The organism is Marinobacter mobilis (assembly GCF_900106945.1).
In the GTDB taxonomy this organism is placed as follows: Bacteria; Pseudomonadota; Gammaproteobacteria; order Pseudomonadales; family Oleiphilaceae; genus Marinobacter; species Marinobacter mobilis.
On the sequence record NZ_FNNE01000014.1, the window covers coordinates 1 to 43634 of the forward strand.

The 43634-nt window shown below is 57.8% G+C and carries 35 protein-coding genes, 1 tRNA gene and 1 pseudogene; 14 read left to right on the plus strand and 23 right to left on the minus strand.

Annotation, left to right across the window (positions count from 1 at the left end; translation table 11 throughout):
• From BLV11_RS17415 to BLV11_RS17425, 3 genes and pseudogenes are all read right to left on the minus strand, one after another.
• A pseudogene (locus tag BLV11_RS17415) lies at nucleotides 1–292 on the minus strand (transposase); the annotation flags it as partial.
• The gene (locus tag BLV11_RS17420; protein WP_245726066.1) at nucleotides 270–1469 is read right to left on the minus strand and encodes a tyrosine-type recombinase/integrase; all 1200 of its coding nucleotides are present in this window, start codon (nucleotides 1467–1469) and stop codon (nucleotides 270–272) included. The pseudogene BLV11_RS17415 and the gene BLV11_RS17420, both read right to left, overlap by 23 nt.
• 193 nt (nucleotides 1470–1662) lie before the next feature.
• Nucleotides 1663–1739 (minus strand) — tRNA-Arg (locus BLV11_RS17425).
• An 82-nt stretch (nucleotides 1740–1821) separates the two neighbouring features.
• Between BLV11_RS17425 and BLV11_RS17430 the strand changes: the two genes are divergently transcribed.
• Together BLV11_RS17430 and BLV11_RS17435 are read left to right on the plus strand one after the other, a co-directional pair.
• Nucleotides 1822–2520 (plus strand): TIGR04283 family arsenosugar biosynthesis glycosyltransferase, encoded by a 699-nt coding sequence (locus BLV11_RS17430; protein WP_245726067.1) that lies wholly within the window; start codon nucleotides 1822–1824, stop codon nucleotides 2518–2520.
• Entirely contained in the window at nucleotides 2507–3166 is a 660-nt protein-coding gene (locus BLV11_RS17435) for a TIGR04282 family arsenosugar biosynthesis glycosyltransferase (RefSeq protein ID WP_091817524.1), read from the plus strand. Before BLV11_RS17430 ends, BLV11_RS17435 begins: the two co-directional genes overlap by 14 nt.
• Before the next feature lie 14 nt (nucleotides 3167–3180).
• Here the strand turns inward: BLV11_RS17435 and BLV11_RS17440 are convergent, their stop codons facing one another.
• Both BLV11_RS17440 and BLV11_RS17445 read right to left on the minus strand, forming a co-directional pair.
• Nucleotides 3181–6036 carry an insulinase family protein gene (locus BLV11_RS17440; protein ID WP_091817528.1) on the minus strand — a complete coding sequence of 952 codons (2856 nt, stop codon included), beginning with the start codon at nucleotides 6034–6036 and terminating at the stop codon, nucleotides 3181–3183.
• 30 nt (nucleotides 6037–6066) lie between these two features.
• On the minus strand, nucleotides 6067–6366 hold the full coding sequence (locus BLV11_RS17445) for a hypothetical protein (RefSeq protein WP_091817531.1): 300 nt from the start codon (nucleotides 6364–6366) through the stop codon (nucleotides 6067–6069).
• A 391-nt stretch (nucleotides 6367–6757) separates the two neighbouring features.
• On the opposite strand from BLV11_RS17445, the gene BLV11_RS17450 reads away from it, so the two are divergent.
• Nucleotides 6758–8743: an SDR family oxidoreductase gene (locus BLV11_RS17450; protein ID WP_091817534.1), complete on the plus strand. Its 1986-nt coding sequence runs from the start codon at nucleotides 6758–6760 to the stop codon at nucleotides 8741–8743.
• A gap of 63 nt (nucleotides 8744–8806) precedes the next feature.
• Here BLV11_RS17450 and rnt read toward each other — a convergent pair whose 3' ends face one another.
• The gene (rnt, locus tag BLV11_RS17455) at nucleotides 8807–9436 is read right to left on the minus strand and encodes a ribonuclease T (RefSeq protein WP_375177644.1); all 630 of its coding nucleotides are present in this window, start codon (nucleotides 9434–9436) and stop codon (nucleotides 8807–8809) included.
• 80 nt (nucleotides 9437–9516) lie between these two features.
• Nucleotides 9517–10563: a dihydroorotase gene (gene pyrC / locus BLV11_RS17460; RefSeq protein WP_091817541.1), complete on the minus strand. Its 1047-nt coding sequence runs from the start codon at nucleotides 10561–10563 to the stop codon at nucleotides 9517–9519.
• A 141-nt stretch (nucleotides 10564–10704) separates the two neighbouring features.
• Between pyrC and BLV11_RS17465 the strand changes: the two genes are divergently transcribed.
• Nucleotides 10705–11613 carry a flagellar protein MotY gene (locus tag BLV11_RS17465; protein ID WP_091817544.1) on the plus strand — a complete coding sequence of 303 codons (909 nt, stop codon included), beginning with the start codon at nucleotides 10705–10707 and terminating at the stop codon, nucleotides 11611–11613.
• Nucleotides 11614–11625: 12 nt separating this feature from the next.
• Here the strand turns inward: BLV11_RS17465 and BLV11_RS17470 are convergent, their stop codons facing one another.
• Complete coding sequence (locus tag BLV11_RS17470; protein WP_091817646.1) at nucleotides 11626–12552, minus strand: histone deacetylase family protein; 927 nt, start codon at nucleotides 12550–12552, stop codon at nucleotides 11626–11628.
• A 210-nt stretch (nucleotides 12553–12762) separates the two neighbouring features.
• On the opposite strand from BLV11_RS17470, the gene BLV11_RS17475 reads away from it, so the two are divergent.
• Nucleotides 12763–15507 carry a bifunctional acetate--CoA ligase family protein/GNAT family N-acetyltransferase gene (locus tag BLV11_RS17475; protein ID WP_091817549.1) on the plus strand — a complete coding sequence of 915 codons (2745 nt, stop codon included), beginning with the start codon at nucleotides 12763–12765 and terminating at the stop codon, nucleotides 15505–15507.
• Nucleotides 15508–15525: 18 nt separating this feature from the next.
• Here the strand turns inward: BLV11_RS17475 and rdgC are convergent, their stop codons facing one another.
• The 8 genes from rdgC to BLV11_RS17515 all read right to left on the minus strand — a co-directional run bounded on the left by rdgC (nucleotide 15526) and on the right by BLV11_RS17515 (nucleotide 21470).
• A complete protein-coding gene (gene rdgC / locus BLV11_RS17480) occupies nucleotides 15526–16455 on the minus strand; it encodes a recombination-associated protein RdgC (RefSeq protein WP_091817552.1) in 930 nt (309 codons plus the stop codon).
• A 113-nt stretch (nucleotides 16456–16568) separates the two neighbouring features.
• Nucleotides 16569–16769: a DUF2788 domain-containing protein gene (locus BLV11_RS17485; protein WP_091817556.1), complete on the minus strand. Its 201-nt coding sequence runs from the start codon at nucleotides 16767–16769 to the stop codon at nucleotides 16569–16571.
• 49 nt (nucleotides 16770–16818) lie between these two features.
• A complete protein-coding gene (gene yaaA, locus BLV11_RS17490; RefSeq protein WP_091817559.1) occupies nucleotides 16819–17589 on the minus strand; it encodes a peroxide stress protein YaaA in 771 nt (256 codons plus the stop codon).
• 58 nt (nucleotides 17590–17647) lie between these two features.
• Nucleotides 17648–17881: a glutaredoxin family protein gene (locus BLV11_RS17495; protein WP_091817563.1), complete on the minus strand. Its 234-nt coding sequence runs from the start codon at nucleotides 17879–17881 to the stop codon at nucleotides 17648–17650.
• Nucleotides 17882–17892: 11 nt separating this feature from the next.
• Nucleotides 17893–18654: a YciK family oxidoreductase gene (locus tag BLV11_RS17500; RefSeq protein ID WP_091817566.1), complete on the minus strand. Its 762-nt coding sequence runs from the start codon at nucleotides 18652–18654 to the stop codon at nucleotides 17893–17895.
• Between the two features lie 40 nt (nucleotides 18655–18694).
• Nucleotides 18695–19369 carry an HAD-IA family hydrolase gene (locus BLV11_RS17505; RefSeq protein ID WP_091817569.1) on the minus strand — a complete coding sequence of 225 codons (675 nt, stop codon included), beginning with the start codon at nucleotides 19367–19369 and terminating at the stop codon, nucleotides 18695–18697.
• Nucleotides 19366–20085, minus strand: a complete 720-nt coding sequence (ubiG, locus tag BLV11_RS17510) for a bifunctional 2-polyprenyl-6-hydroxyphenol methylase/3-demethylubiquinol 3-O-methyltransferase UbiG (protein ID WP_091817571.1) — start codon at nucleotides 20083–20085, stop codon at nucleotides 19366–19368. The genes BLV11_RS17505 and ubiG overlap by 4 nt, the downstream gene beginning before the upstream one ends.
• Nucleotides 20086–20129: 44 nt before the next feature.
• Nucleotides 20130–21470: a TRZ/ATZ family hydrolase gene (locus tag BLV11_RS17515; RefSeq protein ID WP_091817574.1), complete on the minus strand. Its 1341-nt coding sequence runs from the start codon at nucleotides 21468–21470 to the stop codon at nucleotides 20130–20132.
• 196 nt (nucleotides 21471–21666) lie between these two features.
• Here BLV11_RS17515 and mtnA point away from each other — a divergent pair, with 196 nt between their 5' ends.
• A complete protein-coding gene (gene mtnA / locus BLV11_RS17520) occupies nucleotides 21667–22749 on the plus strand; it encodes an S-methyl-5-thioribose-1-phosphate isomerase (RefSeq protein ID WP_091817577.1) in 1083 nt (360 codons plus the stop codon).
• Here the strand turns inward: mtnA and BLV11_RS17525 are convergent.
• From BLV11_RS17525 to BLV11_RS17540, 4 genes are all read right to left on the minus strand, one after another.
• Nucleotides 22740–23543 carry a helix-turn-helix domain-containing protein gene (locus tag BLV11_RS17525; protein WP_091817580.1) on the minus strand — a complete coding sequence of 268 codons (804 nt, stop codon included), beginning with the start codon at nucleotides 23541–23543 and terminating at the stop codon, nucleotides 22740–22742. The two genes, mtnA and BLV11_RS17525, sit on opposite strands and share 10 nt — an antisense overlap.
• 14 nt (nucleotides 23544–23557) lie before the next feature.
• Complete coding sequence (locus tag BLV11_RS17530; RefSeq protein WP_091817583.1) at nucleotides 23558–25729, minus strand: carboxy terminal-processing peptidase; 2172 nt, start codon at nucleotides 25727–25729, stop codon at nucleotides 23558–23560.
• A 358-nt stretch (nucleotides 25730–26087) separates the two neighbouring features.
• Nucleotides 26088–28238 carry a 3-hydroxyacyl-CoA dehydrogenase NAD-binding domain-containing protein gene (locus tag BLV11_RS17535; protein ID WP_091817586.1) on the minus strand — a complete coding sequence of 717 codons (2151 nt, stop codon included), beginning with the start codon at nucleotides 28236–28238 and terminating at the stop codon, nucleotides 26088–26090.
• A 24-nt stretch (nucleotides 28239–28262) separates the two neighbouring features.
• Nucleotides 28263–29471, minus strand: coding sequence for an acetyl-CoA C-acetyltransferase (locus BLV11_RS17540; protein WP_091817589.1), 1209 nt, complete (start codon nucleotides 29469–29471; stop codon nucleotides 28263–28265).
• A gap of 227 nt (nucleotides 29472–29698) precedes the next feature.
• Between BLV11_RS17540 and BLV11_RS17545 the strand changes: the two genes are divergently transcribed.
• Entirely contained in the window at nucleotides 29699–29962 is a 264-nt protein-coding gene (locus BLV11_RS17545) for a late competence development ComFB family protein (protein WP_091817593.1), read from the plus strand.
• Between the two features lie 6 nt (nucleotides 29963–29968).
• On the opposite strand, the gene BLV11_RS17550 is transcribed toward BLV11_RS17545, so the two are convergent.
• Entirely contained in the window at nucleotides 29969–32419 is a 2451-nt protein-coding gene (locus tag BLV11_RS17550; protein ID WP_091817597.1) for a DUF349 domain-containing protein, read from the minus strand.
• Nucleotides 32420–32597: 178 nt separating this feature from the next.
• Between BLV11_RS17550 and BLV11_RS17555 the strand changes: the two genes are divergently transcribed.
• On the plus strand, nucleotides 32598–33089 hold the full coding sequence (locus BLV11_RS17555; protein WP_091817602.1) for a regulatory protein RecX: 492 nt from the start codon (nucleotides 32598–32600) through the stop codon (nucleotides 33087–33089).
• A 39-nt stretch (nucleotides 33090–33128) separates the two neighbouring features.
• Here BLV11_RS17555 and mltF read toward each other — a convergent pair whose 3' ends face one another.
• Nucleotides 33129–34625 carry a membrane-bound lytic murein transglycosylase MltF gene (mltF, locus tag BLV11_RS17560; RefSeq protein WP_175528378.1) on the minus strand — a complete coding sequence of 499 codons (1497 nt, stop codon included), beginning with the start codon at nucleotides 34623–34625 and terminating at the stop codon, nucleotides 33129–33131.
• A gap of 549 nt (nucleotides 34626–35174) precedes the next feature.
• On the opposite strand from mltF, the gene purL reads away from it, so the two are divergent.
• The gene (gene purL, locus BLV11_RS17565; RefSeq protein WP_091817609.1) at nucleotides 35175–39080 is read left to right on the plus strand and encodes a phosphoribosylformylglycinamidine synthase; all 3906 of its coding nucleotides are present in this window, start codon (nucleotides 35175–35177) and stop codon (nucleotides 39078–39080) included.
• Nucleotides 39081–39607: 527 nt separating this feature from the next.
• Nucleotides 39608–39919: a YqfO family protein gene (locus BLV11_RS17575; protein WP_091817617.1), complete on the plus strand. Its 312-nt coding sequence runs from the start codon at nucleotides 39608–39610 to the stop codon at nucleotides 39917–39919.
• 5 nt (nucleotides 39920–39924) lie between these two features.
• Here the strand turns inward: BLV11_RS17575 and BLV11_RS17580 are convergent, their stop codons facing one another.
• On the minus strand, nucleotides 39925–40476 hold the full coding sequence (locus BLV11_RS17580; RefSeq protein ID WP_091817621.1) for an NUDIX hydrolase: 552 nt from the start codon (nucleotides 40474–40476) through the stop codon (nucleotides 39925–39927).
• A 95-nt stretch (nucleotides 40477–40571) separates the two neighbouring features.
• Here BLV11_RS17580 and BLV11_RS17585 point away from each other — a divergent pair, with 95 nt between their 5' ends.
• Genes BLV11_RS17585 through purT form a run of 4 tightly spaced genes read left to right on the plus strand, consistent with a single transcriptional unit; the run spans nucleotide 40572 to nucleotide 43128 of the window.
• Nucleotides 40572–41156, plus strand: coding sequence for an NUDIX hydrolase (locus BLV11_RS17585; RefSeq protein WP_091817625.1), 585 nt, complete (start codon nucleotides 40572–40574; stop codon nucleotides 41154–41156).
• Nucleotides 41157–41167: 11 nt separating this feature from the next.
• Nucleotides 41168–41695 carry a gamma carbonic anhydrase family protein gene (locus tag BLV11_RS17590; RefSeq protein ID WP_091817629.1) on the plus strand — a complete coding sequence of 176 codons (528 nt, stop codon included), beginning with the start codon at nucleotides 41168–41170 and terminating at the stop codon, nucleotides 41693–41695.
• 1 nt (nucleotide 41696) lies between these two features.
• Nucleotides 41697–41879, plus strand: coding sequence for a DUF1289 domain-containing protein (locus tag BLV11_RS17595; RefSeq protein WP_091817632.1), 183 nt, complete (start codon nucleotides 41697–41699; stop codon nucleotides 41877–41879).
• A 52-nt stretch (nucleotides 41880–41931) separates the two neighbouring features.
• Entirely contained in the window at nucleotides 41932–43128 is a 1197-nt protein-coding gene (gene purT, locus BLV11_RS17600; protein WP_425433841.1) for a formate-dependent phosphoribosylglycinamide formyltransferase, read from the plus strand.
• Nucleotides 43129–43634 lie beyond the last annotated feature (506 nt).

A 43634-nucleotide genomic window follows, 5' to 3' on the forward strand; every position in this document is an offset into this window, starting at 1 on the left:
TACCTCAGGACGACTCCTTTGCGAAGAACACTGCCGCTTCGCGCAAAAAATCACGCTCCTTCTTCACACGGGCCAGTTCTCGCTTGAGACGGGCAACCTCCTCGTCTCTGGGAGAGCCAGAGCCTTTGAAGGCCTTGTCCGTCTCCTCATCCGCTTCTCTGCGCCAACGGGTCAGTAGGTTGGGATTGATGCCGATCTCCAAAGCTATTTGTCGACAACTCACACCGGGTTGGCGGGTCAAAGCAATGGCTTCGCGTTTGAACTCTGGGCTATATTTTCTGCGTCTGGACATGAACACTCCTTTGGCACATTGTGCCTCTTTTCAGAAGTGTCCGCAGTAACGGGGTAGAACCCTTGTGAGCCAGTTGAAGCTCAATTACCTCTGGCTGCCAGTTCTTTTCGTGGAGTAGGGTGGATGCTGTTGCACGGAATCCGTGGCCAACCATTGTGGCCCCGTCGTATCCCATGGATTTTAATGCGACGTTAATAGTGTTTTCTGACAGTGGCCGTTTCCGTTTGACAGATTCGAATACTAGGCTCTGATGTCCAGTGACGACCTTGAGCTCTTTCAGTATCTCGACGGCCTGTGTCGAAAGGGGCACGATGTGGTCTGGCACCTGACCCGCTCTCTTGGCTTTCTGAGTACCTTTCATCCGCTTTCCTGGAATGACCCAGGTAGCTTTGTCCAGATCAATCTCGTCCCATTCCGCGTTTCGCAGTTCTCCCGGCCGAAGGAACAGCATCGGTGCCAGTTTTAAGGCGGCTATGGTGGACGCATGGCCTCCGTAGGCATCAATTGCCTTCAGTAGCTTGCCTAACTCATCCGGGTTGGTAATTGCAGACCTATGTCGAGTTGGGGTGGTTTTGAGTTGGCCTCTCAGTGTGGCTGTGGGGTCTATCTCTGCACGATCTGCCGCTACTGCAAAACGAAAGATCTCGCCGATGCGTTGCCGGATTCGATGAGCTGTCTCGTGTTTGCCCTGTTCCTCTATGGGCCTCAGGGCTTCCATGACCGTTGACGGTTTGATCTCTTTGATCGGCAAGTGACCCAATTTAGGGAAAGCCCAGGTTTCAAGCCTTCTCTTCGCGACTTCCAGTGTGCTGTCGGCAAGTTCTCCTTTCTTGAGTTTGAGCCAGTCCTCCGCAACGGCTTTGAATGTATCCGTTTGCTCCTTTTTGGCAGCTTTCTGTTCCCTTTTGATCTCATTGGGGTCAATGCCGTCAGCAATCTGCTCCCGTGCTTTGGTCCGACGCTCCCGAGCCAGTTTCAGTGATACATCGGGGTAAACGCCGAGTGCTAGTGTTTTCTCCTTGCCGCCAAACCGGTACTTCATCCTCCAATACTTCCCGGACGGCTGGATGTCCAGGTAAAGCCCGGCTCCATCGGTGAGCTTGGTTCGCTTGCCGAATTTTTCGAACTTGGCGGATTGGACCTTTTTGTCGGTCAGGAGGTTTATGGGCCTGGACATGGCGGGGCTTGAGCTCTTTTTTGGGGTGCAAAATCTACTATAGCGGGGTGCATTTCAGTTTGCACCCCAGATATACCCCCAGAAAGTGTAGATTGGGGCGGAATATTGTAGATCGATAAGGATGCTGATTTTCAATAAAATATTTTAAAAACAGCTAGTTGAGGATTGATCTGGATTGATGCGGAAGGGCAACTGGTACCCCCGACAGGACTCGAACCTGTTACCTTCCCCTTAGGAGGGGGACGCTCTATCCAGATGAGCTACGGGGGCATTGCGCGTTGAAGGCCGGTATAATAGCGGGCCCGGCGCCATCGCTCAAGGCGCTCTCGAATACTCGTGGCTGGAGGCCAGTTTGTCGGATTCGTTCAGACTCAGTGTGATTATGCCCGTGTGGCGGGAAGCTGCGACAATTGAAGCGACACTGGCAGCGTTGCAGCCAATGCGTGAGCAGGGGCATGAGCTGATTGTGGTGGACGGAGGCAGTGACGACGATACTGTCACCCTGGCCAGACCCTTGTGTGACCGGTTGCTGGAGTCCGCGCCCGGTCGGGCGGTGCAGATGAATGCCGGGGCGGTTGTGGCCCGCGGTGATGTGCTGCTGTTCCTGCATGCGGATACCCGTGTGCCGTCAACGGCCTTGGCTCAGCTGACCCGGTTCTGGCATGGCAATCGGGCCTGGGGGCGTTTCGACGTCCGCCTCAGCGGGCAGCGCCCGTTGTTCCGGCTGATTGCCTGGTTGATGAACTGGCGCTCCCGGGTGACCGGCATAGCGACCGGCGATCAGGGGATTTTTGTACGCAGGCCTGTATTTGAAGCACTCAAAGGCTTTGCCCCGATCACCCTGATGGAAGACGTGGAGTTCTCTCGTCGCCTGCGTCTGGTCTCCCGCCCGTATTGCATCCATGATCCGGCAGTTACCGACAGCCGTCGCTGGGAACAGCACGGCGCCTGGCGTACCATCTGGCTGATGTGGCGCCTGCGCTGGCGCTATTGGCGGGGAGCCTCCCCGGATTCCCTGGCTAAGGTGTACCGTTCTGATGTCCGCAACTGACCATACCTGCTCTCATTCTGCAGTCCTTATCCAGTTTGCCAAATGGCCGGAGACGGGTCGGGTCAAGACCCGGCTGATTCCCGCTCTGGGGCCGCAGGGTGCGATGGAGGCTCATGTCCGCCTGAGTCGCCAGGTGCTAACGAACCTGGCGCGTAGCGGGCTACCGGTGCAGTTCTGGTGGGACCGGGCGCTGGCGCCTGCGCCGGCTTCCGCCCAGCCACTGCTGGATCTCTTGCGCTCGGTTGGGGCCGAACAGAAGGCGCAGTCTGGAGCAGATCTCGGGGAACGCATGTTCCGCGCTCTGAGTGCAGGGCTGGCAGACTATCGCAGGGCGATCATTGTCGGGAGTGATTGCCCCTCGGTGGATGCCGGCTACGTTGAGGCGGCGCTGGCGGCCCTTGGGGAGTACGACGTGGTGCTGGGCCCATCGGACGATGGCGGCTACGTGCTTATTGGTGCCCGCAAGACGGTGCCGGGTATGCTGGCGGACATCACATGGGGAAGTGAACGGGTATTGACCCAGACCCTCGAACGACTTGCGGGTAAGCACCTGACCGTCGCACTGCTGGAACCGCGCTGGGATGTGGATGAGCCCGGTGACTGGCAGCGATTTCTGCGTGAGTCGCCGGGCTTCCCTGACGGTTGATCTCCCCCGGCCGATTAGCTGTTCGGCACCGCCTGTCGCTCCGTCAGAGTTGAGGTCAGCGCCGCATTGTCCTGAGGCTGACGTGAGGTTGTTGCTCGCAGGGCACGCTGGCGCTTTTCAAGGGCGTTGCGGTAGGTGGCCATCAACTGTTCATGGCTGATCTTGGTGATCGCTTCCGCCAGCTGTTCGCGGGTGTCAAACTGGGCATTGTCCCTGTCTATTTCCTGCCAGAAACGGTTAGAGGCATCGCTGAGCTTACGGTCCTGGTCGAGCAGGGTACTGATTACGGCCTGCTTTTCCCGGTCGAGCATTGCCTCATCCATGTTATCCAATCGAGCTATAAAATCTGCTGTGAATTCCCGTACTGCCTGGTCTATGGCCTCAGGTTCGGCTTCTGGTGATTGCACCACCAGACCCAGTGCGGGCGTATCCAGCATCTCAAAGGATGTGGCGTACACGATGTAGCCCAGTTGCCGCTGGGTGCGGATCTCTTCGTAGAAGGGGCCGCTGATAATCTGCCCGAGGAGACGGAAACTGGCGCGTTCCGGGTAGCCGTTGTTGTCGCCCTGAAGATAGAGGGTGTAGCCGGTATCCGGGTGCTGGACCTCCAGGCTGACGTCAGTTTCGCCATCGGGCAACCTGCGCACGCCGCTGCGGGGAACGGTCACGGCCTCACTGTCCTGCAGCAACAGTGCTTCGGCCTGATGGGTGATGTTGAGCGCCGAGGCTTTTGTCAGATTGCCGTGGGCCAGCATCACCGGGTCGAGCTGGTTGATGAAATGGCCAGCAAATTCTTTCAGGTCGTCAAAACTCAGGCGTTCGGCCGCGGCCAGGCGATCTTCCACTGACCAGGCACCTTCCAGCAGGGTCGTCTGTACGTATTCGCTGGTTTGCTCCACGGGGCGGGCCTGGGCTTTGTTACGCAGGTCATCCAGCAGGTTGCGGCGGGCTATGTTGAAGCGCTGTTCAGACAGCTCCGGATGGGCGAGCTGGATCAGAATTCGTGACAACAGGCTGTGGAGTTTATCGCTGTAGCCGCCGACGCGGATGGTCACACCGCGCAAATGAGGGTAAACGCTGTAATTCAGGCCTGCCAGCCGGGCCGGATAAGCCCAGGCATTCAGGCCGTCATTGATGGCGTCAACATAGAGCGTGGTCAGCACGGTGTTACGGGCTGAGGAGCGCGCAATCGGTGAGCGCAGGCTCAGATAGATATTGGCTTTCGGGGTGTCGAAGCGGGTATCCCGGGCATACCACAGAGCGAGGTTTGTATTTGTCGCCAGCGGTTCCGGCTGCTTCATGGTTTCCCCGGAGACCAGACTGAGATCTTCGGGGACAAACGGGTTGGGCTCGGGCATCGCCAGTTGCTGGCTCAGCGTCTCGGGAACGCTCAGCGCCGCCAGTTGTTCGCTGTCCAGTGCGGTAAGTGTGTAGGCGGTGTCGTACCATGGTGTCCGTGGCGCATCTTCGGCGAGAGGCGTCTGTGCCAGCACGGAGATCAGAACATTGTCCGGGCTCAGTTGCTCCAGTACGTTCCGGTAGCCGTCGGGGTCGTAGTCCGCCATCATCCACGGTGCCTGGAGTACATCACGGGGGGCCACTTCCGCCAGTTCCATGGACAGGCGAGTGACTTCGTTGATCGGGTCCTGACGTTCCTTGAAGCGGAATCCGATGTCAGCCAGTTGCTGCATTTCCTTGAAGCGATCCTCGCTGATGCCTTCCTCCCGCACCTTGTCTATGTAGGTAAAGGTCAGACCAATAATTTCATTCTGGTGGGCCATGCCCTGGGGCGTCAGGTCCATCCCGATCTCCAGGGTCGCTTCCACGCCGGTATCGGTCCCGGCCCCTGCGGACAGGCTCTCTACCCAACCGTGGTTCTTTAACACGTCAAGCAGGCTGCCGGGGCCTTCATGGCCCAGGAGGTTCGCCACGTAACTGGCGGGCTTGGTGCGGTAGAGATCGCGTTGCGACGGGATTGGGAAACTGAGGGTGAGGTTGCGGATGTCGCGCAGGGCTTCCACGTCCAGCCGTGCCGGTAGCTGGCCCGCTGCAAACAGCGGCGCTGTGTGATCTCGGGGGGGCAGTGCGTGGTTCTCAATGGCGCTGAAACGCGGGCGTATCATCGCTTCGAGTTGATCCAGGCTCTGCGGGCCGTAGACCACCAGAGTCATGAGATTGGCTGAATAGTGTTGTTGCCAGAATCGCACGAGGTCCGGGCGCAGCGGCCGTTCTTCGGTGTCTTCAAGGGTCGTGAGGTTGCCCACCGCGTACTGGGAACTGGCATGGGCCGGGTTCAGTGCCTGCTTACGGGCAGAGTAGAAACGGCGACCATCCTCCTGGATCTTCGCGGTGTACTCAGAATGCACCGCCCGGCGCTCCCGCTCCACCAGTTCTGCCGTAAACAGGGGGGCGGAAAACTGCTGGGCGAAGCGGTCGAGGGCATCTTCAAGCTGGTCAGCCTGAATATCGAAGAAGTAGTTGGTGTCCTGGAACGCAGTAAAGGCGTTGTGCTCGCCGCCATGGCTTTTGATGAACTGTTGGTATTCACCGGGTTCCGGGTACTTTTCGGTGCCCAGAAACAGCATGTGCTCGAGAAAATGCGCCAGACCTTCGCGCTCGGCCGGGTCATCGCCACTACCGACTCGCACGTTCAGCGACGCGGCGGCCTTTTCTGACCCGGGGGCAGAAACCAGCAATACGCGCAGTTCGTTGTCGAGTGTGACAAGGCGGTAGTCGTTGCGATCGTTGGGACTCTGGACCGGTGCGTCAGCTCCCTGGACGAAACTGCTCAGTACCAGAAGGCACAGCAGAGTCAATAATTGCAGAGCAGTAGAACGGCGTACAGGCATTGTTTCTCGGGTCACGCGCATGTTGTGTTCCGGTTACGGGTGGCTGGATACTCAGTGAATGATTGAGTTACGGGTGCTTTCCGGTTGCTGGTCGAGGGTCTTGCGAGCGAGCTCGGCCGCGGCGCCAGACTCCAGTTGCCCAGAGGCAATGCGCTCCAGTACCGAGGCCATGACCGCGACTGACTGGCGGTATTCAGAAAACTCGGCCTGGAAGGCGTTGTCGATAGCCTGATAGACCGCCTGTATTTTCTCCTCGCGGCCGGCCTGATCCGAGGCGGCATCATTGATGGCCTTGAGGCAGGCACGGGCAATGGCGATGTAACGTTGGGCATTAGGATCTGATTTGGGCATGAAAAGTTCCGGGCAAGGGTGATAAATAATGCGCCTGTAATGAAACGGCGTTCGTCCTGAAACGATTATGTCATTGCTGGGGGCTGGTTTCATGTCTGCATCGAACGGAATTAGGGGAATAGATCTGTGAGACGTTTGTGCTAGTCTCAAGGGGTGTGCTCTGCCTCAGGGCACCGGGATCAGGCTGTCTGAAGCGGGCTTCTTAGAGTTATTGCTCTAATTAAATCAATGACATAGAGAGCAAATGCTCTAATAAAGTTCGATACTTGTCAGCTGCACTTAAGTACAATGCGAACCGTTTGGAAGATCAGCCAAGCGCACTTTTCAGGTTGATGCATAACTTGCGGCATCGCTAAAAAAATAACAGAGCATTAGTCAGGATGGATTATCAATGAATTACTTTTTGACGGGTGGTACTGGTTTTATCGGGCGTTTCCTGGTGGAGAAGCTGCTGGCCAGAGGCGGCACGGTTTACGTTTTGGTCAGGGAACAGTCGGTCGACAAACTGGATCGTTTGCGTGAGCGTTGGGGCGCCGATGCAGATCGGGTTCGCGCGGTTACCGGTGACCTGGCCAGCCCCGGTCTCGGCATTCAGGAGTCACAGCTCAACGAGCTTAAGGGCAACATTGATCATTTCTTCCATCTTGCCGCAATCTATGACATGGGTGCGGATGAAGACACCCAGCAGGTGGCGAACATTGAGGGTACCCGTAATGCCCTGACTGCCGCCAAGAACCTCGAAGCGGGCTGCTTCCATCATGTATCGTCAATTGCTGCCGCAGGCCTGTTCCGCGGTACGTTCCGTGAGGATATGTTCGAGGAGGCGGAGAAGCTCGATCATCCATACCTGCAGACCAAGCATGAATCCGAGAAAGTAGTTCGCGAAAGCTGCGCGGTACCTTTCCGCATCTACCGTCCGGGTATGGTCATCGGTCACTCAGAAACCGGTGAAATGGACAAGGTTGACGGTCCTTACTACTTCTTCAAGATGATCCAGAAGATTCGCCATGCGCTGCCGCAGTGGGTGCCCACTATCGGTATCGAGGGTGGCCGGCTCAACATCGTGCCCGTGGATTATGTGGTCAATGCCATGGATCACATCGCCCACGCGGCCGGTGAAGATGGTCGCTGCTTCCATCTGGTCGACCCGGAAGCCCATAAGGTGGGTGAAGTTCTCAATATCTTCTCCGACGCAGGTCATGCACCGCGCATGGCCATGCGTATCGATTCACGCATGTTTGGCTTTATTCCGCCGTTCATTCGACAGAGCCTGAAAAACCTGCCGCCGGTCAAGCGTCTGACCAGTGCTGTGCTGGATGACCTGGGCATTCCGCCTTCCGTCATGTCTTTCCTCAATTACCCGACCCGCTTTGACGCCCGCGAAACTGAGCGAGTGTTGAAGGGCAGCGGTATTGAGCTGCCGAGACTGGAAGATTATGCCTCGGTGATCTGGGATTTCTGGGAGCGTAACCTTGATCCGGACCTGTTCAAGGACCGTACCCTCAAGGGCACCGTTGAAGGGCGAGTGTGTGTGGTTACTGGTGCCACATCCGGTATCGGTCTGGCGGTAGCGGAAAAGCTGGCGGAAGCCGGTGCCATCCTGGTCATTGGCGCCCGTACCCGGGAAACCCTGGATGAGGTGGCGGCCAGCCTGGAAGCCAAGGGTGGCAACGTCCACGCTTACCAGTGCGACTTCGCGGATATGGAAGACTGTGACCGTTTCGTCAAGACGGTGCTCGACAACCATGGCAAGGTCGACGTGCTGGTGAATAACGCCGGTCGCTCGATCCGCCGCTCACTGGCGTTGTCCTTCGATCGTTTCCACGACTTCGAGCGCACCATGCAGCTGAACTACTTTGGTTCCATTCGCCTGATCATGGGCTTTGCGCCGTCAATGCTTGAGAGCAACCGTGGTCACGTGGTGAACATCTCCTCCATCGGTGTGTTGACCAACGCTCCGCGTTTCTCTGCCTATGTGGCGTCCAAATCGGCGCTGGATGCGTTCAGTCGCTGTGCCGCCGCGGAATGGTCAGACCGCAACGTCACATTCACCACCATCAACATGCCGCTGGTGAAAACCCCGATGATTGCACCGACCAAGATCTACGATTCTGTGCCAACGCTCACTCCGGATGAGGCCGCACAGATGGTGGCGGATGCGATTGTCTATCGTCCCAAGCGGATTGCGACTCGACTGGGTATCTTTGCCCAGGTGCTGCATGCGCTGGCGCCAAAAATGGGCGAAATCGTGATGAATACCGGTTACCGGATGTTCCCGGACTCTGCCGCTGCCGCTGGCAGCAAATCGGCGGAGAAGCCGAAGGTATCGACGGAGCAGGTCGCGTTTGCCGCGGTCATGCGTGGTATCTACTGGTAATACCGGGCAGCAATAAAAAACCCCGCTTCGGCGGGGTTTTTTATTGCGTGCAAAATCTGCCGCTTACTGGTCGGAACCGTCGTCCACCAGTGGCGGCGGGTAGCCGCCCAGATCCCGCCAGCGATTAACGATGCCGCAGAACAGGTCCGCGGTTTTTTCGGCGTCGTAGGCCGCGGAATGGGCTTCTTTGTTGCTGAACGGAATGCCGGCGAGCTTGCAGGCTTGGGCGAGTACCGTATGGCCATAGGCCAGGCCTGCGAGGGTGGCTGTGTCGAACGTCGAGAACGGATGAAACGGGTTCCGCTTGATGTCGGCACGCATGGACGCGGCGAACAGGAAGTTGTGGTCAAAGGTGGCGTTGTGGCCGACCAGTATGGCCCGTTTGCAGTCGTGGGCTTTCACCGATTTGCGGATCGGATTGAAAATCTCACTTAACCCTTCTCGCTCTGGTACCGCTTCGCGGTCAGGGCTCCAAGGGTCAATGCCGGTAAAGTCGAGGGCCGACTGTTCCAGATTGGCGCCTTCAAATGGGTCAATGTGCTGAACATAGGTTGCCTCGCGTCGCAGGGTGCCGTCGTCATCCATGGTCAGCAGAACCGCAGCCACTTCCAGCAGGGCGTCGGTGCGGGCATTGAAACCGCCGGTTTCCACATCCACCACCACGGGCAGATAGCCGCGGAATCGGGTCGACATGAGGTGAGGCGCTTGTTGATCGTCAGTCACACGGGCTCCTGTGAATTCGGAATGATTAGGTACGTGGCCAGCACTTGCGGTTACTGACCAGAATCTGCCAGGGACCAGCGCAGCTGCTCGCCGGCCTTCAGCGGGACGATCTCTCCTCCAGCCAGGGGGAGAGATGCCGGCATGGTCCAGTCTTTTCTGACCAGGGTGATGGTGTCCTGGTTACGGGGAAGACCGTAGAAATCGGCACCGTTGAAGCTGGCAAAGGCTTCCAGCTTATCGAGGATTCCCAGGTCTTCAAAAATGTCTGCATACAACTCAATGGCGCCGTAGGCCGAATAGCAACCGGCACACCCGCAGGCGGTCTCTTTACGGTCTCGGGCATGGGGCGCTGAGTCGGTACCCAGGAAGAAACGGGTGTTGCCGCTGACGATGGCGTCCTGCAAAGCCTGCTGATGCCGGTTTCGCTTGAGAATCGGCAAGCAGTAAAGATGTGGACGAATACCGCCGACCAGCATGTGATTGCGGTTGTACATCAGGTGCTGCGGCGTCAGGGTTGCCGCCAGATTGTCTCCGGCGTGGCTCTGTACAAACTCCGCGGAATCCGCGGTGGTAATGTGTTCAAGCACAACCTTCAGGGAAGGGAACCGTTCCAGGGTCGGTGCCAGCACCCGCTCCAGGAAAACTTTCTCGCGATCAAAAATATCAATGTCGCCATCGGTCACTTCACCGTGCACCAGCAGCAGCATACCGCAGTCTGCCATAGCCGCCAGAACAGCATCAATTTTGCGAATGTCGGTTACCCCGGACGCCGAGTTGGTGGTCGCACCGGCGGGATACAGCTTGGCGGCAACAACACCGGCCGCACGGGCGTCCAGAATGTCCTGGGCGCTGGTGCTTTCAGTCAGGTAGAGCGTGACCAGCGGGGTAAATTCGCTGCCCTGGGGGCGGGCGGCAATGATGCGTTCCCGATAGCCCATGGCCTGTTCTGCATTCACCACAGGTGGCACCAGGTTGGGCATGATGATCGCCCGGCCAAAACAGCGGGCACTGGCCGGAACAACGTCCTTAAGTATGTCACCGTCACGAACGTGGAGATGCCAGTCATCGGGGCGGGTAATGGTCAAGGTTTCGGTCATCGAAATCTTCCTGGTAGTGGTGTTGCGCGAACGGCGAAAGTATACCAGAAGCCATTTTCGTTTGTTGGCGGATTCCCGCTAAAGAACCGGAGGATTCGGCCGTTAAACGTTCTGTTACCGGTTTTCATTGGACAAGGTTCCATGTTCAAAACGAAAGCAACACCCTATATTTTTGCTCTGGCCACAACGCTGGCGGCAGGGCCAGCAGTGTCGGCTACCTATGGTGCAGGCATCGAGAACAGTCAGTGGTATCTGGCTGAATCGGTGTTTGGCTGCTCCCTGACCCATGAAGTGCCGGGTTATGGCCAGGCGGTGTTCAATCACCGTGCCGGTGAATCGCTGACCTTTTACCTAGAGTCTGACGTGCCGCTCATGCAACCGGGCCGCGGGCGAGTGGTTGTGGAGGCGCCCGCCTGGCGCCCTGGTGTGGCACCACGCAATGTCGGCGAGGTGATGGTGGCCGATGGTGTGCGTCCGGTGTCCCTGGGGGCGCGGGAAAGTATGGTGCTGGTGCAGGGGTTGTTGGCCGGCATGGCACCGACCGTAACCCGGGCGGCGTGGTACGGTAATGATCCGGTCAGGGTCCAGGTTTCCAACGTCAACTTCGCCAGTCCCTACGCGGCTTATCTCCAATGTGTCGGTGGCCTGTTGCCGGTCAATTACGATCAGATCAAGCGTTCACGTATTCCCTTTGGTGTTGCCAGTGCCGATCTGTCCGACGCTGATCGCAAGTTGCTGGATAACATCGCGGTTTATGTGCTTGCCGACTCTACAGTGGAGCGGATATTCGTCGATGGTCACAGTGACCGTTATGGCAGCCGCATCACGAACCGGGCGTTGTCTGAGGAGAGGGCGGAGGTCGTGGCGCAGTATCTGATGGCCCAGGGGATCGCCGAAGACATGATCACGGTCCGTGCTCATGGTGATCGCTTTCCGGCATCAAGCCGTGCCGCCGATAACCGCCGTGCGACCATCCGCCTGCAACGCCAGGGCGAGCGCCCCAGCATGCAGCAGGCTAACGGTTATGGTGTCTCGACCAGCAACGGCTAGGCCGAGGGTAGCCTAGCGGATGGCGGTCAGGCCTTCCAGGTGGGCGCTGACGCTTTCCGCCAGGGCCTTGAGGTGATAGCCGCCTTCCAATGTGGATACCAGACGGTCATTGGCGTGGTCATGGGCCACGCTGGTCAGCATGTCTGTTAGCCAGCGGTAGTCTTCCGCTTCCAGATTCAGTCCCGCCATCGGATCCAGCCGGTGGCCATCAAACCCCGCCGAGACCAGCACCAGCTGGGGCCGGAAGTCCTGTAACCGATGTAACCATTCCCCTTCGACTTTCTTGCGGTAGTCCGCCGCCGAGGCCCCGGCTTCGATAGGTGTGTTGATGATGTTGTCGGCCTGCTGGTAAACGTGGGAGTGGGGATAGAAGGGGTGCTGAAAGCTGGAGCACATCAGGATTCGTTCGTCGCCACCGACAATGTCGACGGTTCCATTGCCCTGATGGACGTCGAAATCAACAATGGCGACCCGTTCAAGGCGATGAAAGTTCAGTGCCCGCATAGCGGCCAGGGCGACATTGTTGTAGAAACAGAAGCCCATGGATTTGGAGCGTTCAGCGTGGTGGCCGGGGGGGCGGGCACAGATAAAGGCGTTGGTCACCTGGCTGCTGAGTACCATGTCCACCGCTTCAATATTGGCCCCCGCCGCGAGTCTGGCTGCACGGAGGGTATCCGGCATCATCGCGGTATCCGGGTCGGTAAACACTCGTCCCCTGGTCGGCTGCATCAGCTCCAGCTGATGCAGATACTTTTCCGGGTGTGTTGAAAGCAACTGGTCCCGGGTGATCTCCACGGGTTTTATCCAGTCGAGCGTCTGCGCCAGCTCGGTGTCTGCAAGGTAACTGATGATCGCCGCCAGGCGGTCTGGCGATTCGGGGTGCTCTGGCCCCATATTGTGCTTGGCACAATCGTCGTGGCTGAAGAACGCTGTTGTCATATTGAAGTCAAGTGTGCCGTTGGCCAAAGTCTCTTATTTGTCTTCATGTTAACAGGGAAGCCGGTGTGTCGCCCCGTTTCTTTGGTCGTACTTGTAGGCTCTTCCTGCTTTATCACGATATTTGATGGTTTTCCGTTTCACATCAAGTCATCAGTGCCTAAGATAAGGTAAAACTCGACGCAACAACCTGATCCGAAGGGAGTTCTGACCTTGGGTACCCGTTACCTGGAAAGCCTGTTTAATCCATCGTCCATTGTTGTTGTCGGGGCCTCTGAGCGTGCGGACAGCCTTGGCGGGATGGTGCTTCGCAATCTGATGAGCGGTGAATTTCCCGGTCGTCTGCTGGTCGTGAATCAGAACGATTACAACGATGTTCATGGGGTACCTTGCGTCAAAAAGGTGTCCCGCATGGAGTTTGTACCGGATTTGGCGATTGTCTGTACCCCTCCGGACACGGTTCCGCGGATGGTCCGGCGTCTGGGAGAGCAGGGCGTGCGCACTGCCATTGTGATGACCGGTGGTATGTCTCGGGCCCACAGCAAGACCGGTCAGCCGTTGATGTACTCGGTGCGGGATGCGGCCCGGGAATCGGGCATACGGATCCTGGGACCGAACACGATCGGCCTGATGGTGCCGGCGCGCAGTCTTAATGCCACCTATGCCCATATGGGGGCGCTGCCGGGCAAGGTCGCCTTTATTGGCCAATCGGGTACCGTGGCCAGTTCGATCATCGACTGGGCCTTTGCCCGTGGTGTTGGTTTTTCTTACTTTCTGACCTTGGGCGATGGCATGGACATCGACCATGATGATCTGATCGACTATCTCGCCCAGGACAGCAAGACCCGGGCAATTCTGCTGCACATCGAGAATATCCCCAACGCGAGGCGGTTCATGTCGGCGGTGCGGGCGGCCTCCCGCACCAAGCCGGTTATTGCTGTCAAAAGCGGCCGGGTGCCGGAATCGGAATGGTTCCCCTATGATCTGCCTGCCGGGCTGTACCACACTGATCCGATTTTTGATGCGGTACTTCAGCGCGCGGGGGTCTTGAGGGTGGACGGGCTGGGGCAGATGTTTGATGCTCTTGAGACCCTGACCCGGATGCGGCCATTACGACAGGAATCCCTGGTGGTTATGGCCAATGGTGTTGGTCCGGGGGTGCTGGCGGTGGACCGTCTGGCTCACTCCGGAGGCCAGCTGGCCAAGCTGTCCCAGAAAACCATCGATGAGCTGGCGGAGTTGCTGCCGGATTTCTGGACGCGCAGCAATCCGATCGATCTTAACTACGACGCTTCACCAGAGCTCTATGCCAAGGCCATCAAGATCCTGTCCCGCGCTCCCGAGGTTGCGAACATTCTGGTGTTGTACGCCCCGAGCCTGACCGAAGACAGCCTGCAGGTTGCCGATGCCGTGGTCGGGGCGGTCAAGGGCACCCGGCTCAACGTGCTTACCTGCTGGCTGGGACAGAGCACCGTGCTTGATGCCCGGGAAGAATTCTACCGCGCAGGCATTCCATCGTTCTTTGCGCCAGAGAAAGCCGTCAAGGCGTTCATGCAGCATGTCAACCACCAGCGGGTCCAGCGCCTGCTGGCGGAAACCCCGGAATCCTTCACCGACCATTTCGCCGATCACACCCTGAGCCGCAAGATGGTGCTCCGGGCGCTGCGTGACAAACGCACAATGCTGTCCAGCCGGGAAGCCCGCAACGTATTGCGTGATTATGGGGTTAGCACCATCGACACCATGTACTGTGACGATGTTGAGGAGGTGATTGAAACCTTCTCGGTGGAGCGGCGTCCGGTGGATGTCACGCTGATCCATGAGCAGTCGTGTCACCCGTTTATGGAGCAAAGTACCGGGCGAGGGCGCTACAAGTCGACCATCCAGGGGTTGAGCAATGAATCGGCGATTCTCGATGCCTGTCGGCAGCTGATGGAGGAATACCAGAAGAACTTCCCGGACAGTGGTTTTCTCGGCTTTGCCGTCCAGCATTCCTATCAGCACGTCGGCGGGGTGGAGTTCAGCGTGGGGATCACCCGTGATGCGAACTTCGGACCACTGGTGGTTTGTGGCGCGTCCGGTGCCCAGATCAACGTGATCTCGGATCGCCAGATCGCATTACCACCATTGAACATGGTGCTGGCGCGGGAACTTCTGCGGCGAACCTACATGTACAAGCTGCTGCAGGAATACAGTTTCCACCCGGAGGAGGATATCCGTGCGGTCTCGGAAACCCTGGTGACCCTGTCGCAGATCGTGATCGATATTCCCGAGATCAAGGGCCTGGAGATCTCACCGTTGCTGTTCAACAATCGCGGTGCCGTGGCTGTGGATGTGGCCATTGACCTGTCTGATGAGCCGGGGCGTCCGATCATTCAGCCCTATCCGCGGGAGCTTGAGGAGTGGATTGTCCTGCCGAAATCCGGACGTCGGGTGATTATTCGACCGGTGCTGGCAGAAGATGAGCCTGCCCACCGAGTGTTCCATCAGCTGCAGTCCCCGGAGTCAATCCGCTATCGCTTCTTCCAGTACCGTAAGCACTTTTCCCGCGAGGATGTGGCCCAGATGGTCCAGATCGACTACGACCGGGAAATGGTGTTTATCGCCAACGCGCCCAAGGAAAGCGGTGAGGGGGAAGAAACTCTTGGCACTGTGCGGGTGTGGACCGATGCGGATAACCTGCGCTGCGAGTTTGCGGTGATGGTCCACGACAAGATGAAAGGTGAAGGTCTGGGGGTCGCCTTGATGCAGAAGATGATCGACTACTGCCGTTCCCGTGGGACCATGGAAATGGTGGGCAATGTATTGCCGGATAACCGGCCCATGCTGACCCTGGCCGAACAGTTGGGGTTTGAGGTGGTGTATAACCGGGATGAAGAGGTTATGGACCTGCGGCTCGTGCTGAATGAACCGGAGAAAGACTGGCAGCGGGAGCGCCTGCGACCGGCGCCCCACTGAGCGAGCGTACGGAGACCGTCAGTCGGCTTCTATGATGGCTGAACGGTCTTCTCCGCCGAGGGCGTCGAGCAGGCCCGGAATCAGTCGTGACAACTCCAGAGTCATCAGCGAGAAGGCGGCATCAAAGCGGGCGACGGCGTCATCGGCTTCAACATCATCGAGCTTTTCCTGCAACGTGTCGCCAAATTTCAGCCGGCGAATCCCCAGTTCTTCATCGAGAATGAACGACAGGCTGTCTTCCCACGTCAGGGCAACCCGGGTTGCCTGCATGCCTGCATCCAGGTGGCTGCGGATTTCGTCACCCTGCAGGTCCAGGCCCTTGCAGCGAACCACGCCGCCGTCTTCCGACGGGTCTTTCAGCTCACACTCATCACCCAGTACCAGTGACGAGGGCAGGTCGATGGTCTCAGTGAGCCAGCCGGTCAGGGTGAACGCTGGAGCCTGTTCTACCGCCGGAGGCCGCACCGGCAGGGAACCGAGGCTCTTGCGAAGGCTGGACGCCAGGTCTTCGGCCTGTTTGGCCGAACCGGCATCAACGATCAGCATGCCGTCCTGGGGCGCCAGATAGGCATAGCTGCGACGGTTTTTGGAGAAGGCTTTGGGCAACATCTCCAGCATGACCAATTCCTTGATCTCGTCTTTTTCCTTTCGACGGACCTTGCGGCCCTGCTCAGCCTCAATCAGCTCAACTTTCTCTTCCACCAATTCCTTGACCACCGGACCCGGAAGAATCTTCTCTTCCTTGCGCAGAGTGATCAGGTGGTACCCGCCAGCACTGTGAACCAGTTGTTCACCACGCTTGCCCAATGGCGGAACCCAGCCCTGGCGGCTGGTTTCCTGGGGGCCGCAGGGCTTGAAGACATCTTCCATCAGCTTTTCTTCCAGCGCTTCGGCAGTGATATCAAACGGCTTGGTGAAACGGAAAACTCGCACGTTGCGAAACCACATGGTGATCAGGTCCTCTTGAGTAAGATCGTCCCGAAGCTATCGACATAACAAAGAAGCTATCGACGGGAAAAAGGGGCGGCATGATAAGGCCAGCCGGTTGTCTGGGTAAAGAATCAGATCTGCATGATCTCAACCAATACGGTTTTGACGATAAAGCCCAGAACCCCGGCACCAAGAACGGTAAACAGGGCAATGGTACCGAACTTCCCGGCCTGGGATTTCTTTGCGAGATCCCAGACGATGAAGCCCATCCAGCCAATCAGTGCCGTCAACAGCACTGACATTGCCAGTTGGGAAAATACGGCCTCACTCATAGCAACTCCTGAAAGTCATCAAATAGTGGTAAAACCTGTACCGGGCAGATCAGTCTTCGCGACGCAGGAAGACCCAGTTGTCGGCATCCGACTGCTCGGTGGAAAAGCGGTAGCCTTCCAGATCGAAGCCCTTGAGATCGTCAGCCTCGGTGATACGGTTTTCGATTGCGTAGCGGCACATCAGGCCACGGGCTTTCTTGGCGTAAAAGCTGATCATCTTGTACTGACCGTTTTTCCAGTCCTTGAACTGGGGCGTGACCAGGCGGCCATTCAGGGCTTTCTTGCGAACGCTCCGGAAGTATTCGTTAGAGGCCAGATTGACCAGTACACCATCATCCGTGTCCAGCAGACGGTTCAGTTCCTCGGTAAGCTGGTTTCCCCAGAACGTATACAGATCCTTGCCGCGGCGATTCTCAAACCGGGTGCCCATTTCGAGCCGGTAAGGTTGCATCAGGTCGAGAGGTTTGAGGATGCCGTAAAGCCCGGACAGCATCCGCAGGTGCGTCTGGGCAAACTCGAAATCGGCTTCGCTGAACGTCTCCGCAGCCAGGCCGGTGTAAACATCACCTTTGAACGCAAGAATGGCCTGGCGAGCGTTAGCCGGTGTGAACGGCAGGCTCCAGTGCTGGAAGCGTTCGGCGTTCAGTTGCCCAAGTTTGTCGCTGATGTGCATCAGATTGCTGATCTGATGCGGTTCCAGGGCTTTGAGTTGATCCACCAGTTCGCAGGCGTCGTCCAGAAAATCCGGCTGGCTGAACTGTTCAGTCGCCAGCGGGCTTTCGTAATCCAGAGTCTTGGCTGGAGAAATCACCATCAGCATGGGGGCTGTCCTCAATAACTGGAATGAATGGGTAATGGGTTGTGCGGGCCAGGTAAAGCTAACTCAGGAAGGTCAGCAGTTGGTCACGATCAAAGGGCCAGTCAAGCTCAGCACCGGTGTCATTCCGGCGCAGTACCGGAATACGGGTACCGTATTCGGCCACCAGCGCTTCGGACTGGGCGATGTCGACTGCATCAACCGGGATCGGGGCGGGCATGGGCGTGTTGATCAGCAGGGCCTCTGCCAGATCGCACAGGTGGCACTGTGCCGTTGTGTAGAAAACCAGTTCCATCGCGCCTGTGCCTACTTGCTTTGGGGCTTTGGCTGGGCATCCAGCTGTTGGCCGTTTACGCCGTTGCTGTCCGGGCCCATCAGGTAAAGGTAAATGGGCATCAGCTCTTCCGGAGCAGGATTTTGCATCGGGTTTTCTGCAGGATAGGCATGGGAGCGCATGTTGGTGCGGGTAGCGCCCGGGTTGAGGCTGTTGACGCGCACGTTATGGCGCTCGTCGTCCAGCTCATCGGCCAGCAGTTGGCTCAGCCCTTCAATGGCAAACTTCGACACGGCATAGGCTCCCCAGTAGGCCTTGGCCCGGCGGCCTACGCCCGAAGAGGTAAAGATCACCGACGCACCATCGGACTTGCGCAGCAGCGGGATCAGCGCCCTGGTCAGCAGGAACGGGGCCGTGGCATTGACTTGCATGACCTTGTTCCAGGTCTCAGGGTCGTAAAGTTCAACCGGGCTGCGGGCCCCGAGAATGGCCGCATTGTGAAGAATACCGTCCAGCCGGCCAAAGGTTTCCTCAATGGTCATGGCCATCTCTTCGTATTCTTTCACCGCCGCGCCTTCGAGGTTCATCGGTACGATCGCTGGCTGGGGATAGCCTGCGGCTTCAATCTCGTCGTACAGCTCTTCCAGCTTGGCGGTGGTCCGACCCAACAGGATGACCGTAGCGCCATGGGCTGCGTAGGCAAGGGCGGCTGCCCGGCCAATGCCGCTGCCGGCGCCGGTTACCAGAATCACGCGGTCTTTCAGCAAATCGGCCGGTGCTTGGTAGTCTTGCATAAAGGGTCTCCGGTTGGGGTCGTCGTCGGGTTCAGAAAAATCAGCGGTATTGTATCAGGTTTGTCAGATCGCGGACGGTTTCGGCGATCAGGTCGGCCTGCCACTGGTCGACCTCTTCCGGGTGCTCTATGTATCCATAGCGTACGGCAATGGTTTTCATACCGGCATTGTGGCCAGCCTCGATATCGCGGCGATGGTCGCCGACATAGATGCCGCTGGCGGGGTCTGCGCCAATCTGCTTACAGGCCAGTAGCAGCGATTCCGGGTGGGGCTTGCGCTGGGATACATGGTCAGGACAGATGATGGCGGCGCAGCGGCTGTCCAGTGCCAGCGCTGCAAGCAAAGGCGCGGTAAACCGCTCGGGCTTGTTGGTAACAATGCCCCAGGGAATCTCTTGCTGCTCCAGCCAGTCCAGCAGCTCGGCAATGCCGGGAAACAGCACCGTTTCCTCAGCCACGCCGGCTTCATAAAGATCCAGAAACGCGCTGTGGCGCTCCAGATAATCGCGGTCATCCGGGGTCAGACCGAAGCCTATCTCTATCATCGCCCGGGCACCGTTGGAAACGGAGCGACGGATCTGTTCTGCAGGCAGTGCGGCAAGGCCGCACTGCTGACGCAATGCGTTTAGACAGCGGATAAAGTCCGGTGCCGTGTCGATCAGGGTGCCATCCAGGTCAAACAGTACCGTAGACGGCTTCTGCTGCAGAGTGCTCACGCGTCGCCCCGGCCATCCACGGCGTGCATCATGTAGTTGACGTCCACATCCCGGCCCAGGCGGTAGATTTTGGTGATGGGATTGTAGGTCATGCCGGTCAAATCACGGATTTCCAAGTCAGCCTGGCGCAGGTAATCCGACATCTCAGAGGGGCGAATGAATTTTTTCCATTCATGGGTGCCCTTGGGCAGCATGCCCAGAACATATTCGGCACCGACAATCGCGAACAGGAACGACTTGGGATTCCGGTTGATGGTCGACACAAACAGATGGCCACCGGGCTTGAGCATGGCGGCACAGGCCCTGATGACCGACGCGGGGTCAGGTACGTGTTCGAGCATCTCCAGGCAAGTCACCACATCGTATTGACCGGCGTGCTCGGGATCTGCTGCCAGAGCTTCAACCGTGGTCTGGCGATAATCCACCTTGATACCGCTTTCCAGGCCGTGGAGCTTGGCCACCGACAGTGGCGCTTCGCCCATATCGATACCGGTAACATGGGCACCACGCTGGGCCATGCCTTCCGATACCAGGCCGCCGCCACAGCCAACATCAAGCACCCGTTTGCCTGCGAGGGAGGATTTTTCATCGATGTAGTTCAGTCGCAGCGGGTTGATCTCGTGCAAGGGCTTGAATTCGCTGGTCGGGTCCCACCAGCGACTGGCCAGTGCCTCAAATTTGGCGACTTCGTTCTGGTCTACATTCTGATTGTTCATAGCTTGATTCCGATGATGAGGTTCGGCAAATCCGGTTACAGGACTTATTCGCCTGAAGACTGACGAATACGTTCAGCCCAACTCTGGACCTTCAGCATCAGGTCCGGGACGTCGATGCGGGTGAGAGCCCCTTCCTGAACCTGGGGCACACCGGCGATCCAGCTGTGGCTGACCTGGCGGCTGTGGCTGCTGTAAACCAGGTGAGACGCGGGGTCGTAGACCGGTTGCAGGAACGGGTCACTCAGATCGACAGCAATGATGTCGGCGAACTTACCGGCGACCAGAGAGCCAAGCTCATGATCCCGGCCCAGGGCACGGGCGCCATTGATGGTGGCCATGGCGAGGGCATTGTGGGCCGACAGGGCGGCGGCGTTCTCTGCGACAACCTTGCCAATCATGGCGGCGGATTTGAGCTCGCCGAACAGGTCGAGGTCGTTGTTACTGGCGGCGCCATCGGTTCCGATGGCGACATTGACGCCACTCGTCAGCAGACGATCCACCGGGCACAGCCCGCTGGCCAGTTTGAGGTTTGATTCCGGGCAATGGATAACATGGGCTCCGCTTCGCTGGAGCAGCTCAATGTCGGTGTCGTCCACCTGAGTCATGTGCACACACTGGGTGCCGGGTCCCAGCAGTCCAAGGTCCGCCAGTCGTTCGCTTGGCCGTTTACCGGTTTTCTCCAGCGCCTCGGTCACTTCAAAGGCGGTCTCGTGGAGGTGAATCTGGATAGGCGCACCGGTTTTAGCGGCCAGCTCCTGAATCCGTACCAGCGGTTCATCCGATACGGTGTAGGGTGCATGTGGACCAATGCCTGCGGTAATCAGGCTATTGCCCTGCCAGCGCTCGATCAGTGCCTGGCCTTTGCTCAGATACTCATCGGGGCCGGATCCCCACATGGTGGGAAAGTCGAGCACAGGGAAACAGATCTGGGCGCGAATACCAATATCGTGGGCGACCTCGGCAGCCACCTCCGGAAAAAAGTACATATCGGAGAACGTGGTGGTGCCGGTGCGTAGCATTTCAGCAATGGCCAGCCGGGTGCCATCGACGGTAAAGGCATCGCTGACGAACTTGCCTTCGGCAGGCCAGATGTGATCATTCAGCCAGGTCATTAACGGCAGATCATCCGCCATACCGCGGAACAGGGACATGGCGGCATGGCCATGCATGTTTATCAGTCCGGGCATCACCGCATGGTGGGGCAGGTCGATGACTTCCCGGGCGCGAACCTGTTTGTCCGCCTCTGACCGGGGCAGTACGGCCGCAATCCGCTCGCCCTGAACCAGCACCGCGTGATCTTCAAGAACGACCCCTGCAGGCTCGATGGGAATTACCCAACGGGCATTGATGCGAAGGTCTGCTGCCACAATGGTATCTGCTGTCATGGGTCCCCTTGCTGTGGTGCCTGGCTGCACACGGGTTGATCCGTTTCCGGTGCCCGCTGTGGTGCGTTTGATGATGTGGCGGAAAGTATAACGAGCGGCAGTTGGAGTCACCACCCTAAGGGGGACAAAACGGATATACTGACGCACTTTCTACACGCATGCCATCTACATTCAATCCATTAGTGGAGCTCCCTCAATGACTGATATCTCCCCAAACGCTAACGATCAGGCAGACCAGCGCACGATTGGCACTGTGGCCATCCGCTGGCATGGTCATCAGCTGGAATTGCTGGATCAACGTTTGTTGCCGGCCGATGAACAGTGGCTGGCACTGACCGAGGCCGCGGAGGTGGCCAGCTGCATTCGCGATATGGTGGTCAGAGGGGCCCCGGCCATCGGAATCAGTGCCGCTTATGGGGTTGCTCTGGCGGCTCGGGCTATTGAAGAAGAACAGTGGCGGGAACCGTTAGCAGAGGCGGTTGCGATACTGGCCGCGTCGAGACCGACCGCGGTCAACCTGTTCTGGGCTCTCAGACGAATGGAAGCCGTTGCTGAAGCTTGCAGCACGCTGGAAGAGGCTCGGGAGCAACTGGCCAAAGCTGCGGAGGCCATCCATGCGGAAGATCTGGCCGCCAATCTGGCCATGGCGGACCATGCCCTGTCTGTTATGACAGATGAGGCACCGTTTTCGGTGCTTACTCACTGCAACACCGGTGCCCTGGCTACCGGAGGGTATGGCACCGCCCTCGGCGTGATCCGGCGTTTGCATGAGACCGGGCGTCTGCAAAGGGTCTATGCCGATGAAACCAGGCCCTGGCTTCAGGGTAGTCGTCTGACCGCCTGGGAACTCAGTCGGGAAGGCATTCCGGTGACCCTGAACGCAGACGGCGCAGCGGCCTGGATCATGGCCAGGGGGGACGTGCGTTGGGTGATCGTCGGCGCCGACAGGATTACCGCCAATGGCGACGTCGCCAACAAGATCGGTACCTACAGCCTGGCGGTACTGGCTCGTCACCACGGGATCCGATTCATGGTGGTGGCGCCATCAAGCACCGTAGACATGAAGATGGCTTCCGGCGCGGCCATCCCCATTGAAGAGCGCGAAGGTACGGAAGTCCGCCAGGTCGGAGGGGCGGTGTTGGCACCGCAATCGGTGGACGTCTTTAACCCGGTGTTTGATGTGACCCCGGCGGAGCTGATCGACGCCATCGTGACTGAGCAGGGGGTGATTGAGCAACCCAGTGCCGAAACAATGGCTCAGGTGTTCGGTCAGCCCTGATCCGGATGCTTGCCGGCTTTTCTGGGGGGCTGGGGGTCCGGTTTGTCTGTGCCGGCTTTCAGCGCCTCCAGTTCCGCCCGGAGCCGCTCAGTCTCAAGCTCCTGCTGTTCAATAAAATGCAACGACATCTCGAAACTCCGGCGTGTGAAATCCAGGACCTTGCGAAAGCCGTCGTCTGACAGGGTGCGGGCATCGTCGTGGCGGCGGAATATATTGATGAATTCCCGTTCCCGCTCGAACTGCAGAGGAAGTCTGCCTACCCCCCAGTTGTTCAGGATTTGCCAGACTTCAGGGTTGTAGTTGCGGGCGGTGCGCAGGATGAACGGGATTGGATCGTTGCGGGCAACCAGAGCCGCCAGCCGCAGAATCAGTTCAAAGGACAGGGTAGAAGTGCCGTTTTCGATGGCCTCGAGGATGGACTTATCTTGCAGATTGAGCGCTTCGCTCATCTCGCTCAAGGTCAGCCCAAGTACCTGGCGGATATCGCTCAGTGACCGGCCGGCCGCCAGCATCATCCTCAGTTGATCCTGTGATTTCATTAACGCCCGCCCGACCTTCAGCGAGGCATCGGTAGAGCGGGAGGCAAATCGCATGGCTGAACCGGTAAGGCCGGCAATGCGGTCGATCAAAGATCCGTCGCGATCCAGGTCCCGGTGGCGCTGGCCTGAAGTCGGGCTCTGTGCCTGCTCGTCGTCATCGATACTGTGGACCTGATCCATGAATGCCATGGCATGCATGGCATCCATCATCATGTCCTGCAGGGCCTGGGCACGCTGCTTGTCGTCTTTGGCCATTCAGGCTTCCACGTTTAGTTGGCTTGGGCCGCCATGGTACCGACGGTTTCAATGGAGGCCATGCGGCGGTCAAGTTCGAGCATGTCCGCCATGATGTAGCCACCTTCGCGGACAATAAAGTCCAGCTCGTCGTCCTGCTTGTCAGGATCGGCGGCCTGAAGGTCCTGCCAGTCTTCCAGCTCTTCCAGGGTTGCGAACGGTAACTCTCCACGAATTTCACGACGGGCATTGGCGATTGCCAGGCGGGTGCTTTCGATTCTATCCAGCTCCTGACGGCGAATATCGGCATTCAGGCTGACGGAAGTCTGCTGACGCTGCTCTTCGAGAAAATCGATTTCCTGCTGCAACAGCTGGAATTCCGGGTTACTGGCGAAACGGATATCGTGATTTTCACGCAGCTGATCAATGATGCTGCTGAAGTCGTAATAGCGGTTGTGGGGTACGGCTTCGATCTGATCCCAGGGCAGGGCATGCTCAAGCGCATCCTCGCCAATGCGGGTATTGTCGACCCGGGACGGAATCACAATATCCGGCATAACCCCCTTGTGCTGGGTGGAGCCACCGGACACCCGGTAAAACTTGGACTGGGTGATTTTGAGCTGGCCATGGTTGAGCGGACGAACCGCTTGCACGGTGCCCTTACCGAAGGTCTGTGCTCCGACCACCAGGCCACGACCGTAATCCTGGATGGCCCCGGCAAAGATTTCTGATGCTGACGCACTCATGCGATTAACCATCACTACCAGCGGGCCGTCATAGGCGACCGAAGGGTCCTGATCAGTGAGCACCTGGACATCGTTGGCTGAGTTGCGGATTTGCACGGTGGGGCCTTCGTCAATAAACAGACCGACCAGATCGTTGGCTTCATGAAGCGCCCCGCCGCCATTGTTGCGCAGATCTACAACCAGGCCATGGATGCCCTGTTTCTCAAGCTCATCAATCAGCTTGCGAACGTCGCGGGTGGTGCTCTTGTAATTCGGATCGCCCTGCTGCATGGCGCGGAAGTCGGCGTAAAAGGTCGGGATGGTGATCACGCCGACACGATAGCTGCCGTTGTCCCGCTCCAGTTCGATGATCTCGCTGCTGGCACTTTGCTCCTCAAGCTTGACCTGGTCTCGCTTGATGGCGATGGTGCGGGTCACCGATTCATCGCTGGCGTTGGCGGGAATGACTTCAAGGGTTACTACAGATTCACGGGGGCCGCGGATCAGGTCAACCACCTCATCCAGGCGCCAGCCAATGACGTTCACCGGGGTGGCTTCGTCTTCCTGGGTGACCGAAACAATGCGGTCGGCCGGCTGAAGCTGACCCTGCTTGGACGCCGGGCCACCCGGTACGAGTCGAACCACCTTGGTGTACTCGTTATCAGACTGCAGCACTGCGCCAATCCCTTCCAGGGACAGACTCATATTGATATTGAAGTTTTCCGACGTGCGCGGCGAAAAATACGAGGTATGCGGATCCCAGATGCCGGTAAAGGCATTCATATAGGCCTGGAAGGCATCTTCACTGCGAACCTGAGCGGTGCGGTTGAGCTGGCTCTGGTAACGTCTGCGCAGGGTGTCAGTAATGGTTTCGTCGTCGGTACCATTGAGGCGCTGGGCCAGAACGGCGTTCTTGATACGGCGGGTCCACAGTTCATTGAGTTCTTCCTGGTTGGCCACCCATTCTGCATCCGAGCGGTCCAGCAGCAATAACTCGCCCGTGTTGAAGTCGAGTTGATCAAGGCCTCCGTCGATGACGGTCAGGGCATACTCCAGGCGTTCAATGATCCGTTGCTGAACAGCGTTGTAAATGCTGAAGCCGGGCTGCAGCTGACCGGTTTTTAATGCTGAGCCGAGACGATCACGCAGCGGTTCGAAGTCTGCAAGGTCTTCTTGGGTCAGGTAAACCCGTTGTCCGTCGAGGTAGTCCAGATAGGCGTCGAAGACCTGGCTGGAAAGGGCATCATCAATGGACAGATCGCGGAAGTGGGTAAACTGCAACTGGCGGGCGATCAGGATGTTGGCCCGGGCCTGGTCGACGGTAGGTGTCACCGGCTCATAGGCGGCTTCCCGTTCAATGCTGGCCTGCAGCACCAGGGGGCTGGCCAGCAAGGCCGCAGCCATGGCGCAGCCAAGAGTGCTGAGCCGCCGTCCGGCCCTGTGACGGCCTGCAGTAAGTCTGAATCGTTCCGCAATGTTCATAATTATCATTACCTGATGCTGTATTTCGCAACCCGGCCATCAAAGTCTGAATCATGGAACAAATGGGGGTCACGTCAGATAGACCGGAAACCTCTGAATGGGCCCAGATCTGTGCCGCCCCAGAAGGGAACGTACGGACAGGACGGGGCCTATTCAGAGACTCCCGTATTCAATTCATTGTAGGCAAGCGGTTGATCCGTTGCCACAGTTCGCTGGTATCGCAATGTGACAATATGTCCATCATATGGCCACGTGCAACGGATTGTTATCAATCCCTTACGATAATGGTTGGGGCTGCGGAGTAGATCTCAAGGGGAAGGGTGCCCGGAAAGGACTGAAGGCCTTTCCGGGCGATGGATTACGCGAAGGGCGTGTTGGACTCGGCTTTCTCCAGCAGCAGCGCGGGAGGGGTGAACCGGCTGCCATACTGCTTGGCCAGTTCGGCGGCGCGAGTGGCGAATGCCCGCACGCCATAGTGATTGATGAACTGGACGGCGCCGCCGGTCCATGGGGCATAGCCAATGCCGAAGATGCTGCCGATGTTGGCGTCTTCGATCGAGCGCAGAACGCCTTCCTCCAGGCACCGCACGGTTTCGATCGCCTGAATGAACAGAATGCGGTCTTTCAGATCCTGCAGCCGGGTTGCCGTGGCTTTCTCCTGGTCGACGAACAGCGTCTCCAGCTCCGGCCACAAGAACTTCTTGCCTTGCTGCGGATATTCGTAGAAACCGGCGCCTGCGGCCTTGCCCTTGCGCCCCTGTGTTTCAACCATGGTGTCAATCACAGCTTCCGCCGGGTGCGGAACCCATGTGCCGCCGGCGGCTTCTGTGTCTTTTCTGCTCTGCGCCCGGATGTGCTGCATCAGGGTCAGGCTGACTTCATCGGAAATGGCCAGGGGACCGACTGGCATACCGGCCAAGACGCCGGCATTTTCGATGCTGGTAGGGTGGATGCCTTCTGCCAGCATGGCGATGCCTTCATTGACGAAAGTGCCGAAGACCCGGGAGGTGAAGAAGCCACGGCTGTCGTTGACGACAATGGGGATCTTGCCAATCTGCAGCACATAGTCAAAGGCCCGCGCCAGGGTCTCGTCCGAGGTCTTCTCGCCGACGATGATTTCCACCAGTTGCATCTTGTCCACCGGGGAGAAGAAATGCAGGCCGATGAAATTCTCTGCTCTGGCGGAGGCATTTGCCAATTGGGTGATGGGAATTGTGGAGGTATTGGACGCAAAGATGCCGTTGCCCACCAGTTTCGGCTCGGCTTCCTGGGTTACCCGGGCTTTCAGGTTGCTGTCTTCGAACACCGCCTCAATCACCAGATCACAGCCGGCCAGGTCATCCGCGGAATCGGTGGCTTTGATGCGGTTGAGTACGGTGTCCTTCTGCTCTTCGGTCATGCGCTTACGGCTGACTTTCTTGCTCAGCAGGTTGGCAGAATAGCCCTTTCCTTTCTCGGCGTTCTCCACTGACACGTCTTTCAGAACCACGTCGATACCACGGGCAGCAGTGGCGTAGGCGATCCCCGCCCCCATCATTCCAGCGCCGAGTACACCAACCTTGCTGAAGCTCGCCCGGTCAACGCCTTGGGGTCGGCTGCCGCCGGCCTTGATGGCATTGAGCTGGAACCAGAAGGTACCGGTCATGTTCTTGGCGACCTGACCGATAACCAGCTCGGTGAAGTAGCGGGTTTCGATCAGACTGCCGTTGTCAAAGTCTACCTGGCAGCCCTCAACCGCGGCGGAGAGGATCCGCTCTGGGGCGGGATAGCAGCCTTTGGTTTTCTGCTTCAGCATGGCCGGAGCAATGGCCAGCTTTTGTGCCATCGCCGGATGGTGGGGGGCGCCACCGGGGAGCTTGAAGCCTTTCTTGTCCCATGGCTGTTGGCAGCCAGGGTTGGCTTCGATAAACGCCCGAGCCTTTCCGATCAGGTCATCAGCCGAGCTGGCGAGTTCATCCACGATGCCGGCCTTGAGTGCGGCTTTCGGGTTGACCTTTTTGCCTTCCATCAGGAACGGGAACGCCGCTTCCAGCCCGATCATTCGCGGCAGGCGCTGGGTGCCGCCGCCACCAGGCAGCAGGCCAAGGGTGACTTCCGGCAGACCGAGTTGAATCTTGTCGTCGTCGAGAACCACCCGGTGGTGGCAGGCCAGGCAGAGTTCCAGGCCGCCGCCAAGTGCGGAGCCGTTAATGGCTGCCACAACCGGCTTGCCGCAGGTTTCCAATTTACGCATGGCGGCCTTGAGGCCATTAACCATGTCTTCAAACGCCTTGGCGTCATCGCGGGTGACTTTGTGGAGTTCGTTGAGGTCGCCACCGGCGAAGAAGGTTTTCTTGGCAGAGGCAATGATGATGCCGCGAACCGTGTCGAGGTCGGCGGTAACTTTTTCGACCGTGGCGTCGAGGGCATCGCGGAACACCGAATTCATGGTGTTGGCTGATTGCCCCGGCATGTCGATGGTCAGGGTGAGAATCTGGTCGGCACCCAGTTCGTAACGAATAGCAGTCATAATCGGTTCTCCTCAGGTGTCGGCTCAGCAGCGTTCAATGATGGTCGCAATTCCCATACCGCCACCCACACAGAGGGTGGCCAGGCCGTAGCGCAGTTCGCGACGTTCCAGCTCATCGAGCAGGGTGCCGACAATCATTGCTCCGGTGGCACCGAGGGGGTGGCCGAGGGCAATGGCACCGCCATTGACGTTGACTTTGTCGTCGGGCACGGAGAGTTCTTTCTGGAATCGCATCACCACTGAGGCGAAGGCTTCGTTGACTTCAAACAGGTCGATCTGGTCAACGCTCAGGCCTGCTTTTTCGAGGGCCTTACGGGCTGCGGGGGCCGGACCGGTCAGCATGATGGTCGGATCGGTACTGGTGACTGCGGTGGCAACGATGCGTGCTCGCGGAGTCAGGCCAAGCGCTTTGCCCTTGGCTTCGCTGCCGATCAGCATGGCCGTGGCACCGTCGACGATACCGGAGGAGTTACCGGCGTGGTGAACGTGGTTGATCTTTTCCACGTAGTGGTACTTTTCCCGGGCGACGCCGTCAAAGCCCATTTCACCCATCATCTGGAACGACGGTCTGAGTTGGCCCAGGGATTCCAGGGTCGTGTTGCCACGGACATGTTCGTCCCGATCGAGGATGGTGACGCCATTCTGATCTTTGACAGGGACAACGGAGCGTTTGAAATAGCCGTTCTCCCAGGCATTGGCGGCCTTCTTCTGGGAGTTGACGGCAAATTGGTCAACATCCTCGCGGCTGAATCCCTCGATGGTGGCGATCAGGTCGGCACCAATGCCCTGGGGCATGAACCCGGTGTGCAGGTTGGTAGCAGGGTCCATGGCCCAGGCACCCCCGTCGGAACCCATGGCAACCCGGGACATGGCTTCAACGCCACCGGCAACCACCAGATCTTCCCAGCCTGAACGAACCTTCATGGCGGCCAGGTTAACGGCTTCCAGGCCGGAGGCACAGAAACGGTTGAGGGTGACGCCGGCCACCACTTCGTCCCAGTCTGCAGCCAGCGCCGCAGTCTTTGCAATATCGGCACCCTGATCGCCTACGGCGGTAACGCAGCCCATAACAATGTCGTCAACCTGGGACGTATCCAAGTTGTTCCTTTCCTGCAGCGCCTTGAGCACGGTGGTCATCAGGGTGATGGGTTTAACGCTGTGCAGGGAGCCGTCTTTCTTGCCACGGCCTCTTGGGGTGCGCACTGCATCGAAGATATAGGCCTCGGTGCTCATGGTCTGTCCTCGGGTCTGATTGTTGTTTGCTGGGGTATGGCGAACGATAACAGGCCGGCCATTCCCCAAATGATTCGACAGCTTACCTTAGCCTGTCGTTCCCGCTTCGGGTAATGACGCCGGCTGCCAATTCAATTGGCGAAAGCGCTCATGACAACCTCGGTGGTGGCAACTATGGTTGTAGGCATCAGTCAGGTTTTTTATTGGACAGTCAGCCGGAGGCGTGCATGTCGTTATTAAATGCGATCGATAATTATTATGAGCGGTTGGTAGCGGAAGCCGTTGAGGCCAGCCGCACAGAAGGGGACGCCGAGGATTTTCTGGCAGACGTGATGTGCGTTGCCCTGAACAGACTGCCATCCCGCTATTACCGGTTCGCCATCGATATGAGCTTCTACCTGGCGGATCAGGAATTGGAGGAAATGAAAGAAAAAGCCCGGGTCGCTGTCGCTGAAGCCCGGGCTTTTGTGGGGTCTCACTCACGGGAGTGATCGCGATTAACTGATTGAGGCGTTAAGCGCGAGCTTCAGCCGTTCTGCCATGTCAGCGGCCCGGTCGCTCTGATCAAGGCCGATGCACCAGTGTGCGACCAGGGATTCCAGCTGATCGCGGGAATTGCCCCCGGTATTTCCGCCGCCGAGTCCGTCAGACAGACGTTGTACCTGGATTTCCATGCGCAGGGCCTGATCGTGCTCCGGGGATGGGATTTCCGAGAGGATCTCGGCGCGAACCACCAGTTCCCGAGCGGACAGTTCCGCGAGTGCTTGCGAACGACGGTTCCAGGCTTCGGGAAGGGTGGGCATGGCGGAGTTGTCCAGGCAGGCATCGATGTACTGATGCCAGCTGGCAATGCGATCCGCCTGGACTTGCAGTGCCTGCAAGGCTTTCAGCCGCGAACGTTCTGCGGCCAGTTGGTCAGACATCGGTCGAGAAGCCGGTTGCTGACTCAGCTTATTCAGCTCCTCAAGCGCCTGCGCCAGAGCGTCCCCGGTGACACTCTGGTCGGTGAGCCTGCTGGTCTGGGCCAGGGCATCCCGCAGACGCTGGTCGGCGGCTTCGGTTTCCTGCTGGTGTGCGGAACGCTCGGCCTCACGACGATCGAAAACGGCATCGCAGGCCTGACGGAAGGCCCGCCACAATTTTCGGTCTTCGCGGTGACGGGTGATGCCGATGGCTTGCCATTCGCCCTGCAGCGCTTTGGCCTGGTTCATGGCCTCGGCCAGTGGCTCCAGCTCTTTCAGGGCCTGGGCCCGTTCGACAATGGCCTGTTTCAGCTGCTCATTTTTCTCACGTTCCGCGTTTAGTGGTGATTCCAGGCGCTTGAGCAAAGCGTCGAAGCGCTTCTGTACGGTACGGTTGTCACGGAATTCCACCGGCCAGGCCGCCTTCCATTCGGCCCGTGCCGTTCTCAGGATCTGGTCGATCGCTTTCCAGTCAGAACGGGACAGGTCAGTGTTGTTGAGGAAAGTTTCCAGTTCGTCACAAATCGTACTGCGCTTGTCCAGGTTGGTTTGCTTGAGCCCGGATTTCGCCGCGAAGTAAGCCTTGCAAGGCTCGTAGGCGGCGTCGGAGGCCTTCTTGAAGCGATCCCAGAGCGTGCGGTCGGAAGAGCCGCCGAGTTCCCGCCATTCATTCTGCAGTTCTTTGATGCGCTCTGCTTTGGCCTCGGGGTCCATCGGTTGGTCTGCGAGGTATTCCATCTGCTCGCACAGGGCCAATTGCTTGGGGCCGGTGGCGAAGCCTTGCCAGTCGTTGAGTTCGCGCAGCTGGCCTCCGAGCAGTTGCAGGCGGGCCTGATGGGAACGGGCATTCGCCTTGTTCAGGGCCTTTTGCAGCTGCTGTGCTTTTTTGAATAACTGCCGGGACTCTTTGAGCTGGCGGGCTTCCAGGGCCTGTTCGAGCTGATCCAGCGTGTCGCTGAAGGCCCTGGCATTCTGTTTTTGCTGCTCGTCATCAAGGGGCTTGTCCGGTCGCGCCGCCGGGGTTTTGATCAGAGTGTTCAGCTGGCGCAGTTGCTCTGGTACGGCAAAACCGGGTGGCCAGGCAATATCGCCCAGTAGGGTCTTCGCCTCAGTCAGCTGAGGCTCAGCCAGGGTGTTGTCGGAGACCTGGTCGAGCAGTGCCTGCAGGGATGCGGTGGCGGTGGAAAAACGACGCGCTGCAACAAGAAAGGCTTTCAGGGCCTGCATGGCGGTTTCGTACTGCTTTTGCTCGGATTTCTGGACTTGGGTATCCCGGGTGGCTTCGAGCCAGCGGATTTCCTGGGTTTTCTGCAGCGCGTCCACGGCTGATAGGGAGGGCAGGGCGTGGGCGGCGGAGTCCTTAAGGTCGTCAAGGGTTGCCTCAAGCAGTTCGATCGTGCTGGCGCGCTGCTGGGACTGGTTTGCGTGGCGTTGTTGCTCAGCGGCTGCGGCCGCGAATGTCTGGATGCGCTCGCGGCAGCCGCTACAGGCGTTAAGGAAGGCCGATGCCTGCTCGGCGGATGCCTGGGCTTCAATCTGTTCCCATTGCTTCAGCAGGGCTTCGAAGCGGGCTTCGTAGAGATTGGTATCTTCGCTGCGTGCCTGCTCCTCGGCCTGTCGGATCAGCGCCTGAATGCGTTCCCGGGTCTGGCTGAGGGCGGCTTCCGCCTGCTTGATTTCCTGAAGCTTGTTGCGTACCAGTTGGTAAACGCCCTTGTCTTTGCCTTTGCTCGCTTTCTGGACCCGGTTTAGGGTGTCGCGGTCATCAATGGTGCTCGCGGCCCGCTGACGAATATCAGCGGTCACACCATCAATGGATAACTGTTCCAGTTGCGCCAGTGTTGGCTGGCCTTTGAGGATACTGTCCTGCTCGGATTTCAGCTCATCCTGCCGGTCCCGGGCTTCAGCGATCGGGGCCTGGGGTTTTGGCTCCGGAGCCGGTTGGGCTTTGCGGTTCTTGAACAGTTTCCGGATGAATGCAGCCATGAACGTATCCTTCAGTATTGAAACGAGGTCCTGGTATCCGGCACAGTGGGCCGGTACCACACATCGGCCAGCCGGTAACACCGGCAGCCGGGCAGAGGTTGGGCGAAGTCTGAATTTGGTTGTTCCGCCTCGAGGGAACATAGTCTAGCGTTTGGAAGGCACCAGCGGGAAGAGTCAATTGGCAAGAGATCGTCACAACCAGGATCCTGAGCAGCAGGCAAGATCAGTGGCGCTGCGCCTGCTTGCAAGAAGGGAACATAGTCGTTTTGAGCTGGAGCTCAAGCTTCGGCAGCGGAAGCTGGACGCCGCCCTGATCGATCGGGTGCTGGATGACTTCGAGGAGCAGGGCTGGCTGAGCGATGAGCGCTTTGCCGATATCTATGCCCGCAACCGGATCAACTTACGCTATGGCCCGCTGCGCATTCGTGCTGAATTGCAGCAGAAAGGGATCCGTTTTGTACCGGAGAGTCTGGCAGCGATCACGGATCGGCAATGGTGCGAAATCGCACTGCTGGCGCGCGAACGCCGGTTCGGGTTGGCCGACCTGAGGGACGACTGGACTGCGAGGGCGAAACAGGCCCGGTTTCTGGGGCAGAGGGGATTCAGTGCCGAGCAGGTGGAGCACGCCCTGGACGTGAAAAGTCAGGAGGAAGCAGGGCAGCAAGGGTAAGCGCCTGTTCGGCCGCTCCCTGCATTGCCCGCTATTTCGCTAAAGCGTCGGTGGGGTCAGTCCCAGGTCCCGGGGCAGGACAGACCGTTCGTCACTTCCGAGGGGTGGCTCGGTAAGGACATCGTCTGTCAGGTCCGGCAGTTCCTGGCTGGCAACCTGCTCACTCGCCTGGGTCGGATCTTTCATCCAGGCCAGAACATCATAATATCGTCGAATGTTCTGTACATAAATGACGGGTTCATGACCCCGGGCGTAGCCAAACCGGGTTTTGGTGTACCACTCTTTCTGCGCCAGCAAGGGCAGAAACTCCTTCACGTCCATCCAGCGATCCGGATTCTTGCCGGCAGCTTCGGTGAGTCGGCGGGCATCTTCCAGATGGCCATAACCAACGTTATAGGAAGCCAGTGCAAACCAGGTACGGTCCGGTTCGGGAATACGCTCAGGGATCCGTTCGTGTACCATGCTGAAATAACGGGCACCACCGTCCACGCTCTGCGCGGGATCCAGGCGGTTGTCGATCCCGACATAGTCGGCGGTATTCAGGGTCAGCATCATCATGCCCCGGACACCGGTCGGCGAGACCGCGTTGGGTCGCCAATGGGACTCCTGATAACCAATGGCCGCCAGCAGGCGCCAATCGAGGCCATTTTTCTGGGCATGGTCGCGAAACAGGTCTTCGTATCTCGGTAGCCGGTTGCGGACGTGATGGACGAAGGTGCGCGCGCCGACGTAGTTAAGCCGGTCAAGATGGCCGTAATAGCGTTCCTTGAGCTGGTCCAGCGTTCCATCTGCCTCCAGCACGCTAAAAAAGCCCTGAGCCGCTTCGTAGAGCGTATCGTCCTGTTCAATAGGCAGCAGCCAGACCAGGCGGGCAGGGTCATTAAGGGTGAAAGCTTCCTTGACCGCCGGAAAATAGACGTGGTTGATGGCCAACTCATTGGACGCAACAACCGCCACTTGCAGCTCGCCCGACTCTATCCGCTTGAGCAGCCCCGCCGCATCAAGTTCTGCGTGCTGCTGCCATGTCAGATCCGGGTGCTCAGCCTGCAACTCCTGGAGGTAACGGATGTGGCTGCTGTTGGCAATAACATGAATGGGGGTGTCCACCAGATCCTCAATGTTCTCTGGCTTCGCCATATCCCGATTATAGATGACAACCGATTGCGACTTCAGTCCAATGGGAACGGTGCGGAAACGATTGTCGTACTCGGGGGCGTCGGTCAGTCCGGCAAGTCCGATATGGGCGTAATTGCGGTCCAGGACCGACAGGATTTCGGTATTGTCTTCGGCGACCCTGACTCTCAGTTCTACGCCGAGTGAGTCGGCGAAACTTTTGGCGAGTTCATACTCGAAACCGGCAGGGCCATCCCTGTGTTCGTAATAGACGGAGGGGGCGTTGCGGGTAATGACGTGAAGAACGCCTTCCGAGCGAATCTCTTCCAGGGTTGACGGCCTGGAGCAGCCAGAGGTGATCATGACAACACTGGCGATTGCCAGCCAGCAAGCGCCTGTGCGGAAGTGTTTCAGTTGTGGCATAAGAGAAATCATCGCCAAATCCTTAGTCTCCCGTACAGCGGTTCCGAGGGTTCGTCACTCATGCCCTTGCTATCTTTTCCCTTTATAACAATAGCTTGGCTTGTTGAGTGGGCTCTGACAGAACGCGGGTCAGGCTTTCCATGCCCATTGAAATGATCCCCCAGTTCTGTGCGCCAGGTCAATCTTACTGTTCGAAAACTATGCAAAACTCTGTCAACTGTATAATCCTTGTACAGCTTGTGCTGTGGCTTTCATGACCGTCCGGACGTGTCTGTACAGCCCTTGTTACAGGTCTGGCCCGTTGCCAGATCGGGTCGGCGACATGATCGTTTGAACCGTGATGGGGGTCTATAGGCCATTTTGCTAGTTCGAACTGACCGGCATGGTGGAAATCCACAGGAAGTCAGGTTGGATTGTCGGGCTTTCGTCTCTGTATCCCTCCGTCGCTTTCCAGTATCATTGCGCCCGTTCAGATCAAACCGGTCCCGGCGACGTTTGCCATTGCCAGGACGTTCCTGATTCCCAGATTAGCGTGTACAGGTTTAGACCATGCTGGAACTTCGCGGCGCTCCTGCGCTCTCGCCCTTCCGTTCTCAGAAGTTGCTTGCCCAGATTCAGGCCATCGTGCCTGAGGTTGAGCGCGTTTATGCTGAGTTCATGCACTTTTGCGATATCGACGACGCCCTGGCGCCGATGGAGCAGCAGGTCCTCGACCGCCTGCTTACCTACGGCCCCAGTGTGCCGGCGGAGCAACCTGAGGGCATTCTCTTCCTGGTGGTTCCCCGTCCGGGCACCCTGTCTCCCTGGTCCAGTAAGGCGACAGACATTGCCCGTAACTGTGGTCTTAAGCAGATTCGTCGCATTGAACGTGGCTGCGCTTATTATGTGGCCGCATCGGAAAAGCTCGGGCTTGATCAGCGTGAACAGATCGCGGCACTTCTCCATGACCGGATGACCCAGAAGGTGTTCCATGAAATGGGTGGTGCAGAACTGCTGTTCAATCGGGAAGAGCCGCGACCGCTGAACAAAGTCGCCATTCTTGCCGGCGGGCGCAAGGCGCTGGAAGATGCCAACCGCACTCTGGGCCTGGCACTGGCTGAAGATGAGATCGATTATCTGGTCAACGCCTTTAAAGGTCTTGAGCGGGACCCGACAGATGTCGAGCTGATGATGTTTGCCCAGGCGAACTCCGAACATTGCCGACACAAGATTTTCAACGCTTCCTGGGACATTGATGGCGAAGCCCAGGAAAAATCGCTGTTTGCGATGATCCGTAACACCTTCGAGATGAACAGTGAAGGCGTGCTGTCCGCCTACAAGGATAACGCCTCGGTTATTGAGGGGAGTCGCGGCGGGCGGTTCTTCCCGAATCCGGACAGCGGTGTCTACGAATACAATGAGGAAGACATCCACATCCTCATGAAGGTGGAAACACACAACCACCCGACCGCCATTTCTCCGTTCGCCGGCGCGGCAACGGGCTCCGGTGGTGAGATTCGTGATGAGGGCGCGACTGGGCGTGGCTCCAAGCCCAAAGCGGGCCTGACCGGCTTTACCGTGTCCAACCTCAATATCCCGGGTGATGAGCAGCCCTGGGAAGGCGGATACGGCAAGCCGGAACGGATTGCCTCGGCCCTCGACATCATGATTGAAGGGCCGATTGGTGGCGCTGCTTTTAACAACGAATTCGGCCGACCGAACCTTGCGGGCTATTTCCGTACCTTCGAGGAGAGCGTTGCCGGACCCACCGGTGAGGAAGTTCGCGGCTACCATAAGCCGATCATGATTGCCGGTGGTCTGGGTAATATCCGGGCGGAGCACGTCGAAAAGGGCAGCATTCCTGTTGGTGCCAAGCTGATTGTGCTGGGCGGTCCTTCCATGTTGATCGGTCTCGGAGGCGGCGCGGCCTCGTCCATGGATTCAGGCTCAAGCCATGAAAACCTCGACTTTGCTTCCGTGCAGCGTGATAACCCGGAAATGGAACGCCGTTGTCAGGAGGTCATTGACCGTTGCTGGCAGATGGGTGACAGCAACCCTGTCAGCTTCATCCATGACGTAGGCGCTGGCGGCCTGTCCAATGCCATGCCTGAGCTGGTCAAGGATGGTGGGCGTGGTGGCAAGTTCGAGCTGCGGGAAATTCCGAACGATGAACCTGGCATGTCGCCGCTGGAGATCTGGTGTAACGAGTCCCAGGAGCGTTATGTGCTCGCAGTGGCACCACAGAATCTCAAGCGCTTTGACGAAATTTGCCGTCGCGAGCGTTGCCCTTATGCCGTCATTGGCGAAGCCACCGAGGAAATGCATCTGGAGCTGGCGGATTCCTATTTCAACGACCGGGCAGTGGACCTGCCGATGGACGTGTTGTTTGGCAAGCCGCCGAAGATGCATCGCAGCGTGGCGCGTTCTTCGTTCACCAAACCCATCTTTGACAGCACCCAGATTGACGTCAAGGATGCGATTCGCCGGGTGCTTCGCCTGCCGTCTGTCGGCAGCAAAAGCTTCCTGATCACCATTGGCGACCGCACGATCACCGGTCTGGTGGCGCGGGATCAGATGGTCGGTCCCTGGCAGGTTCCGGTCAGTGATGTGGCCGTTACCGCAGCTTCATTCGATGTGCACACCGGCGAAGCCATGGCCATGGGCGAGCGCACACCGGTAGCCACCATTGATGCACCTGCCTCTGGTCGCATGGCGGTCGGTGAAGTCATCACCAATCTGGCTGCTGCATCGATTGAAAAACTGTCCAATATCCGTCTGTCGGCGAACTGGATGGCCGCGGCGGGTCATCCGGGTGAAGATGAAAACCTTTACGAGACCGTAAAGGCCGTTGGTATGGAGTTGTGCCCGCAGCTGGGGATTACCATTCCCGTGGGTAAGGACTCCATGTCCATGAAGACCGTCTGGGAAGAGGATAACGGCGAGCAGAAGAGTGTGACTGCTCCGTTGTCACTGGTCATCAGCGGTTTCTCTCCGGTTACCGATGTTCGTAAGACCCTGACGCCGGAACTACGGACTGATGCGGGTGAAACCGACCTGATCCTGGTGGATCTGGCAGCCGGCCAGAATCGACTGGGGGGCTCTGCCCTTGCCCAGGTCTATCGTCAGGTGGGTGCGGTAGCACCAGACCTGGATGACCCTGAGGACATCAAGGCCTTCTTTGCGGTGATTCAGGGCCTGAACAGTGACGACAAGCTCCTGGCCTATCATGACCGTTCTGACGGCGGCATGTTTGTTACCTTGGCCGAAATGGCGTTTGCTGGTCACACTGGCGTTGACGTCAAGCTTGATGGCCTGGCTGAACATGCGAGCCAGTTTGCCCGTGAAATGTTCAACGAGGAACTGGGGGCGGTGATCCAGGTTCGTCGCGAAGACACTGAGTTTGTGTTGCAGCAGTTCTCCGGAGCTGGCCTGGGTGAGCACACCTCGGTTATCGGAACCCTGAACGCCGACGATCGTGTCCGCTTCTCCTTTGCTGGAGAGGATGTCATCGATGAGGCTCGAGCTGATCTGCAGCGGCTATGGTCCGAAACCAGCTATCAGGTCCAGTCGCTGCGTGATAACGCCGAGTGTGCGGCGGAAGAGTTTGACAACATCCTCGATGCCAGCGATCCCGGCCTGCAGGCGGAGTTGACCTTTGATCTGAACGAAGATGTTGCCGCTCCGTACATTGCTACCGGTGTTCGTCCCCGTGTGGCGGTGCTGCGCGAGCAGGGCGTCAACGGGCAGGTTGAAATGGCTGCGGCCTTTGATCGTGCCGGCTTTGAAGCCGTTGATGTGCACATGAGCGATATGCTCTCAGGGCGCGTCAGCCTGGAAGGTTTCAGTACCCTGGTTGCCTGTGGTGGCTTCTCTTACGGAGACGTGTTGGGTGCAGGTGAAGGCTGGGCCAAGTCTATTCTGTTCAATGAGCGTGTGCGCGACCAGTTCGCGGCGTTCTTTGAGCGCCAGGACACCTTGTCGCTGGGGGTATGTAACGGCTGTCAGATGCTGTCGAATCTCCACGAACTGATTCCGGGCAGTGAAGGCTGGCCCCGGTTTGTCCGTAACCAGTCGGAGCAGTTTGAGGCGCGTCTGGTCATGGTTGAGGTGGCACCTTCGAAATCGGCATTCCTTGATGGTATGGCCGGATCCCGTATGCCTATCGCGGTTGCTCACGGTGAAGGGCGAGTGGAGTTTGGTGGCACTGGGTCCGCTGCTCAGTTGGCTGATGCCGGCCTTGTAGCGTTGCGATACGTTAACAACCACGGCCAGGTGACCGAGCGCTATCCGTTTAACCCCAATGGCTCTGAGGCTGGTATTACCGGGGTGACAACCAGTGACGGTCGGGTAACGATCATGATGCCGCACCCTGAGCGGGTCTTCCGTGCTGCGCAGCTTTCCTGGCGTCCACAGGGTTGGACGGAAGATGCGCCGTGGATGCGGATGTTCCGTAACGCTCGCCGGTTGTTTGACTAAACCCCGAGCGGTGAACTAAAACCGGTCATGGGCTGCCTCAAAGCGAAGCAGTCCATGACCGGTTTTTTTGTGGTGAGTCGTAACGTGATTTGTTACCGGCTGTATCACTGCCGTATTGTGATCGAAGGCCTGTACATTAAGGTCGAGTTTTTGGCGCAAAAATATAAATTCAGGCGTCAAAAAATAGATCAAAAAATCATCAGGCATCGGGAATTTTCTCTTGACTAATCGGTTTTATGCACATTCCTGGTGCTTGTCTGTATGAAGACTGAACAGCACTTCATTTTTTCGCATAATTTTTGCTCGACTTTCGTAAGTTGTTGAAATAAAAGTAAATATATTAAAAGGCGAATTTGTCGCCAATTTGTCCAGAACGCAGTAATCATGCGCTCTTGGGAGGGATTCCCAAAAACTTTCCCCAGAGTTATCCACAGAATCTGTGGGTAAGTTTCTAAATGGTTAATCTGACCAAAAATTGTTCACCCGAAGTTGGTCAGAGGATTTGGTCAAGGTCCTGGGAGGCGGTTGTGTATAAGCTGTGCTATTTCGTGCCTGAATCTCATCTGGAGCAAACCAAGCGCGCGCTGTTTGAGGTGGGGGCGGGAAAAATTGGTGATTACGATGCCTGTGCCTGGCAATGCCTGGGGCAGGGGCAGTTTCGCCCACTTGACGGCAGTCAGCCGTTCCTGGGCGAGCGGGGGGAGCTTCATGTGGTTGAGGAATACAAGGTTGAGCTGGTGTGTGAAGACCGTCTGATTCATCGGGCTCTGGATGCGCTAAAGGCAGCGCATCCCTATGAAGAGCCCGCGTATGAAGTGTTCAGGATGGAAGAGTTCTGATTGGCTTAGCGTTTATCCCGGGAAGGCTGAAACCGAATATCACTGACGTGAAGCGGGAAGTGGCTTTCCTTCTGATCTGCAATAAAGTACTCCAGCGTCCGCTTGACGGTTGGGAACGACAGTTCATCCCAGGGGATTTCATCAATACTGAAAAGCTGGCTTTCCAGGGACTCCTCGCCGGCGCCAAACGAGCCGTTTGTCAGGGTGGCGCGGTAAAACATATGGACCTGGTCGATGTGGGGTACGTGAATGATGGTGTAAAGGCCCTCGATACTGACCTCAGCCAGTGCCTCTTCCCAGGTTTCCCTTGCTGCTGCCTCATTGGTGGTTTCTGAATTCTCCATGAATCCTGCGGGCAAGGTCCAGTAGCCATAGCGTGGCTCAATGGCGCGCCGGCATAGCAGGATCTTGCCCTCCCAGACCGGGACCGTTCCCGCAACGATGCGGGGATTCTGGTAATGTATCGTGTCGCAGTTCGGGCATACATACCGGTGTCGGTTATCACCTTCCGGGACCCGGTGTTCGACCGAGTGGCCGCAACTGCTGCAGTATTTCATGGAGTTCCTCGTATACTCTGTAGTTTAGGAGTCAGTTTATCTGGCTGGCTTTGATCTGTCTCACCCTATCCAGTGTTGTTAGTTGGAGTTGTGATTTGCGTGAACTGTTAACCCGGCGGCTGGCGAACTATGCGCCCCGGCAATTGGCGCTCGATTATCCGGAGGCGGGGATCCTGCTGCCGGTGACCGATGCCCCCGGTAATCCTGAGATTGTCTTTACGCTTCGGTCGCCCAATCTCAGTGTCCATAGCGGTCAGGTTGCATTCCCTGGTGGCAAGCGTGATCTGTCCGATCGCACTCTGGTTGAAACGGCGCTCAGGGAAAGTCATGAAGAAATCGGCCTGGAACCTGGGCAGGTGGAGATCATTGCACCACTGAGTCAGGTGATGTCCCGTTATGGAATACTGGTGACGCCCTACGTTGGGTTGGTTCCGCATGACATTTCGCTCGCGGCCAATCCTGATGAGATTGAAAGTATCTTTCGGGTGCCCATCGAGTTTTTCCTGACGGATCCGCGGGAGCGGACGGACACCATTCCCTTTCTGGATCAAACCTACCATATACCGTGTTACCGTTGGGGCCGCTACGAGATCTGGGGCCTGTCTGCGGTGGTGCTGGTCGATTTTCTCAATGCTGTGTACGATGCCAGCATTGATTTGCTGGAGCCGCCCGTGGCCTGAGGAGAATGTCTATGCTGTATGAGCTGCCTGATCGAAGCCCTGAATTTCGTGGCGAAGGGCAATTTGTTGCCGACAATGCGACAGTTATTGGAAGTGTTGTGTTGGAAGCGCACAGCAGTGTCTGGTTTAACGTGGTTATTCGCGGCGACAATGACCTGATTACTATTGGGCCTGAAAGCAACGTGCAGGATGGCTCGGTGTTGCATACGGATTCTGGTGTCAGGCTGACGCTTGGGCGCGGCGTGACGGTTGGTCACAAGGCCATGCTCCATGGTTGCGACGTTGGGGATTACTCTCTGATTGGTATCAATGCAGTGGTGCTCAATGGCGCGAAGATTGGCAAGCACTGCCTGATCGGAGCCAATACGCTTATTCCCGAGGGCATGGTCATTCCGGACGGTTCACTGGTGATTGGTTCACCGGGTAAGGTTAAGAAGGAATTAAGCGATGGCCAGAAGAAAATGCTGGAGCTGAGCGCAGGCCATTATGTGGAAAATGCTGCGCGTTATCTGATGGGTCTCAAGCGGGTGGAGCGCTGAAATGTTGGTTTCTGACAAGGTACGCTCTCCTTGTGTGAGTGTGTGTGCCCTGGATGCCAATGATGTCTGCATTGGTTGTCATCGAAGTGGGGACGAAATCATGCGCTGGACCCAAATGACCAATGACGAGCGTCGGGACGTTCTGAAGAAGGTTGCAGAGCGCGAAAGGGGTTCTTTGCTCTGACGACACCGGTCCGGGTAAAAGACGTAAGAACATAATGACTGGAGATAACGACGTGACAAATAATGTATCGGTCAGCCTGGGTACGCCCCTTAAGGAAGGGGCGTACCGGGTTTTGCTGTGTGGTGCTGGCGAACTGGGTAAAGAAGTAGTGATTGAGCTGCAGCGACTGGGTGTAGAGGTGATCGCTGCGGACCGTTACGCCAATGCGCCAGCTATGCAGGTTGCTCATCGCAGTCATGTTATCGATATGCTTGATGCAGCGGAGCTGCGGCGAATCATTGAGCTTGAACGTCCTGATCTTGTCGTCCCGGAAATTGAGGCAATCGCCACGCCAGAGCTGGTCAAGTTGGAAGAGGAGGGGTATCGCATTGTACCCACCGCCCGCGCGGTTAATCTGACCATGAACCGGGAAGGCATTCGCCGTCTTGCGGCTGAAGAGCTGAATCTGCCGACCTCTCCGTATCGCTTTGCCGATTCTGCAGAGGCGTTTCGTGAGGCAGTGAGTGAAGTTGGTATGCCGCTGGTAGTGAAGCCGGTGATGAGTTCATCCGGTAAGGGGCAAAGCACCGTTTGTTCGCAAGATGAAGTGGAGGCTGCGTGGGAATATGCGCAGTCCGGCGGGCGGGCCGGTAAAGGTCGGGTTATCGTCGAGGGGTTTGTCGATTTCGATTATGAGATCACCTTGCTGACGGTACGGCACGCGGGTGGGGTGAGCTTTTGCGCTCCTATTGGTCATCGGCAGGAAGATGGCGACTATCGTGAGTCCTGGCAGCCGCAGCCTATGTCGGAAAAGGCGCTGGCCCGTTCCCGGGAAATTGCGGAGGCGGTGACCGAGAGTCTGGGTGGCTACGGCGTCTATGGCGTTGAGTTGTTCATTAAAGGGGATGATGTGTACTTCTCTGAAGTGTCGCCACGGCCTCACGATACTGGCCTGGTGACCCTGGTTTCTCAGGATCTTTCCGAGTTTGCCCTGCATGCCCGTGCCATTCTGGGCCTTCCTGTGCCGGCTATTCGCCAGCTGGGCGCTGCGGCGTCATCAGTCATTCTCCCGGAAGGGGATTCTGAGGCCGTGAGTTTCTCTGGGTTGGAGAAGGCGTTGGCGGAGCCCGATGTGCAGCTCAGGTTGTTTGGAAAACCGGAGCTTAAGGGGCGCCGCAGAATGGGCGTGGCGCTTGCCAAGGCTGAGAGCATCGATTCGGCGCGTGAAAAAGCGTGTCGGGCTTCAGGGGCGGTAGACGTCCATCTGTAAGTGCGGAAAACGGCTTTTTGAAATTCATTTTGAAAAGCCGTTGACAGCCTCGCTGAGGTCTGTAGAATGCGCATCTCTTTCGAGGGGCAAGCCGCTGAGGCGGGCCAGAAATCGAAAGATAACCGACTGAAAGTACTGAGTTTTTTGAATTAAAAGAAACTTTAGTTCAGCGGTTGACAAGGGGTCGGGTTGCTGTAGAATGCGCCTCCTCCTTGAGAAGGAAGCCGGAAGGTTTCGGTGGTTTTCAGAGTAGCGAAAACGGCGAAAACAAACGGTTGACAAGGTCGCGGATCTCTGTAGAATACGCGGCCTTGATCGGGCAACGGCCCAGCTCTTTAAAAAGTTAACTAAGTAATTCGTGTGGGCGCTGGCTGAGGTATTTCGGACATGAAATACCAAGACAGTGACTCGTCGAACATTGAGTTTTGTCTTGAGCAGATTTAGAAGCTTCGGCTTCTGTATGATTTAAACTGAAGAGTTTGATCATGGCTCAGATTGAACGCTGG

Coding starts and splice junctions, on each gene's coding strand:
- BLV11_RS17420 (WP_245726066.1), bottom strand. CDS start 1,469: ATGTCCAGGCCCATAAACCTCCTGACCGACAAAAAGGTCCAATCCGCC.
- BLV11_RS17435 (WP_091817524.1), top strand. CDS start 2,507: ATGTCCGCAACTGACCATACCTGCTCTCATTCTGCAGTCCTTATCCAG.
- BLV11_RS17440 (WP_091817528.1), bottom strand. CDS start 6,036: ATGCGCGTGACCCGAGAAACAATGCCTGTACGCCGTTCTACTGCTCTG.
- BLV11_RS17445 (WP_091817531.1), bottom strand. CDS start 6,366: ATGCCCAAATCAGATCCTAATGCCCAACGTTACATCGCCATTGCCCGT.
- BLV11_RS17450 (WP_091817534.1), top strand. CDS start 6,758: ATGAATTACTTTTTGACGGGTGGTACTGGTTTTATCGGGCGTTTCCTG.
- rnt (WP_375177644.1), bottom strand. CDS start 9,436: ATGTCGACCCGATTCCGCGGCTATCTGCCCGTGGTGGTGGATGTGGAA.
- pyrC (WP_091817541.1), bottom strand. CDS start 10,563: ATGACCGAAACCTTGACCATTACCCGCCCCGATGACTGGCATCTCCAC.
- BLV11_RS17465 (WP_091817544.1), top strand. CDS start 10,705: ATGTTCAAAACGAAAGCAACACCCTATATTTTTGCTCTGGCCACAACG.
- BLV11_RS17470 (WP_091817646.1), bottom strand. CDS start 12,552: ATGACAACAGCGTTCTTCAGCCACGACGATTGTGCCAAGCACAATATG.
- rdgC (WP_091817552.1), bottom strand. CDS start 16,455: ATGTGGTTTCGCAACGTGCGAGTTTTCCGTTTCACCAAGCCGTTTGAT.
- BLV11_RS17485 (WP_091817556.1), bottom strand. CDS start 16,769: ATGAGTGAGGCCGTATTTTCCCAACTGGCAATGTCAGTGCTGTTGACG.
- yaaA (WP_091817559.1), bottom strand. CDS start 17,589: ATGCTGATGGTGATTTCTCCAGCCAAGACTCTGGATTACGAAAGCCCG.
- BLV11_RS17495 (WP_091817563.1), bottom strand. CDS start 17,881: ATGGAACTGGTTTTCTACACAACGGCACAGTGCCACCTGTGCGATCTG.
- BLV11_RS17500 (WP_091817566.1), bottom strand. CDS start 18,654: ATGCAAGACTACCAAGCACCGGCCGATTTGCTGAAAGACCGCGTGATT.
- ubiG (WP_091817571.1), bottom strand. CDS start 20,085: ATGAACAATCAGAATGTAGACCAGAACGAAGTCGCCAAATTTGAGGCA.
- BLV11_RS17515 (WP_091817574.1), bottom strand. CDS start 21,470: ATGACAGCAGATACCATTGTGGCAGCAGACCTTCGCATCAATGCCCGT.
- mtnA (WP_091817577.1), top strand. CDS start 21,667: ATGACTGATATCTCCCCAAACGCTAACGATCAGGCAGACCAGCGCACG.
- BLV11_RS17525 (WP_091817580.1), bottom strand. CDS start 23,543: ATGGCCAAAGACGACAAGCAGCGTGCCCAGGCCCTGCAGGACATGATG.
- BLV11_RS17530 (WP_091817583.1), bottom strand. CDS start 25,729: ATGAACATTGCGGAACGATTCAGACTTACTGCAGGCCGTCACAGGGCC.
- BLV11_RS17535 (WP_091817586.1), bottom strand. CDS start 28,238: ATGACTGCTATTCGTTACGAACTGGGTGCCGACCAGATTCTCACCCTG.
- BLV11_RS17540 (WP_091817589.1), bottom strand. CDS start 29,471: ATGAGCACCGAGGCCTATATCTTCGATGCAGTGCGCACCCCAAGAGGC.
- BLV11_RS17545 (WP_091817593.1), top strand. CDS start 29,699: ATGTCGTTATTAAATGCGATCGATAATTATTATGAGCGGTTGGTAGCG.
- BLV11_RS17550 (WP_091817597.1), bottom strand. CDS start 32,419: ATGGCTGCATTCATCCGGAAACTGTTCAAGAACCGCAAAGCCCAACCG.
- mltF (WP_175528378.1), bottom strand. CDS start 34,625: ATGCCACAACTGAAACACTTCCGCACAGGCGCTTGCTGGCTGGCAATC.
- purL (WP_091817609.1), top strand. CDS start 35,175: ATGCTGGAACTTCGCGGCGCTCCTGCGCTCTCGCCCTTCCGTTCTCAG.
- BLV11_RS17580 (WP_091817621.1), bottom strand. CDS start 40,476: ATGAAATACTGCAGCAGTTGCGGCCACTCGGTCGAACACCGGGTCCCG.
- BLV11_RS17590 (WP_091817629.1), top strand. CDS start 41,168: ATGCTGTATGAGCTGCCTGATCGAAGCCCTGAATTTCGTGGCGAAGGG.
- BLV11_RS17595 (WP_091817632.1), top strand. CDS start 41,697: ATGTTGGTTTCTGACAAGGTACGCTCTCCTTGTGTGAGTGTGTGTGCC.